At 65.3% G+C, this 54901-nt stretch carries 57 protein-coding genes (2 of these 57 cut by a window edge); 31 read left to right on the top strand and 26 right to left on the bottom strand.

The features are described 5' to 3' along the window. The 4 genes from dnaG to rpsU form a co-directional block, all read right to left on the bottom strand. On the bottom strand, nucleotides 1-1548 hold the 5' portion of the coding sequence (gene dnaG / locus FA87_RS01495; RefSeq protein WP_036116393.1) for a DNA primase. It extends 195 nt beyond the left edge of the window; 1548 of the gene's 1743 nt are visible here — the first part of the coding sequence; the start codon lies at nucleotides 1546-1548; the stop codon falls past the left edge of the window. Nucleotides 1549-1609: 61 nt separating this feature from the next. Beyond that, a complete protein-coding gene (locus tag FA87_RS20140; protein WP_036116391.1) occupies nucleotides 1610-1783 on the bottom strand; it encodes a DUF1328 domain-containing protein in 174 nt (57 codons plus the stop codon). 175 nt (nucleotides 1784-1958) lie between these two features. Continuing rightward, complete coding sequence (locus FA87_RS01505) at nucleotides 1959-2402, bottom strand: GatB/YqeY domain-containing protein (RefSeq protein ID WP_036116389.1); 444 nt, start codon at nucleotides 2400-2402, stop codon at nucleotides 1959-1961. 135 nt (nucleotides 2403-2537) lie between these two features. After that, complete coding sequence (gene rpsU / locus FA87_RS01510) at nucleotides 2538-2753, bottom strand: 30S ribosomal protein S21 (protein ID WP_029213735.1); 216 nt, start codon at nucleotides 2751-2753, stop codon at nucleotides 2538-2540. Nucleotides 2754-2836: 83 nt separating this feature from the next. Here rpsU and tsaD point away from each other — a divergent pair, with 83 nt between their 5' ends. The 5 genes from tsaD (at nucleotide 2837) to FA87_RS01535 (ending at nucleotide 7064) form a co-directional block, all read left to right on the top strand. Continuing rightward, a complete protein-coding gene (gene tsaD / locus FA87_RS01515; protein WP_036129334.1) occupies nucleotides 2837-3859 on the top strand; it encodes a tRNA (adenosine(37)-N6)-threonylcarbamoyltransferase complex transferase subunit TsaD in 1023 nt (340 codons plus the stop codon). A gap of 105 nt (nucleotides 3860-3964) precedes the next feature. Beyond that, nucleotides 3965-4324, top strand: coding sequence for a dihydroneopterin aldolase (gene folB / locus FA87_RS01520; RefSeq protein ID WP_036116385.1), 360 nt, complete (start codon nucleotides 3965-3967; stop codon nucleotides 4322-4324). Nucleotides 4325-4350: 26 nt separating this feature from the next. After that, nucleotides 4351-5604 (top strand): mechanosensitive ion channel domain-containing protein, encoded by a 1254-nt coding sequence (locus FA87_RS01525; RefSeq protein ID WP_156108808.1) that lies wholly within the window; start codon nucleotides 4351-4353, stop codon nucleotides 5602-5604. A 1-nt stretch (nucleotide 5605) separates the two neighbouring features. After that, nucleotides 5606-6106, top strand: coding sequence for a 2-amino-4-hydroxy-6-hydroxymethyldihydropteridine diphosphokinase (gene folK, locus FA87_RS01530; protein ID WP_036116383.1), 501 nt, complete (start codon nucleotides 5606-5608; stop codon nucleotides 6104-6106). Between the two features lie 103 nt (nucleotides 6107-6209). After that, entirely contained in the window at nucleotides 6210-7064 is an 855-nt protein-coding gene (locus tag FA87_RS01535; RefSeq protein WP_036116382.1) for a DUF6159 family protein, read from the top strand. A 133-nt stretch (nucleotides 7065-7197) separates the two neighbouring features. On the opposite strand, the gene FA87_RS01540 is transcribed toward FA87_RS01535, so the two are convergent. Both FA87_RS01540 and FA87_RS21050 read right to left on the bottom strand, forming a co-directional pair. Beyond that, nucleotides 7198-7935: a pteridine reductase gene (locus FA87_RS01540; protein WP_043691925.1), complete on the bottom strand. Its 738-nt coding sequence runs from the start codon at nucleotides 7933-7935 to the stop codon at nucleotides 7198-7200. Nucleotides 7936-7987: 52 nt separating this feature from the next. Then, a complete protein-coding gene (locus FA87_RS21050) occupies nucleotides 7988-8995 on the bottom strand; it encodes a hypothetical protein (RefSeq protein WP_239708943.1) in 1008 nt (335 codons plus the stop codon). Between the two features lie 292 nt (nucleotides 8996-9287). On the opposite strand from FA87_RS21050, the gene FA87_RS01550 reads away from it, so the two are divergent. Continuing rightward, nucleotides 9288-11399, top strand: a complete 2112-nt coding sequence (locus FA87_RS01550) for a TonB-dependent receptor (RefSeq protein ID WP_036116378.1) — start codon at nucleotides 9288-9290, stop codon at nucleotides 11397-11399. An 81-nt stretch (nucleotides 11400-11480) separates the two neighbouring features. Further along, nucleotides 11481-12674 carry an SAM-dependent methyltransferase gene (locus FA87_RS01555; RefSeq protein WP_043691932.1) on the top strand — a complete coding sequence of 398 codons (1194 nt, stop codon included), beginning with the start codon at nucleotides 11481-11483 and terminating at the stop codon, nucleotides 12672-12674. Here FA87_RS01555 and FA87_RS01560 read toward each other — a convergent pair. From FA87_RS01560 to FA87_RS01570, 3 genes are read right to left on the bottom strand one after another with little or no spacing between them, the layout of a single operon-like run. Continuing rightward, a complete protein-coding gene (locus FA87_RS01560; RefSeq protein ID WP_036116375.1) occupies nucleotides 12671-13894 on the bottom strand; it encodes a multifunctional CCA addition/repair protein in 1224 nt (407 codons plus the stop codon). The genes FA87_RS01555 and FA87_RS01560 overlap by 4 nt on opposite strands. An 8-nt stretch (nucleotides 13895-13902) precedes the next feature. Beyond that, entirely contained in the window at nucleotides 13903-14844 is a 942-nt protein-coding gene (locus FA87_RS01565) for a complex I NDUFA9 subunit family protein (RefSeq protein WP_043691935.1), read from the bottom strand. A gap of 40 nt (nucleotides 14845-14884) precedes the next feature. Continuing rightward, nucleotides 14885-16987 carry a transglycosylase SLT domain-containing protein gene (locus FA87_RS01570; RefSeq protein WP_043691937.1) on the bottom strand — a complete coding sequence of 701 codons (2103 nt, stop codon included), beginning with the start codon at nucleotides 16985-16987 and terminating at the stop codon, nucleotides 14885-14887. A 152-nt stretch (nucleotides 16988-17139) separates the two neighbouring features. On the opposite strand from FA87_RS01570, the gene FA87_RS01575 reads away from it, so the two are divergent. Next, nucleotides 17140-18774 carry a glycosyl hydrolase family 17 protein gene (locus FA87_RS01575; RefSeq protein ID WP_043691940.1) on the top strand — a complete coding sequence of 545 codons (1635 nt, stop codon included), beginning with the start codon at nucleotides 17140-17142 and terminating at the stop codon, nucleotides 18772-18774. Here the strand turns inward: FA87_RS01575 and FA87_RS01580 are convergent, their stop codons facing one another. The 5 genes from FA87_RS01580 to FA87_RS01600 all read right to left on the bottom strand — a co-directional run bounded on the left by FA87_RS01580 (nucleotide 18775) and on the right by FA87_RS01600 (nucleotide 22325). Next, nucleotides 18775-19152 carry a hypothetical protein gene (locus tag FA87_RS01580; RefSeq protein ID WP_052191082.1) on the bottom strand — a complete coding sequence of 126 codons (378 nt, stop codon included), beginning with the start codon at nucleotides 19150-19152 and terminating at the stop codon, nucleotides 18775-18777. 12 nt (nucleotides 19153-19164) lie between these two features. Then, nucleotides 19165-19974, bottom strand: coding sequence for an endonuclease/exonuclease/phosphatase family protein (locus FA87_RS01585; protein WP_036116368.1), 810 nt, complete (start codon nucleotides 19972-19974; stop codon nucleotides 19165-19167). Nucleotides 19975-20060: 86 nt separating this feature from the next. Further along, nucleotides 20061-20708 carry a thiol:disulfide interchange protein DsbA/DsbL gene (locus tag FA87_RS01590; protein WP_036116366.1) on the bottom strand — a complete coding sequence of 216 codons (648 nt, stop codon included), beginning with the start codon at nucleotides 20706-20708 and terminating at the stop codon, nucleotides 20061-20063. Between the two features lie 30 nt (nucleotides 20709-20738). Continuing rightward, a complete protein-coding gene (locus FA87_RS01595) occupies nucleotides 20739-21602 on the bottom strand; it encodes a thiol:disulfide interchange protein DsbA/DsbL (RefSeq protein WP_239708944.1) in 864 nt (287 codons plus the stop codon). An 81-nt stretch (nucleotides 21603-21683) separates the two neighbouring features. Further along, nucleotides 21684-22325 (bottom strand): c-type cytochrome, encoded by a 642-nt coding sequence (locus tag FA87_RS01600; RefSeq protein WP_239709142.1) that lies wholly within the window; start codon nucleotides 22323-22325, stop codon nucleotides 21684-21686. Between the two features lie 330 nt (nucleotides 22326-22655). On the opposite strand from FA87_RS01600, the gene yihA reads away from it, so the two are divergent. After that, a complete protein-coding gene (gene yihA, locus FA87_RS01605; RefSeq protein WP_036116362.1) occupies nucleotides 22656-23300 on the top strand; it encodes a ribosome biogenesis GTP-binding protein YihA/YsxC in 645 nt (214 codons plus the stop codon). Nucleotides 23301-23362: 62 nt separating this feature from the next. Here the strand turns inward: yihA and FA87_RS01610 are convergent, their stop codons facing one another. Then, a complete protein-coding gene (locus FA87_RS01610) occupies nucleotides 23363-23851 on the bottom strand; it encodes a GAF domain-containing protein (protein ID WP_043691946.1) in 489 nt (162 codons plus the stop codon). Nucleotides 23852-23930: 79 nt separating this feature from the next. Here FA87_RS01610 and bioD point away from each other — a divergent pair, with 79 nt between their 5' ends. The 3 genes from bioD to dcp all read left to right on the top strand — a co-directional run bounded on the left by bioD (nucleotide 23931) and on the right by dcp (nucleotide 27251). Beyond that, entirely contained in the window at nucleotides 23931-24602 is a 672-nt protein-coding gene (gene bioD / locus FA87_RS01615) for a dethiobiotin synthase (RefSeq protein ID WP_043697149.1), read from the top strand. Nucleotides 24603-24638: 36 nt separating this feature from the next. Then, the gene (locus FA87_RS01620; RefSeq protein ID WP_036116358.1) at nucleotides 24639-24974 is read left to right on the top strand and encodes a hypothetical protein; all 336 of its coding nucleotides are present in this window, start codon (nucleotides 24639-24641) and stop codon (nucleotides 24972-24974) included. Nucleotides 24975-25064: 90 nt separating this feature from the next. Next, nucleotides 25065-27251, top strand: a complete 2187-nt coding sequence (gene dcp, locus FA87_RS01625; RefSeq protein ID WP_043691953.1) for a peptidyl-dipeptidase Dcp — start codon at nucleotides 25065-25067, stop codon at nucleotides 27249-27251. 58 nt (nucleotides 27252-27309) lie between these two features. Here the strand turns inward: dcp and FA87_RS01630 are convergent, their stop codons facing one another. The 4 genes from FA87_RS01630 to putA all read right to left on the bottom strand — a co-directional run bounded on the left by FA87_RS01630 (nucleotide 27310) and on the right by putA (nucleotide 32293). Then, nucleotides 27310-27909, bottom strand: coding sequence for a hypothetical protein (locus FA87_RS01630; RefSeq protein ID WP_043691956.1), 600 nt, complete (start codon nucleotides 27907-27909; stop codon nucleotides 27310-27312). Between the two features lie 113 nt (nucleotides 27910-28022). Continuing rightward, on the bottom strand, nucleotides 28023-28496 hold the full coding sequence (locus tag FA87_RS01635) for a DUF2599 domain-containing protein (protein ID WP_043691959.1): 474 nt from the start codon (nucleotides 28494-28496) through the stop codon (nucleotides 28023-28025). Nucleotides 28497-28502: 6 nt separating this feature from the next. After that, on the bottom strand, nucleotides 28503-28925 hold the full coding sequence (locus FA87_RS01640) for a DUF2599 domain-containing protein (RefSeq protein WP_081996425.1): 423 nt from the start codon (nucleotides 28923-28925) through the stop codon (nucleotides 28503-28505). A 215-nt stretch (nucleotides 28926-29140) separates the two neighbouring features. Further along, a complete protein-coding gene (gene putA, locus FA87_RS01645; protein WP_239708945.1) occupies nucleotides 29141-32293 on the bottom strand; it encodes a bifunctional proline dehydrogenase/L-glutamate gamma-semialdehyde dehydrogenase PutA in 3153 nt (1050 codons plus the stop codon). 166 nt (nucleotides 32294-32459) lie between these two features. Here putA and FA87_RS01650 point away from each other — a divergent pair, with 166 nt between their 5' ends. From FA87_RS01650 to FA87_RS01675, 7 genes are all read left to right on the top strand, one after another. Then, the gene (locus FA87_RS01650; protein WP_176167711.1) at nucleotides 32460-32942 is read left to right on the top strand and encodes a DUF2244 domain-containing protein; all 483 of its coding nucleotides are present in this window, start codon (nucleotides 32460-32462) and stop codon (nucleotides 32940-32942) included. A gap of 20 nt (nucleotides 32943-32962) precedes the next feature. Continuing rightward, a complete protein-coding gene (coxB, locus tag FA87_RS01655) occupies nucleotides 32963-33862 on the top strand; it encodes a cytochrome c oxidase subunit II (protein ID WP_043691964.1) in 900 nt (299 codons plus the stop codon). Between the two features lie 32 nt (nucleotides 33863-33894). Beyond that, nucleotides 33895-35508, top strand: coding sequence for a cytochrome c oxidase subunit I (ctaD, locus tag FA87_RS01660; protein ID WP_036116347.1), 1614 nt, complete (start codon nucleotides 33895-33897; stop codon nucleotides 35506-35508). 3 nt (nucleotides 35509-35511) lie between these two features. Next, nucleotides 35512-35637 carry a hypothetical protein gene (locus FA87_RS21260; protein WP_275041263.1) on the top strand — a complete coding sequence of 42 codons (126 nt, stop codon included), beginning with the start codon at nucleotides 35512-35514 and terminating at the stop codon, nucleotides 35635-35637. 34 nt (nucleotides 35638-35671) lie between these two features. Then, the gene (locus FA87_RS01665) at nucleotides 35672-36565 is read left to right on the top strand and encodes a cytochrome c oxidase subunit 3 (protein ID WP_036116344.1); all 894 of its coding nucleotides are present in this window, start codon (nucleotides 35672-35674) and stop codon (nucleotides 36563-36565) included. Between the two features lie 184 nt (nucleotides 36566-36749). Beyond that, nucleotides 36750-37244, top strand: a complete 495-nt coding sequence (locus tag FA87_RS19615; RefSeq protein WP_052191083.1) for a DUF4760 domain-containing protein — start codon at nucleotides 36750-36752, stop codon at nucleotides 37242-37244. A gap of 125 nt (nucleotides 37245-37369) precedes the next feature. Beyond that, nucleotides 37370-38854, top strand: coding sequence for a trypsin-like peptidase domain-containing protein (locus tag FA87_RS01675; protein WP_081996427.1), 1485 nt, complete (start codon nucleotides 37370-37372; stop codon nucleotides 38852-38854). Nucleotides 38855-38907: 53 nt separating this feature from the next. Here the strand turns inward: FA87_RS01675 and ilvA are convergent, their stop codons facing one another. Further along, on the bottom strand, nucleotides 38908-40491 hold the full coding sequence (ilvA, locus tag FA87_RS01680; RefSeq protein ID WP_052191084.1) for a threonine ammonia-lyase, biosynthetic: 1584 nt from the start codon (nucleotides 40489-40491) through the stop codon (nucleotides 38908-38910). Between the two features lie 375 nt (nucleotides 40492-40866). On the opposite strand from ilvA, the gene FA87_RS01685 reads away from it, so the two are divergent. Together FA87_RS01685 and FA87_RS01690 are read left to right on the top strand one after the other, a co-directional pair. Continuing rightward, entirely contained in the window at nucleotides 40867-41220 is a 354-nt protein-coding gene (locus FA87_RS01685) for a type II toxin-antitoxin system RelE/ParE family toxin (RefSeq protein ID WP_239708946.1), read from the top strand. After that, complete coding sequence (locus tag FA87_RS01690; RefSeq protein WP_043691971.1) at nucleotides 41204-41488, top strand: helix-turn-helix domain-containing protein; 285 nt, start codon at nucleotides 41204-41206, stop codon at nucleotides 41486-41488. Before FA87_RS01685 ends, FA87_RS01690 begins: the two co-directional genes overlap by 17 nt. Nucleotides 41489-41540: 52 nt before the next feature. On the opposite strand, the gene FA87_RS01695 is transcribed toward FA87_RS01690, so the two are convergent. Further along, nucleotides 41541-41777 (bottom strand): twin transmembrane helix small protein, encoded by a 237-nt coding sequence (locus tag FA87_RS01695; RefSeq protein WP_036116337.1) that lies wholly within the window; start codon nucleotides 41775-41777, stop codon nucleotides 41541-41543. 41 nt (nucleotides 41778-41818) lie between these two features. Here FA87_RS01695 and FA87_RS01700 point away from each other — a divergent pair, with 41 nt between their 5' ends. The 4 genes from FA87_RS01700 to cyoE are packed head-to-tail and all read left to right on the top strand — an operon-like array spanning nucleotide 41819 to nucleotide 45178. Continuing rightward, complete coding sequence (locus tag FA87_RS01700; RefSeq protein WP_036116334.1) at nucleotides 41819-42550, top strand: SURF1 family protein; 732 nt, start codon at nucleotides 41819-41821, stop codon at nucleotides 42548-42550. After that, nucleotides 42547-43113, top strand: coding sequence for a hypothetical protein (locus tag FA87_RS01705; protein WP_043691990.1), 567 nt, complete (start codon nucleotides 42547-42549; stop codon nucleotides 43111-43113). The genes FA87_RS01700 and FA87_RS01705 overlap by 4 nt, the downstream gene beginning before the upstream one ends. Further along, nucleotides 43113-44264 carry a COX15/CtaA family protein gene (locus FA87_RS01710; protein ID WP_036116329.1) on the top strand — a complete coding sequence of 384 codons (1152 nt, stop codon included), beginning with the start codon at nucleotides 43113-43115 and terminating at the stop codon, nucleotides 44262-44264. The genes FA87_RS01705 and FA87_RS01710 overlap by 1 nt, the downstream gene beginning before the upstream one ends. After that, on the top strand, nucleotides 44261-45178 hold the full coding sequence (cyoE, locus tag FA87_RS01715) for a heme o synthase (RefSeq protein ID WP_036116327.1): 918 nt from the start codon (nucleotides 44261-44263) through the stop codon (nucleotides 45176-45178). Before FA87_RS01710 ends, cyoE begins: the two co-directional genes overlap by 4 nt. On the opposite strand, the gene FA87_RS01720 is transcribed toward cyoE, so the two are convergent. Genes FA87_RS01720 through hemH form a run of 3 tightly spaced genes read right to left on the bottom strand, consistent with a single transcriptional unit; the run spans nucleotide 45175 to nucleotide 48097 of the window. Continuing rightward, nucleotides 45175-46128 carry a bile acid:sodium symporter family protein gene (locus FA87_RS01720; protein WP_051944044.1) on the bottom strand — a complete coding sequence of 318 codons (954 nt, stop codon included), beginning with the start codon at nucleotides 46126-46128 and terminating at the stop codon, nucleotides 45175-45177. The two genes, cyoE and FA87_RS01720, sit on opposite strands and share 4 nt — an antisense overlap. 18 nt (nucleotides 46129-46146) lie before the next feature. Then, nucleotides 46147-46983: an alpha/beta fold hydrolase gene (locus FA87_RS01725; RefSeq protein ID WP_043691993.1), complete on the bottom strand. Its 837-nt coding sequence runs from the start codon at nucleotides 46981-46983 to the stop codon at nucleotides 46147-46149. Then, nucleotides 46976-48097: a ferrochelatase gene (gene hemH / locus FA87_RS01730; RefSeq protein WP_043691995.1), complete on the bottom strand. Its 1122-nt coding sequence runs from the start codon at nucleotides 48095-48097 to the stop codon at nucleotides 46976-46978. Before hemH ends, FA87_RS01725 begins: the two co-directional genes overlap by 8 nt. A gap of 110 nt (nucleotides 48098-48207) precedes the next feature. Here hemH and FA87_RS01735 point away from each other — a divergent pair, with 110 nt between their 5' ends. The 5 genes from FA87_RS01735 (at nucleotide 48208) to FA87_RS19620 (ending at nucleotide 51064) form a co-directional block, all read left to right on the top strand. Next, nucleotides 48208-48897: a lipid-binding SYLF domain-containing protein gene (locus FA87_RS01735; protein ID WP_036116315.1), complete on the top strand. Its 690-nt coding sequence runs from the start codon at nucleotides 48208-48210 to the stop codon at nucleotides 48895-48897. A gap of 76 nt (nucleotides 48898-48973) precedes the next feature. Then, complete coding sequence (tatA, locus tag FA87_RS01740) at nucleotides 48974-49219, top strand: twin-arginine translocase TatA/TatE family subunit (RefSeq protein WP_036116312.1); 246 nt, start codon at nucleotides 48974-48976, stop codon at nucleotides 49217-49219. A gap of 13 nt (nucleotides 49220-49232) precedes the next feature. Then, complete coding sequence (gene tatB, locus FA87_RS20145) at nucleotides 49233-49679, top strand: Sec-independent protein translocase protein TatB (RefSeq protein ID WP_079520632.1); 447 nt, start codon at nucleotides 49233-49235, stop codon at nucleotides 49677-49679. Further along, nucleotides 49666-50427, top strand: coding sequence for a twin-arginine translocase subunit TatC (tatC, locus tag FA87_RS01750; RefSeq protein ID WP_036116310.1), 762 nt, complete (start codon nucleotides 49666-49668; stop codon nucleotides 50425-50427). Before tatB ends, tatC begins: the two co-directional genes overlap by 14 nt. 4 nt (nucleotides 50428-50431) lie before the next feature. After that, the gene (locus tag FA87_RS19620) at nucleotides 50432-51064 is read left to right on the top strand and encodes a hypothetical protein (RefSeq protein ID WP_051944042.1); all 633 of its coding nucleotides are present in this window, start codon (nucleotides 50432-50434) and stop codon (nucleotides 51062-51064) included. A 12-nt stretch (nucleotides 51065-51076) separates the two neighbouring features. Here the strand turns inward: FA87_RS19620 and FA87_RS01760 are convergent, their stop codons facing one another. Both FA87_RS01760 and FA87_RS01765 read right to left on the bottom strand, forming a co-directional pair. Then, a complete protein-coding gene (locus tag FA87_RS01760; RefSeq protein WP_036116308.1) occupies nucleotides 51077-52435 on the bottom strand; it encodes a S41 family peptidase in 1359 nt (452 codons plus the stop codon). Nucleotides 52436-52449: 14 nt separating this feature from the next. Beyond that, nucleotides 52450-53640 (bottom strand): peptidoglycan DD-metalloendopeptidase family protein, encoded by a 1191-nt coding sequence (locus FA87_RS01765; protein ID WP_036116306.1) that lies wholly within the window; start codon nucleotides 53638-53640, stop codon nucleotides 52450-52452. A gap of 308 nt (nucleotides 53641-53948) precedes the next feature. On the opposite strand from FA87_RS01765, the gene gltB reads away from it, so the two are divergent. Beyond that, nucleotides 53949-54901 carry the 5' portion of a glutamate synthase large subunit gene (gene gltB / locus FA87_RS01770; protein ID WP_043691997.1) on the top strand. The gene runs 3499 nt beyond the window's last position, so the window shows 953 of its 4452 coding nt (coding positions 1-953); it begins with the start codon at nucleotides 53949-53951; the stop codon falls past the right edge of the window.

Raw genomic sequence — 54901 nt, forward strand, 5'->3', positions numbered from 1 at the left:
CTCGGCCGACATCAGCTTCTGCAGCGAGGCGTACTCCGGACGCTCCATGAAGTACTCGACCAGCACGGCCGGGCGGATGCCGGGACGCGCGCGGGCCACATCGAGCAGCTCGGCCAGCAGCGCGACGCCAGGCCGGTCGAGGCGGAGAAAGGGGTAGGGTGGCTCCACTTCGGCGGCCAGATCGGGCTGGGCGAGCAGCAGGGTGATCGCGCTGCGGACCAGGCTGCGCTGGACGTTGGTGGGGCGGTTGGCGTCCTGGCGCGGGGCCGGCGGCTCAGGCTCCAGTACGGCACGGGCGCCGGTGCGGCGCTCCAGCTCCTGGCCCATGAGATCGCGGAAGGCACCATCGGGCAGCTTGGCGATCAGCGGGCGGGCCCGCTCGGCCAGGCGGGCGCGGCCGTCGAGGCGGGTCACGTCCACGTCCCGGGCCAGTTCCTCGAAGAAGTACTCCGACATCGGCATGGAGTCCTTCATGCGCTTCTCGAAGCCTTCCTTGCCTTCCTTGCGGACCAGAGTGTCCGGGTCCTCCCCGTCGGGCAGGAACAGGAAGTGGGCCTGGCGGCCGTCGCGCATGCGCGGCAGCACCGATTCGAGCGCTCGCCACGCGGCGGCCTTACCGGCACGGTCACCGTCGAAGCAGAAATAGACGTCGGGGGCGGCACGGAAGAGGACTTCCGCGTGGTCCGGCGTGGTCGCGGTGCCCAGTGTGGCCACGGCGATGGGCAGTCCGGCCTGATGCAGGGCGATGACGTCCATGTAGCCCTCGACCACCATGATCCGGGTGACCTGCTGGTGCGCCTGCTTCACCTGCCACAGCGCGAACAGTTCCTTGCCCTTGTGAAACAGGGCGGTCTCCGGCGAATTGAGGTACTTGGGGCTCTGCTCGGACGACAGCACGCGGCCGCCGAAGGCGATGACCCGGCCGCGGCGATCCAGAATGGGGAACATGACCCGTTCGCGGAACCGGTCGTATCTGTTGCCGCGCTCGTTGCTGGCGACCATGCCCGCTTCGTTGAGCAGCTGGCGCCGACGGTCATTGGTGCCCAGCGCCTTCATCACGCCGTCGAAGCCAGCGGGCGCCCAGCCGATGCGAAAGCGTTTGACGATCTCCTCGTCCAGCCCACGGCCGTCGACGTAGGCCTTCGCCTCGGGGCTGCTGCCCAGCTCGCGCTGGTAGAAGCTGGCCGCTTCGTCGAGGAGGGTGTAGAGGTCGCTGCGGTCTTCCCGTGGCTTATCGTCACGGCCGCCCTCGTAGGGCACTTTCAGGCCGGCGGACTGGGCGAGTTCCTCGATCGCGTCGGGAAACTCGAGCCGGTCGTAGTCCATGATGAACTTGATCGCGCTGCCGTGGGCGCCGCAGCCGAAGCAATGGAAAAACTGCTTCTGCGGGCTGACGTAGAACGACGGCGAGCGCTCGTTGTGAAACGGGCAGCACGCCGTCCATTCGCGCCCTGCCTTCTTCAGCGGGACGCGCCGCTCGATCACGTCGACGATGTCGACGCGGGTCAGCAGTTCATCGATAAAGCTGTCGGGAATACGGCCACGCATCAGTCGCCTAGGATGCCACGCATCCGCTTCCGTATGGAGTCCGCATTCCCTTATCGGGCGATCAGAACGCCAGGTGGAAGACGCCGATGACCGCCAGGATCGCGATCACGAACAGGATAAGGAAGATGGCGAAGCAGACCTTGGCGATCGTGCCGGCGATGCCCGAAATCCGGCTGAAGCCGAGGGCGCCGGTGACCAGGGCGATGAGGCCGAAAATAATGGCGTACTTGAGCATGGGATCTCTCCGTCGAGCGCCGGAGGAACGTCCTGCCAGCCGCGGTGCGGAGCATGCTCACAAATGTGTAGGCTCGCCGTGAAACGGCGAGGCCTGTAGGAGCGCGCCCTGCGCGCGAAGCCAACTTTGCGTCGGGCTCGGGTCGCGCGCGGGGCGCGCTCCTACAAGTACTGGGTCAGGCGAGTCTGGCCTTAACCTTACCGGCCACCGCGCCCATATCGGCACGCCCGGCGGCCTTTTCCTTCACCAGCGCCACGACCTTGCCCATATCCCGGGCGGTCGTCGCACCCGTCTCGGCGATCGCCGCGGTGATCACGTCGTCCAGCTCGGCGTCGCTGAGCTTGGCAGGGAGGTAGGTCTCGATGACGCTCATCTCATAGCGCTCGATGGTCGACAGGTCCGTACGACCCGCCTTGTCGAACTGCTCGATCGAGTCGCGGCGCTGCTTCTGCATCTTTTCGAGGACGGCCAGGACCTGGTTATCGTCCAGCTCGATCCGCTCATCGACTTCGCGTCGCTTGATCTCGGACTGCATCAGGCGGATAACTGCCAGACGGTCTTTCTCGCCGCCCTTCATGGCGGCCTTCATGTCTTCGGTGATCTTGGCTTTCAGACTCATGGCATTTCTCCGGGACGACGAAAAGCCGGCTCCGCCTTTCGGCGAAGCCGGCTCGGTTTTCCGCCTGATTGCGGCGGCAGCGGGCGAACGCGCCAGCCGCGGATCCAACACCCGACCGTGAGGCCGGGGAGGCAATCAGTACATGCGGGTCCGGCGCGTCGTGTCGCGAGACAGACGGCGGAGGTGACGCTTCACGGCAGCAGCGCGCTTACGCTTACGCTCCTGGGTGGGCTTTTCGTAAAATTCGCGCTTGCGCGTTTCGGCCAGGACGCCAGCCTTCTCGCACGTACGCTTGAAGCGGCGAAGGGCAAGCTCAAACGGCTCGTTCTCGCGGACTTTAACGCTCGGCATGGAAACTCCACTTGTTTAAACTGACCCGTCTACCCGGGTGAGCCGTGGATTATAACGTGATCGATTCGAAAAATTCAAAGCCCGTGTTAGGTGTGGAAACGTCCTGTGACGAAACGGGCGTCGCCCTTCTGCGCTGGGACCCGGAGAAGCCGGGCCGTGGCCTGCTTTCCCATGCCTTGTTCAGCCAGATCGCCCTGCACGCCGAGTACGGCGGCGTGGTGCCCGAGCTGGCCAGTCGCGACCATGTCCGTAAGCTACTTCCCCTTGTGCGAGAAGCACTTAAGGACGCGGGTCTGACACCATCGGATCTCGGTGGCGTGGCCTACACGGCGGGCCCCGGCCTTGTGGGTGCCCTGCTGGTGGGGGCGTCGGCGGCCCGCGCCATGGCCTGGGCGCTCGGCGTGCCGGCCATCGGTGTTCACCATATGGAAGGTCACCTGCTGGCGCCTTTGCTGGAGGATGACCCGCCGGAACCGCCCTTTGTGGCGCTCCTGGTCTCCGGCGGCCACTCGATGCTGGTCGAGGTGAAGGCCATCGGCGAGTACCGGATTCTTGGCGACACGCTGGATGACGCGGCGGGTGAGGCCTTCGACAAGACCGCCAAGATGATGGGTCTGCCGTACCCCGGCGGTCCCGCGCTGGCCAGGCTGGCGGAGCAGGGCACGCCGGGGAGTTTCCGCTTCTCCCGGCCGATGACCGACCGCCCGGGGCTCGATTTCAGTTTCTCCGGCCTGAAGACCCAGGTCCTGCTGGCCTGGCAGGCCTCGGACAAGACGGATCAGACCCGTGCCGATATCGCGCGGGCCTTTGAAGAAGCCATCGTCGACACCCTTGCGATCAAGTGCCGCCGGGCGCTCGAGGCCAGCGGTGCCAGACGGCTGGTAATCGCGGGTGGCGTCGGTGCCAACAAGCGTCTGCGGGAGCAGCTGGCCGAAGCGGGTGCGAAAGACGGTTTCCGGGTGTATTTCCCACGGCTGGCGTTCTGCACCGACAACGGCGCGATGATCGCGCTGGCAGGAGCGATTCGCCTCGCGGCGGGTCAGCAGCAGGACCGCACGATTCAGGTGCACCCGCGGTGGAGTCTCGAAACCCTTCCGGCCGCCTGACGTCCCTGTAGGAGCGTGCCCCGCGCGCGATCAACCGGGGCGTATGTTGCACAAAACGCCCCGGTCGCCGACCCTGTACGCCCCTTCGCACCACCAGAACCCCTCATGGATATCGTCTTCATCGAAGACCTGCGCATCGACGCGGTCATCGGCATCTACGACTGGGAGCGCCGGATCCGGCAGACGCTGTCGTTCGACCTCGAAATGGCTTTCGACAACCGCAAGCCGGCCGCCAGTGACGACATCAACGAGACGCTGAACTACAAGTCGATTTCCAAACGCCTGCAGACGTATGTGGAGTCGTCCAGCTTCGGCCTGGTCGAGACACTGGCCGAGCGCTGCGCCGAGATCGTCCGTGAGGAGTTCGGCGTGTCGTGGGTTCGCCTGAAGCTGTCCAAGCCCGGTGCCGTACGCGGGGCGAAGGCCGTGGGTGTCCGCATCGAGCGTGGCACCCGACCGGAATGATCCACTTCGAGAAAACACTGACCGTCATGGAAGACTTTGTCGCGTCCCCCGAGCTGAAGCGGGTGGCTTTCGTCGCAGGCCTGTTCGTCGTGGCCTGGCTGGTTGGTCTGCTTGGCCGCGTGTTCCTGCATCGCGTCGTACGTGTCGCCACCCGTCATACCGCCTGGCGCTGGGACGACGCGCTCTATGAGTACGGCGCGTTCCGCTGGCTGGCGCGCATGCTGCCGGCCATCGTCGTCTATTACGGCATCGGGATGTTCCTCTCGATCGCCGACGACGATATGGGTGCCTTCATCCGCAACCTCGCGGTCTGCTGGATGATCGTCTGCGTCATCGCGTCGCTGGGTCGCGCACTGATCGCATTCGAATCGCTGTACAGCGCCACGCCGGCGGGCAAGCGTTCGATCAAGGGCGTGGTGCAGTTGCTGCAGCTGGCGTTGTGGATCGTCGCCCTCGTCCTGGTGATCACCAAACTCACCCATCAGAGCATCGGCCTGCTGTTGTCCGGCATAGGCGCGATGTCGGCGGTGTTGCTGCTGGTATTCAAGGATACGATTCTCGGCTTCGTCGCCGGAATCCAGCTAAGCACCAACGACATGCTGCGCGTCGGCGACTGGATCACGATGACGTCCGCCGGTGTCGACGGCGATGTTATCGACATCACGCTGCATACGGTCAAGGTGCGCAATTTCGATCGCACCATCGTGACGGTGCCGACCTGGCGGCTGATCGCCGAGTCGTTTCAGAACTGGCGCGGCATGCAGGATTCCGGTGGCCGGCGGATCAAGCGCGAGCTGTTCATCGATGCGGCGGGCGTGCGGTTTCTCGAGGACGAGGAGCTCGAGCGTTTCGGCAGGATGCATCTGCTGACCGCCTATCTCGAGCGAAAGCGCGAAGACATCCGTCGCTGGAACGAAGCGCTGGGTGACGCCGGCAAGCTGCCGGTCAATCGCCGTCGCCAGACCAACATCGGTGCGTTCCGTGCTTACGCGGATGCGTACCTCAAGGCACATCCCGATGTGCACGACAAGATGACCCGCATGGTGCGTATGCGCGATCCGGGTGCCCTGGGCATTCCGCTGGAGATTTACGCGTTCACCAATACGGTGGTGTGGCTCGACTACGAGCGCATCCAGGCGGATATCTTCGATCATCTGATTGCGATCCTTCCCGAGTTCGGGCTGCGGCCGTTCCAGCAGCCGTCGGGTGGGGATCTGCGCGAGGGCTTCGCGTCCATGCGCTCGGCCGCCGTGGTGACGCCGGTCGCGGCGGAGGACTGACATGGGCCGCGCGTATCTGAGTCTCGGTTCCAACATCGACGCTGCGCGCTGGCTGGGTGCGGCGGTCGCCGAGTTGCGGGCGCGCTTCGGCGCGCTGAATGTGTCGCAGGTGTATCGCAGTGCGGCTGTCGGTTTCGATGGGCCGGACTTCCTCAACCTCGCGGTGGCCCTGGACAGCGACCTGGGGCCGGAAGCGCTCAATGACTGGCTGCATGCGCTTGAAGATCGGCATGGACGGGTTCGGGGTGGCGAGCGTTACGCCGACCGGACGCTGGATGTCGATATCGTCCTTTATGACGATCTGGTCCTTAGCGGGAAGGGGCACCTGGAGCTGCCACGGGGCGAGCTTCGGCATGCGTTTGTGCTTAAACCGCTGGCGGATATCGCGCCGGACGTGCGCCACCCTGTGGATGGACGGACGCTGGGCGAACTCTGGGCTGCCTTTCCGGCGGAGAGTGAGCCGCTGGTGGTCGACGAGGCCTGCACGGTCGCCGTTGCCTGAGAAAGCCGTCGGTCTGGACGTCCTGTCCCGTGACAGCCTCCGGTGGCGGCTGGCCAGCCAAGGTGATACAACGCGTTCCACCAAGGGGTTCTAAGGAAAGGTTATGGGTAAGTTCGCACGCAGCTGGGCACTGATGAAGTCCAGCGCCACGATCCTCCGCCAGGACAAGGAGCTGATGCTCTTTCCACTCCTGGCCGGTCTCGCCTCGCTTCTGGTCATCGCGACCTTCGCCTGGCCGGTGATCGCCATGGTCGGATCGAATCAGGTCGATCTCGAAGGCCAGCGCCATCACGTTTCGCCGCTCTTTATGCTGGTCAGCTTCGCGTTTTACTTCGTGCAGTATGGCGTGGTGATCTTCTTCAACGTCGCGCTCGCCTCCGCCGCCATGATCCGTCTCAACGGTGGCAACCCGACGCTCGGTGACGGCCTCCGCGCCGCGATGGGCAAGCTGCCGAACATCATCGGATATGCCCTGATCGCCGCCACGGTCGGCATGATCCTGCGTGCGCTGCAGGAACGTCTCGGCTTCGTCGGCCGCATCGTCGCCGGCATCCTCGGCTTCGGCTGGACGGTCGCCACCTTCCTCGTCGTGCCGGTGCTCGCCGCGCAGGACATCGGCCCGGTGGACGCGGTGAAGCGCAGCACCTCGTTGCTGAAGGAAACCTGGGGCGAAAACCTGATCGGCAACGCCGGCATCGGCCTCGCCGGTGGCATCCTCACCTTCTGCCTGATCTTCGCCAGCGCCGTGTTGTTCTTCGGTGCCGTCGCGACGCATTCGGTGGCGTTGATGATCACGGTCGGCGTCGCGGCGGTTGTCAGTCTCGTCGTGCTCAGCCTGTTTCAGGCGGCGATGCACGGCGTCTACTCCGCTGCGTTGTATCGCTTCGCGACGGAAGGCGACCCGGGTCAGGGCTTCGACCGCGCTCTGCTGGAATCGGCGTTTCGTCAGAAGAACTAAGGCACCGCTGTGATGACGAGGAAGGCCCCGACCACGTTCGGGGCCTTCTTCATTTGTAGATGCTGGAAGCCAACCGATGCCGGTGGGAGCGAACCCTGCCGGTGCTATCACGTAGCCCTTGCGTTACCGCGAATTAGATGTTGAGTGCGCGGCCGCCGTCGACGCGGATGACTTGGCCGGTGGTGTAGTGCGCGTCCATCAGCAGCCAGCGCACGGCTTCGGCGACGTCGGTGGGCTCGCCTTTGCGGCCGAGCGGTGTTTTGGCGATGAGCGCATCGGCGGCTTCTTCGGGCTTGCCGGACTCGGGCCAGAGAATGGCGCCGGGTGCGACGGCGTTGACGCGGACGTCGGGTGCGAGGTCTTTGGCCAGCGCCTGCGTGAGCATGTTCAGAGCGGCCTTCGCCATCGAGTACACCGCGTGTCCGGCAAGCGGACGTTCGGCGTAAATGTCGACGATGTTGACGATCGATCCGCGCGCTTTACGAAGGGCGGGAGTCGCTGCCTGTGCGAGGAAAAACGGTGCGCGCGCGTTGGCGGCAAACAGGTCGTTCCAGTGGGCTGCCGTGGTGTCGCCGATCGGCGTCGGGTAGAACGCCGATGCGTTGTTGACCAGTCCGTCGAGGCGGCCGAAGTGGTCGGTGACGCTGGCGATGAGTATGTCGGGTGTGGCGTCGTCTTCCAAAGCGCCGGCGAAGATGGCGGCGCTTTCAGGGCGCGCAGCGTTGAGCTCCCGCGACAGAGCTTTGGCTTCGTCTGCCGATTGACGATAGTGAATAGCGACGTCGCAGCCTGACGCGTGCAGGTGACGCACGATGGCGGCGCCGACGCGGCGTGCGCCTCCGGTGACGAGGACGACCGGTTGCTTGTTCACGTGCGACTCCCTGTTCTATCGGTGGGGAGCTTGCCGTAAACGGGCGCTGTCGTCACGTCGCGGGTTTGATTTTGCGGGCAGCTGGTTTCTTTGCGGGCGTGCGGCGGGCGGCGGTTTTCTTTGTCGCTTTCCTGGTGGATGCCTTGGCGACCATGGTGGGGGTGGCTTTGCGGGAGGCGGACTTTTTGGCGGTGGCGCGTTTGGGGGTGGCCGGTTTTTTTGTTGCTGCCTTGCGGGAGCGCCCTTTGGGCGCATCGCCAGCAAGGCTGGCTCCTGCAGAGGCTGCGGCTCGCCTGGCGGTGGGGCCAGGCGGGGTTTCGCCAGCGGAGCTGGCTGCCACTGGGTCGGCGGCGCCCGAGGTGTGTGGCGCTGGCTCGCCTTTCGGCTCGTTGCGCGAGGACTTCTTGCTGCCGCTGCCGTCCGGGGTGTCGTCGCCTTCGATGTGGATTTCGCCGCTGAAGAGTTCCATGGCGGTTTTGGCGACCTGGCCGGTGTCGTAGTAGGCGTAGGCGCCGACGCCTAGTGCACCGACGATGGGCAGCCAGCGTGAGATGCCTTTGCCTACGGCGCGCTTCGAAACGCTGACGCCGATGCGACCGGCGAGACGCTGGAGGACGCTGGTGGCGGCCGTACGGAAGACGAGGCGGTCGCCGATACGGATGGCGATGTCACGGAAGGCCTGCGCGGCAGTGTGGCGGAACAGGCACCAGAGCATCTGTTCCTGGCCGAGCTTCGCCGTTTTGCCATAAGCGGCGGCGATGTCGCTGACCAGCTGGCCCTGGATGCGCCAAATGGCGACGAGTTCGGGGAGAACGGTCAGCCAGCCGAGCGGGCCCGGCGGCAGGGCGAGGGAACCAGCGGTGAGACCCGCCTTGTTCGCTGCCGCGCTGGAGAGGCGGCGGCATTCGTCCTCGACGGTGCCCTTTGCGGCACGGGGGACGTCGCTGTCGGGGATGCGGCTGACGAACTCGAGGATGGCTTTGGCGACGGGGCTTTCGGCGCGGTCGGCGACGACGGCGATGATTTCTTTCGAGGTGGAGGTGGCGTCGTTCTTCGCCATGTGTGCTCCCTGGGATTCGATGGAGGTAATGGTGGGGGTGGGAGCGTGAGTCGGTCATGAAGCCTTGAGGCGGGGTGGGTCGCCAGCAGGGCTGGCTCCTACAAGGAGCCGGGTTTGATCGGGGCGGGGCGGCGGGTCGCATGTTGCGGCGCAACGGGCGGGTGTATGCTTTGAGGTAAATCTCAAGGATGAAAGCGGCTCGAAAGGTCCAGACCTCATAGTCGCCTCGCCCAATTCCCCCTTCCTGCGGCCGCAGGTAGTTACGTTATAACATTGCCAAGAAGAGTCCCTGATGACACCCGTTCGCCTTGCACTCTGCATCGCCCTTGCCTTGTCCGCCGCTCCGGCCTTCGCGACCGATGACCCGGCTCCGCCGCAAAAAACCACGAATCTGGGCGAAGTGGATGTCAGCGCGCAGCTCGACGCGGCGCGTAACAGCCTTTCGCCCGACACCGGCAGCAGCCAGTACGTCATGGATCGCCAGACGATCCAGGCGTTGCCGCTGGGTGATTCGACGCCGCTGAACCAGGTCGTCCTTCAGGCGCCGGGCGTGGTGCAGGATTCCTACGGCCAGCTGCATGTGCGTGGCGACCACGCCAACCTGCAGTACCGCATCAACGGCGTGCTGATCCCCGAGAGCATCGGCGGCTTTGGCCAGACGCTGGATGCCCGCATGATCGACAGCGTGAAGCTGCTCACCGGCGCGCTGCCCGCGCAGTACGGCGAGCGCACCGCGGCCATCGTCGACATCACCACCCGCACGGCGAAGGACGGCATCGGCGGCAGTGTCGGTATCACCGGCGGCCAGTTCGGCACGCTCAACCCGAATGCCACGCTGTTCGGCAAGAAGGACGACTGGAGCTTCTTCCTGACCGCCAACTACCTCGAGAACGATGTCGGTATCGAAAACCCGACCTCGAGCCGCAAGGCCATCCACGACCACACCAACCAGGTGAAGGCATTCGGCGACATCTCGTACCTGATCAATAACGACACGCGCCTCAGCTTCATGTTCGGCGCGACCAACAACCGCTTCGAGATCCCGAACAATCCCGGCCAGTCGCCGCAGTTCGGTTACCTCGACGTGACCGACTTCGACTCGGCACAGCTCAACGAGCGTCAGTCGGAGAAGACGCGCTTCGGCATCCTCAGCCTGCAGGGCAAGATGGGCAGCACCGCCTACCAGGTCTCGGCCGGCGAACGTTACAGCGGTCTGAACTTCACGCCGGACGACATCGGCGACCTGATGTTCAACGGCGTCGCATCGGACGTCCACCGCGCCAACCGCGCGACCACCCTGCAGGCGGACTTCTCCACGCCGCTGGGCGACAACCACACGCTGCGTTACGGCGTTTACGGTGAGTTCGAGCGCGCGACGTCGAGCAATAATGCGCTGGTGTTCCCGGCCGATGCCGACGGCAATCAGACGTCGACCACGCCGATGAACATCCTCGACAGCAGCCGCATCCTGGCCCGCACCTATGCCCTGTACCTGCAGGACGAGTGGAGCATCGGCGACAAGTGGACGGTCAACTACGGTGCGCGCGCGGATCGCTACGATGCGTTCAAGCCGGAAAGCCAGCTGAGCCCGCGCCTCGGTGTCGTCTATCAGCCGACCGACAGCACGACGATCCACGCCGGTTACTCGCGTTACTTCACGCCGCCGGCCAGCGAGTCGATCAGCCCGACCTCCATCGCCAAGTTCAACGGCACGACCAACGCGCTGCCGGACAACGGTAACGACACGCCCCTGGCCGAGCGCAGCAGCTATTACGACGTGGGCATCTCGCAGAAGCTGGGTGACCAGTGGACCGTCGGCATCGACAGCTATCTGCGTCACGTCGCGCGCATCCAGGACGAAGGCCAGTTCGGTGCCGCCGTGGTCTACTCGACCTTCAACTACGACCAGGGCAAGGTCAAGGGCGACGAGTTCACCCTGAACTACAATGGCGGCGCACTGACCGCGTACTTCAACTTCGCGTACAACCGTTCCGTCGGCAAGCGCATCATCACGGGTCAGTACAACTTCGATCCGGACGATCTCGCCTACATCCAGGACCACTTCATCCACCTGGATCACGACCAGAAGTACACCTCGTCGGGCGGCGTCAGCTACGCGTTCGCCGACAGCACGCGCATCGGTGCCGACTACCTGTTCGGTTCCGGCCTGCGCCGCGACGGCCTCGTGCCCAACGGCGACACGATGCCGTCGTACTTTCAGCTCAACCTGAGCGTGGCGCACGACTTCAACCTCACCAGCCTCGGTGCTACCCACACGCAGCTGGCTCTGGTCAATGCGCTGGATCGCACGTACGAACTCCGTGACGGTTCCGGCATCGGCGTCGGTGCGCCGCAGTTCGGTCCGCGCCGCGGCGTGTTCCTGTCGCTACAGCAGGACTTCTGAGTCCGGGCGCTTCCCGGGGGCTTCGCATCCCCGGGGAGCGCTCCGCTGCAACGGGGCCATGCCTTCGTTTATCCTGAAGGCATGAATACCCGGCTTCCCGAACCCAGCGCCGACGAGCGCGCTCATTCCGAGCACCTGACCAGCCTCCTGCGCGAGGAGATCGCGGCCCACGGGCCGATGCCGTTCTCTCGTTTCATGGAACGCTGCCTTTACGCTCCTGGCCTCGGTTATTACAGCGCCGGCAAGACCAAGTTCGGCGCGGACGGCGACTTCGTCACCGCACCGGAACTGGGGACCTTGTTCGCGCGTTGCGTCGTGCGCGCGTTCGAGCCGGTGCTGGCGTCGCTCGGCCCCGACGCGGATTTTCTCGAGATCGGCGGCGGCAGCGGCGCGTTCGCCGAGGCGGCCCTGCTGGCGCTCGAGGCAGCGGGTGTCGTGCCACGCCGATTCATGATCCTGGAACCCAGCGCCGACCTGCGCGAGCGTCAGCGCGAACGACTGCATGCGAACCTTCCTGCCGGGCTTGCGGCACGTACCGTATGGCTCGACGGTCCACTCGAGGAGGAGTGGGACGGCGTGATCTTCGCTAACGAAGTGATCGACGCGCTGCCGACGACGCGGTTTACCGCGCGCGACGGAGAAATCTACGAGGAGTACGTGATCCTCGACGGCGATGGCCGCTTCATGCGTAGCGATCGTCCGGCGGATGCGCTTGTCGGCGGCGCCGTCCGTCACGTGGAGCGTGACCTCGGGCGCGAATTCGACGCGGGTTACCGGACGGAAATTCTTCCGCAGCTGCCGTACTGGATGCAGGCGGTGGCGGGCACGTTGCGCCGTGGCGCGATGGTGTTCGCCGACTACGGCTACACCCGCAGTGAGTACTACCTGCCTGAGCGCACCGACGGGACGCTGCGTGCGTTTTATCGGCATCGTGCGCATGGCGACGCGTTCTTTCTTCCGGGACTGCAGGATCTGACGGCATCGGTCGACTTCACGGCGCTTGCGGAGGCGGGAAATAACGCCGGGTTCGGTGTCGCCGCGTATCTCCCTCAGGCGCAGTTTCTGATCGCGGCGGGGATGCAGGAGTTCTTCGAGGACGATTACCTGCGGCTCAGCGATGAGGCGGCGCGCTTTCGTCTGTCGCAGGAAGTGAAGAAGCTGACGCTGCCCGATCAGATGGGGGAGCGGTTTCAGGTGATGATGTTCGCCAAGGGCGTGGATCCGGCGGCGTTGCCGGTTGCGGTGTTGGCGGCGGATCAGGGGGCTCGGCTTTAAGGCTTAAGCACCGACGCGATGGCTGACGCCTGGGCTTTTTTCATGGCCTCGCCGATCGCCGGGCCTTGCAGGCCTTTTTCGACGAAGGGTTGTGAGGTAACGGCCGCGGCGGCCTGGCGACAGGCGCGCAGGAAATCGGCTTGCGGGTAGGGGGCGTCAGTGTTGCCGCCGCGGCCGCGCTTGTCGGCCATGCAGGCAAGGAGGAAGGTCTCGAGACGTTCCGGTCGGCGTAGCGCGCCGAGTGCTTCGAGCAGGCGCAGAATCGTGGTCGGCTTCAGCTCGAGCGCCATGTGTGCGTTGAGGTGGTGTTTGCAGACCATCTCCGCCATGAAGGCGTATTCCGCCGGCACTTTGAGTCGCGCGGAGATCTCGCGCACGGGCTCGATGCCGCGCTGCTCATGCATGATGTGGCGAGGCAGGACGTCCGCCGGTGTCAGCGCCTTGCCGAGGTCGTGGGTAAGGGCGCAGAAGCCGACCAGAGCGTCGCCGGGCGCGAGCGCGGCCGCGGCATCCAGCACCATTTCGATGTGGATGCCCGTGTCGACTTCCGGGTGGTATTCGGGACGTTGCGGTACGCCGTACAGCGCGTCCACTTCCGGGAACAGCACGCGCAACGCGCCGCTATCCCGAAGCACACGCACGAAGACCGACGGCGCCGGTTCGGCGAGTGCCTTGCGGGTCTCGGCCCATACGCGCTCGGGAACGAGATGGTCGATTTCACCGTCGTCGACCATGCGTCGCATCAGCGCCATGGTGTCCTCCGCTACGGTGAAGCCCAGCGGAGCGTAACGTGCGGCGAAGCGCGCAACGCGCAGCAGGCGGACCGGATCTTCGGCGAAGGCATCCGACACATGACGCAACGTGCGTGTCTCGATGTCGCCTACGCCACCGAACGGGTCCACCAGCGTGCCGTCCTCGTGCTGGGCGATGGCGTTGATGGTCAGGTCGCGGCGCTCGAGGTCCTGCTCCACCGTGACGGACGGATCGGCGTGAAACGCGAACCCGTGATATCCGCGACCCGTCTTTCGCTCGGTACGAGCGAGGGCGTATTCCTCTTTCGTTTCTCCGTGCAGGAAAACGGGGAAGTCCTTGCCGACGGCCTTATAGCCGGCGGCGAGCATGGCTTCGGGCGTGGCACCGACGACCACCCAGTCGCGATCCACGACCGGACGGCCCAGCAGCTGATCGCGGACGGCGCCGCCGACGAGGTAGATATCCATAAGATCGTTCAGGGCCGACGTTTGGTGCGCGCTTCATCCAGGCGGCGCTGACGAACGGGCTGGCCGAGCAGACGCGGCAACCAGGCGGAAAAGGACTGAGGCGCGATGCCCAGCTGCGCGAGGCCGTCGACCTTGCCGACGGAATCCGTACGCAGCGAGAGGAAATTATCCGGCGTGAACGGCTTGCCCGGCACGAACTGCGCGAACTCCGCCTGCAGGCGGCCGAGGCTGTCAGGCATGGGGATGACGACACGGCGGCGGCCACGCGCATCACGAATGGCACGCACGATGTCGATCAGCGTCAAGGTCTCGGGCCCGTACAGTTCGAACGTGCGCAAGGCGCCGATCGCCGGGTTGGCGACCGAGCGGGCGATGGCTTCCGCCACATCGCCTACGTAGACGGGCGCCATCTTGGCCTGCGGGCGCGGCAACGGCATCACGGGCGCGACGCGCAGCAGCTTGTCGAAGCGTGTGACGAGTCCGTCGCCCGGGCCGAAAATCGTGCTGGGCTGGTAGATGGTCCAGTCGAGCGTCGACGCCTTGACCAGGGCCTCCGCCTCACCGCGCGAACGCAGGTATCTGGACAGCCCCTGGCCGGCCTTGAGTGAACTCATCTGATGCAGACGATGGACGCCCGTGGCCTGACAGGCCTCGATGATCAGGCGGGTCAGTTCGACGTGCGCTCGCTGGAAGGTCTGACGACCGCTCTCGCTGAGGATGCCCACCAGGTTGATGACGGCATCCGCTCCCGCGATGTGCCTGCGCAGGACGGCGGGGTCGTAGACGTCGGCGCTGACCGTGGTGACCTGCCGACCCACCGCGCTATGCCGGCGGTTTTCCCGGTTGCGTGACAGCAACAGAAGCGAGTGTCCGTCGGCGGCAAGCCGGGGTACGAGCGTGCCGCCGACAAAGCCGGTGCCGCCGAGGATGACAATGCGTTGAGCGTTCATGAGTTCAGCCTAGGCCGCTTGGCGCCCGACGCCAAGCGAGTCAGCTCTGGGGTTCCTGTGGGGCCGGAGCGGAGGTCGCCTCGGCGGGCGCCGGCTGGGTGACAGCCGGCGCCGTGGGGGGTGCGGGTCTGGCGACCGAAGGCGCCGGACAGGAGACCGGTTTACGTACGGCGCCAGGGCTAGGCAGGGCATACATGCTGCCGATCCGTGTCATGCGCGACCCGATCGGCAGCGCATTACCCGTCAGCCGCCAATCGTAGATCACGGCGAAGGCCATCACGCGTGCGACATATTCGCGCGTCTCCTTGTAGGGGATGCTCGCGACGAAGAGGTCGGGGTCCAGCGAGCCACGGGCGCTCACCCACTGGTCGACCTTGTTCGGGCCGGCGTTGTAGGCGGCGCTCGCCAGCCAGGGCGCCCCGTTGTACCGGGCGGCCATCTGCGAGAGATAACGCGTGCCGAGAATGATGTTGGTCGTCGGTTCGTAGAGGCTGTCGCCGCCGCTCCACGCAAGCCCGTTACGCCTGGCGACGAGAGACGCGGTGCCGGGCAACAGCTGCATCAGCCCTCGCGCGTCGGCGCCGGAACGGGCGTCCGTCATCCATGCGCTCTCGGCGCGGATGATGGCGTAGGCCCAGGGTGCTTCGATGCCAGCCTGGCTGGCCTGTTCGACCACACCATCCTGGCGTGCCAGCGGGAAGCGCTGTTCGTACAAGCGCAGGGCCTCGCCCGACGACAGGCCGAAGACGCCACGGTCATACCAGCCTTTGCGGAAGGCGAGGTCGGCGGCGAGCCGTTGGGTGTCGGCGTCCCGCCCTGCCAGCGCGGCCGTCCATTCACGACGTGCGTACTTCTGCAGGCCGACCGAGTAGAGCTCGAAAGCGCGGTCGACGCCGGGCTCCGTCAACAACGCGGCCTCACGACGCTCATCGGTGGCCATCGTCGCGGGGCAGATGGCATACGAGGCATCGATCCGGTCGGCGGCCAGGAATCCGAAGTACGTCGCCTCCTGTGCGACGTTCTGGTAGATGGCCTTCGCCTCGCCCTGGCGTCCGAGCTTTGCGAGCACCAGCGCACGGAAATAACGCCATTCGCCGTCGTCTTTCTGCGCAGGCGCGAGCGCGTCGATGGCGGCGAGTGCCGCCGGCCAGTCCTGTCGGGCCAAGGCGACGCGCACGCGCCACTCGCGCGTCGCGTCGGTCTGCGCACCCGGCGGCAGCGCGACCAGGCGATCGAGCGCCGACTCGTCGAAATCGGTCGCGTGGAAGAGAGCGAGGGCGTTGAGAACGGCGCCCTTCTGCTGCTCGCTCAGTGAGAAGCGCGGCGCCAGCGAGGTCCATGCGCTGTCGGCCACGGTCGACTGCTTGCGGGCCATGCGCTGCAGGGCGAGCGTCACGGCCTGACGATGGCGCGGCGTATCCGGCCAGGTGGCCGCGTCACGCAGCGCACTGGTCGGGTCGTTGAGGGCCTGCGCGATGCGCTGGCCCGCAGCGGCATCTTCGGGCGGAAGCCAGGCGGCGAGTCCTGCCACCGTGCCGCCCTTGCCCGCATCGGCGGCGGTCTGGATCCGCGTCCACAGGCGATCGGGCGTCAGCAAGCCCTGGTCATGCGCGGCGCTCAGCACCGGATCGCATGCGTTCGGCAGGCTGGCCTTCTTCCACAGGTCGGCCAGGTCGGTCTCGAAGACGAGCGGCTGGCCGCGCGACAGCTTGGCCTGCAGGGCGAAACAACTCAGTCCGTCCCCGAGACCGGGCTGGTACATCGCGGTGAAAGTCACCCAGTCCTTGCGGCGCGCCAGCTCGTTGAGGAAGTCGCGGCGCAGGTCGGCGGCAGGGATGAGGCCGGGGTTGGCGGCGAGGTAGGCATCGACCCGGGCGCGATCGAGCGTCCGCAGATCATGCTCCAGCGACGCGGCTTCCAGGTACGGGAAAAGCACGTAGTGTTCGAGTCCGGTGGCCTGGGCGCGCCATGCATCGCCGCCCTGCTGGGCCGTCGCGTAGGCCTGGCGGAAGCGCGTGCGCTCCGCGTCGGAACCTTCCGCCGAGGCCCGGAGGCTACCGGCGAGTCCGCAGGCGGCAAGGGCGAGGCCGGCCAGGAGGCGAATGGAACGGGCGGCGCGTCGCGTTGCCGGGGCGGAGACCATCGGGATTCCTTCACGTGTACGTACCGCATCATTGTAAGGGAAGCGTGTGCGCAGGCTTGATGAACGCAGCCAATGCAGCGGCAATCGCCCTCGCGGGCCCGGCCCGTTAAGCTTGTCCGGCTTCCCCCTTTACGCTCTCGAACTGGAACGGCATGCCGCCCCATCTTCCTTACGCGCGATTCGCGCGACCGCTCGCATGGCTCGTGCTCGTTGCCGCCGCCGTCTTCGGCGCTGGCTACTGGTTTGTGCTGGGCCGCCCGATCGCCCTGCCGGATTCGCCGACGGCGAAGATCGCCTGCGTGTCCTACGCGCCCTTCCGGCTCAAGGGCGAGACGCCGTTCGACCTCAACGCGTTTATCCCGCCCGAGCGGATCGATGCCGACCTCAAGGCGCTGTCCACGCGTTTCGACTGCGTGCGCACGTATTCCATGGGGCAGGGACTGGGCGCCGTGCCTGACATCGCCGGCCGATACCACATGAAGGTGTTGATGGGCATCTGGCTGGGGCGCGACCCCGTCGCCAACGAGCGCGAGATCAAGCTGGGCATCGAGGCCGCGCGTCGGGATCACGACAGTCTGCGGGGCGTCGTCGTCGGTAACGAGGTGCTTCTCCGGGGCGAGTTGTCGGAAAAGGCGCTCGCGGCCTACATCGCCCGCGTCAACGAAGCGACCGACGTACCAGTCACCTACGCTGACGTGTGGGAGTTCTGGCAGAAGCACCCGGCACTGGCCAAGGTCACGGACTACCTCACGATTCACATTCTCCCCTACTGGGAAGACGAGCCCGTCGCTCCGGAAGACGCCGTGCGCCATGTGGCCGACGTCTACCAGAAGATGAAGGGCGAGTTCCCGGGCAAGCAGATCATGATCGGCGAGACGGGCTGGCCCAGCCAGGGCCGTACGCGCCGACACGCGAGTGCGAGCCTGGTCAACGAGGCGCGCTACATGCGCGAGTTCCTCAACTACGCCGCCACGGTCGACATGCCCTACAACGTGATCGAGGCCTTCGATCAGCCGTGGAAGCGCGACCTGGAAGGCACGGTCGGCGGCTACTGGGGCATCTTCGACGTGGATGCGAAGCCGAAGTTCGCCATGCAGGGCCCGATCGTCGAAGAGCCGCGCTGGACCTGGGCACTCGGTATCGGCGTCGTCGGTGCACTGCTGTTCCTGCTTGCGGGCGCCATTCGCCGTCGCTGGCACGGCGCGTCGGGCTGGGTGTCGCTGGCGCTCGCCGGTTTTGCCTCGGGCACGGCGTTGGCGGCGCACGCGCGGCTCCTGTCCTTCGCCGCGCGTGACAACGTCGAATGGGCTACCGGCATCATCATCGGAGTCGTCGCACTGGCGACGGCGCTCTCGCTGGCGCGTGCGATCGCCGCGCGTCTGGCATCGCCGATCGATCTGGCGGCGGTCGCACCGCGTCCGGTCGAGCGCCGTCGCCTGAGTATCGCGTGGTCGGACGCGTTTACGCCGCAGCGTTTCTTCTGGATGTTCGTGCTGACGCTGTACGGGATTCTGCAGGTCTTCAACGGTCGCTATCGCGATTTCCCGATCGGCCTGTTCGCGCTGCCTTGCATCGGGTTCTTCCTGCTGGGGCTGCTGCGCACGCGCGAGGACAGCCTGATGCCGCTGGTCGAGGAGCGCTTGATGGCGGTGTGGATTCCGCTGCTGGGTATCGCGGTCGTCGTCGAGGAAACCGGTGTCAACGCGGTCTCCTGGGGTTGGCTGCTGCTCAATCTGGCGCTGGCGTGGCCGGTGCTGACGGCCTGGCGGCGGGCACGGCGGCTTTAGTCAGGCCGCCGCGGGTTCCGCTCCACCGAACTGCGCACGTATCAGTCGCAGCGAGCCGATCAGCAGCGCCACCGCGCCGCCCTCGTAGCAATACAGCTGCAGCGCGATCACGCCCAGCGACGCCGCCAGCACCGCCGACACGGTGCTACGCCAGAACAGCGCCACCAGCGCCATCAACACCGCCGCGTATCCGTAGGCGTAGGTCAGGAAGCCCTGCACGATGAGGTTGCGCGTGCCGCACCACCACGGACCGCCCGCGCCGTCGCAGGCATGCGCCGCATCGGCCGGCTCGATGAAGCCGTAACGCAGCACCGTGGCGGCGAACGCGACGATAACGATGACGGCCCAGGGCAGGGCGGCGCGCAGGCTCGATTTCATGGACGACTTACCTCAGGGGGTGGCGGCGCCAGCGGCTTCGGCTAGCGCGAGCGGCAGGCGAATTTCGGCGGCGAGCGGCAGATGATCGGAGAACGCCCGCGGCAATGTCCACGTGCGCTCGAGCTTGATGTCGGCCGACGTGAGGATGTGGTCGAGCGCACGGCGCGGTTTCCAGCTGGGAAACGTCGGTGTGCTGATCGTCGGCATCTGCAGGGCGGTCTTCTCGAACAGGCGCTGCATCTCGGGTGAGGTGGGCTCGGTGTTGAGGTCGCCCATCAGTACCGCATGCGGATAGGGCGCGAGCAATTCCGCGATGAAACCCAGCTGTCCCATGCGTGCCGCGGCGCCCAGAGACAGGTGGGCAATGACCACCACCAGAGCATCGGCCCCCGTGCCGAAACGCACGAACAGCGCGCCCCGGCCTTTGATGCGGCCGGGCAGCGGATAGTCGATGACTTCGGTGGGCTCGATGCGGCTGAGCAGGCCGTTGGCGGAATGCGCGACGCGTGCCATCGGCCGGTTCGGCTGATGGCTCCAGAAGGGCATGCCGGCGGCTTCCGCGATGTAACGGGTCTGGTTGAGGAAGCCGGAGCGCAGGCTGCCGGCATCGGCTTCCTGCAAACCGACCACATCGAATTCGTGAAGGAGCTCGGCGAGCGAGTCCAGGTTTGCCAGCTTCGAGCGGCCCGGAAGGACCGCGTTCACGCTGCGCGTGACGTAGTCCGTGTACCGCTGGACGCTCGCGCCGGCGAGGATGTTGCAGCTCAGAAGGCGCAGGGTGCGCTCCGGAGCGAGGATGGATGGCGGCGTGAAGCGGGTCATGTGAGGGGCTTTGTCGGGTCTCGTCTGGCGATAACGCCAGAGAATGCCCTCCGTCGTGTGAACGGAGGGCAGGCGATCGTCAGGGCTTACTTGCCGCCCTTCAGTTCCTTGTCGACCAGGTAACTGACGACGCCGTTGAGCTCGTCGAAGTCCTTGATCTGCGCGCTGCGGTACTTGCCGTCGACCACGACCGTGGGCGTGCCGTCGATGCCCCAGTTCTGAATCAGCTTGCCGTCGGCGAGGATCCGCTGACGGATGGCATCGTCCTTGGTCGCCAGCTGCAGGAACCTGGCTTTGTCGACACCGTAGTTCTTCGCGTACCAGTCGGCCAGCTCGTCGATCGTGGCGATCGGGTAGTGGTCGGTGTGGATCGCCTTGAACAGTGCGGCATGGGCCTTCTCGGCCACGCCAAGCTGTTTGGCCGCGTAGTAAGCCTGAGCGTACGGCAGCCATGCATCGTTGAATGCCGCCGGAATGACGCGGAACGTCACGCCCTTGGGCAACTTCTTCTGCAGGGTCTCCGCGTACGGCTCGTAATGGGCGCAATGGATGCAGCCGTACGAGAACACCTCGACCACTTCCACCTTGCCGTCCTTCGGATCGAGGCGCTGCGGGGTGGTGGTGGCCACGTACTGCTGACCTTCGGTATAGGGGGGCGCACCTTCGGCCGGCTTGGCGCTGCACGCGGCGGTGAGCGCGAGGCCGACGAAAAGGAGCGAGAGACGCTTGAACATGGATATCTCCGTGAGGGGTCGAGAACGCGGTTACTTACCCGCGGCTTCCTTGCTGATGAGCCATTGTGCGAGCTCTATCGCCTGGGGATAGCCACCGGCCGTGATCGCCGTGAAGCGGTACTTGCCGTTCACTACGATGGTCGGCGTGCTATCGACCTCGTAGGCACGGATCAGTTCATCCGCCCGCTTCATCTTGGTGTTGATCGTGAAGGAGTTGGCCGTGGCCACGAACTCTTCCGGCTTGACGCCGTACTTCGCGTAAAACTTTGCGACGTCGTCGATGGTCGGCCATGCCGACTGCGGCTTCGGCTTGTTTGTCTGCTGATCCATGATGCCCAGCTCGCCGCTCTTGAAGACGGCGTCGAACATGGCGTCGTGGCTCTGCTTGTCGACGCCGAAGGCCTGCGCGGTGAGGTAGGCGCGCTGCAGCAGCGGCCAGTTCTCATCCGGGCGGAACGAGGCGGGCGTGAAGGTCATGACCGTACCGCGCGGCAGGTCCTTGACCAGCTGGTCGACGATGCCATGGAACTGGAAGCAGGCCGGGCAGCCGTACGAGAACACCTCGGTCACTTCGATCTTGCCCGGGGTGCTGGTGGGCTGCGACGGATCGATGCGGAAGTAGTGCTTACCTTCGACCCACTTGCCGTCGTCGATGAAGGGCTTGGCCGGCGGGCGCTTGTCGTCGGCGTCGCTGGGCGCGGCGACCGGGGCGGCCGAAGCGGCGGCATCCGTGGCGGCTGGCGCGCTGGCGGTGGACGGTGCGGCCGGCGCGGCGGCCGGAGCCGGCGCGGCGGTGGAAGCGGCGGCGGGTGGCGGCGTGGTGGCCGCATCGTTGTTGCCGGAGCTGCAGGCCGCGAGGCCGATCAGGGCGGCGCAGAGGAGGGGAAGGCGCATACGCATCAGGGTTCCTTTTCTTACCTTCTTAAACGAGAACGGGCCCGAAGGGGCCCATTCGATCTTCCAACTTTAACGCCATCAGGGCGTCGCGGGTGCGGCCTGCGTCGCCTCGTTCGTGTGCAGACCCTCGATATAGCTGGCGACGGCGGCGATATCCTTGTCGTCGAGCTTCTGCGCGATGGTCACCATGATCTTCGTGTGCGGGTCGTCGTTAGGCGTGCCGCCCTCGTGCCAGGCCTTGAGCCGCGACTCAACGTACTTCGCGTGCTGACTGGTCAGCTGCGGGTAGCGCGCGCCCGGGTTGCCGCCGCCGTCCGGCCCATGGCAGGCCATGCAGGCGGGAATGCCGCGATCGACATCGCCCTGGCGATAGAGCTTCTGGCCCTGATCGACATAGGCCTGATCGGCCACGCCCGGCAGCGACGCCTTGGTGGCGAAGTAGGCGCCGATGTCGTGCATGTCCTGTTCGCTCAGTGGCGCGGCAAAGCCAGCCATGATCGGATTGGAGCGCTTGCCCGACTTGAAGTCGGCCAGTTGCGCGGCGATGTACTGCTCGCTTTGTCCGGCCAGACGCGGGTACTGCGGATCGGTGGAGTTGCCGTCGAGGCCGTGGCAGGCGCCGCAGGCGGCGGCCTTGCCCTGACCGGCGGTGGCGTCACCGGGCTTGATCGCGGCGGTGGTGCCGCCGACGGGCGCGACGCTGGTTTCGGTCTTCGGCATCCCCGGTGTCGCCGGGTCGGTCGCCGGATTCGCGCCCGGTGTCGCGGCGGTGCCTGCCGCTGCCGGGGCGGTGCCTGCCCTGGCGGGTGCCGCGGTCTGAGCCGTGGCGAGATTCATGACGAGCATCGCGGTAATGGCAGCGGCGGCGTGCCGAAACTTCATAGCTATCTCCAGGAGGGATGCTTCCGAGTCGGGCGAACTCCCCAGCGCGCCGCGATCAAAAGATTATGGGGGGCGGGAGAGAGCCCGGTCAAACCGGTGCGGCGCGCGGCTCCGCGCGGTATCGCATACACTGCCGGACTGTCGTATACGCTCCCCGGCCCGCCGAACATGTCTTCGAACCCCCTCAACAGCGCCCGCTTCGTCCTGGCCGCGAATGAAATCACCCAGCTGCCCTATGACCAGGGCGCCGAAGTGGCGTTCGCCGGTCGCTCCAACGCCGGCAAATCGAGCGCCCTCAACGCGCTGACCGGGCACAACGGCCTGGCCCGCACGTCGAAGACGCCGGGGCGCACGCAGCTGATGGTGGTGTTCGACCTGGCGCCACTGAAGATCGAGGGCGAGTCGCCGGTGGACGCGCGCCTGGTCGACCTTCCCGGATACGGCTACGCCAAGGTGCCCGAAGCCATGCGCAAGCACTGGCGTGGCGAGATCGACGCCTACCTGAAGATGCGCCGGAGCCTGCGCGGCATCGTGCTGATCGTGGACATTCGCCATGAGCTGAAGGACTTCGACCGCACCATGATCGAGTTCTGCGCGGCCACCGACCTGCCGTGCCACGTGCTGATGACCAAGGCCGACAAGCTGTCGCGCGGCCAGGCGTCAGCCGCTCTGGAAACGCTGCGCAAGGATTTCCGCAAGAACAACGTGCCGGGAACCGTGCAGATGTTCTCGTCGCTGGCCAAGACCGGTATCGAGGAAGCGCGGGCGCGGGTGATGGAGTTGCTGGCTACGCCGCGACCGCACGAATTGTAAAAGACATCGCGCGCAGGGCGCGCTCCCACAGGTAGGAGCGCGCCCTGCGCGCGATCAAGGTATCAGGCGACGGTGGCCATAAAAGCCTCGCACAGCGCCTCCATCCCGCGACGATCCTCGTCATCGAAGCGCGCCACCGACGGGCTATCCACGTCCCACACGCCGAACAGGCTGCCGTCGGCCTTGACCAGCGGCACCACGATCTCCGAATTCGATGCGGCATCGCAGGCGATGTGGCCGTCGAAGTCGTGCACGTCACGGATGACCTGGGTTTGCCGCGTCTGCGCGGCCGTCCCGCACACGCCGCGACCCAGCGCGATGCGGATGCAGGCGGGCTTGCCCTGGAACGGGCCGACGACCAGCTCGGTGCCATCGAACAGATAGAACCCGGCCCAGTTGAGATCGGGTACGGCGTCGTAGATCAGTGCGGCGAAGTTGGCGGCATTGGCGATCGTATTCGTCTCGCCGTGCATCAGCCCCTTCGCCTGCTGCAGCAGCTCGGCGTAGAGGGTGGCCTTGTCGTCGGTGGCGAGCGCCTTGGCTTCAAACATGGCGATATATCCAGGGGATTCGTGATCGGAAGAAGACGTGTATGGTGCCACGACCCTGTCCCCGCAAGGCCGTCACAGCATGTCGCGACACCTCTTCGTCGCCGGTACCGACACCGGCATCGGCAAGACGCACGGAGCCCAGACTCTGGTTCATGCCTTTCGTCAGGCGGGCGAGCGCGTCGCCGGCATGAAGCCGGTGGCCAGCGGCTCGGCGCGAAGCCGGGAGGGCCTGCGTAATCAGGACGCGCTCGATCTGATCGGCGCCAGCGCGCCCCCGCCCCCGTATGCGCTGGTCAACCCGCTCGCCTACGAGGAGGCCGTGGCCCCTCATCTGGCTGCCCTGCGCAGCGGACGACCCGTCACCTGGCCGCCGCTGGACGCGGCCTTTCAGTCCCTGGCCGCCGACTACGAGCGTGTGGTGGTCGAAGGCGTCGGCGGCTGGCTGGTGCCACTGGGGGACCGCATCTCGGCCGAGGACATTCCCCGTCGCTGGGACCTGCCGGTCGTGATGGTGGTCGGTGTCCGCCTTGGCTGCATCAGTCATGCCCGTCTCACCGCACGGGCGATCGAGGCCGACGGCTGTCGCTTCGCCGGCTGGATCGCCAACATCATCGAGCCGACGATGCCGCTGCTGGAAGAAAACATCGCAACGCTCCGGGCGAGCCTGGCCGCCCCCTGTCTGGGCGTGCTGCCTTACCGCGTGGCCCCACCCGATGCGGCCATGTTTCTCGATCTCTCCCCGCTGGGCTGACGGCGGCTTCACGCGCGCGGCCGTAACTAGGACGTCATGACCACGTACTTTCTTTCGATCAAAGACATGAGCCGGGCGAAAGGTCCGGACCCGGAGCTTTCGTTCGAGGGCATCGGCCCGGACAAGCTCGCCACGGACATCGCCGACGCCATGCGCGGCGATGGCTTGTTCCAGCGCTGGCGCGCCAGGCAGCCCGAGCCGGATGAGGTCGATCCCAGCCTGGGCGTGACCGACGGCACCGCTTCGGCAAAAGGTGAGCTGTCCAACGACCGCACCGACATTCAGCTGACGACATCGCTGCCCATGCGGATCGTCAAGCATCGTCTGAATCTTCTCATCGGCTCCAGCTGGGAGCTGCGCGACACCCGGTGAAAACCCTTGCCCTGACTGATGGCGGTTGTCCCCGCCGGGCTTACGCCGCTAGAGTCGGCGCTTTGCTCACCGCCAGGGGACAACCTACCCATGCTGAAGGTCCGTAGCCTCGTGATCGCCACTTCGATCGCTCTCACCGCCGCCTGCTCGTCGTCGAACGACGCCGATAAGGCCACCGCCCCGGCACCCGCCGGCACGGCTCCCGCCCATGCGGCTACGACCGCCGCCGCCCCGGCCGCGCACGAGAACCCGCTGCTGGTCGCCAGCACGCTGCCGTTCCAGGCGCCGCCCTTCGACAAGATCGCCGACGGCGACTTCCAGCCGGCTATTGAAGAAGGCATGAAGCAGCAGATCGCCGAGATCGAGGCGATCGCCAATTCGGCCGACGAGCCGACCTTCGACAACACCATCGTCGCAATGGAAAAGTCCGGCGTGCTGCTCAAGCGCGCGCAGAGCGTCTTCAGCGCGCTCACCGGCGCGAACACGAACGACACGCTGCAGAAGGTCGACGAAGAAGAGTCGCCCAAACTCGCCGCGCACAGCGATGCCATCTACCTCAACGACAAGCTGTTCAAGCGCGTCGAGGCGCTCTACGAGAAGCGCGATTCGCTCAAACTCGATCCGGAATCGGCACGTCTGCTCGAGGTCACTTACAAGGACTTCGTGCATGAAGGCGCGAAGCTTTCCGAAGCCGACAAAACCAGGCTGAAAGAGCTCAACAAGGAAGAGTCGACCCTCAGCACGAAGTTCACCAACATGCTGCTCGCCGATACCAAGGCTGGCGCGCTGGTGGTCGATGACAAGAAAGCACTCGATGGCATGTCCGACGGCGACATCGCCGCCGCCGCCGATGCCGCCAAAGATCGCAAGCTCGACGGCAAGTACGTGGTCGCGCTGCAGAACACCACGCAGCAGCCCGCCCTGCAGGGCCTGAACGATCGCGCCACTCGTGAGAAGCTGTTCAAGGCCTCGTGGGAGCGCGCTGAGCACGGCGACGCCAACGACACGCGCGAGACCATCACGCGCATCGCTCAGTTGCGCGCCGAACGCGCCAAACTGCTCGGTTTCCCCAATTACGCCGCATGGAAACTCGACGACCAGATGGCGAAGACGCCCGAGGCCGCCGAGAAGTTCATGGAGCGCCTGGTGCCTGCGGCGGTCGCCCGCGCGAAGAGCGAGTCGAAGGACATCCAGGATGTGATCGACAAGGAAAAGGGTGGCTTCCAGGTCCAGGCATGGGACTGGGACCATTACGCCGAGAAGGTCCGCAAGGCCAAGTACGATCTCGACGAAGCGCAGGTCAAGCCGTATTTCGAACTCGACAACGTGCTGCAGAACGGCGTGTTCTACGCCGCTAACCAGCTCTACGGGATCACGTTCAAAGAGCGCAAGGACATCCCGACCTGGCAGCCGGACATGCGCGTGTTCGAGGTGTTCGACAAGGACGGCACCTCGATGGCGCTGTTCTACGTCGATTACTTCAAGCGCGACAACAAGAACGGCGGCGCGTGGATGAGCAATCTCGTCGACCAGTCCAAGCTGTTCGGCAACAAGCCGGTGGTCTATAACGTCGCCAACTTCAGCAAGCCCGCCCCGGGCCAGCCGGCGCTGATCTCGTTCGACGACGTCACCACCATGTTCCACGAGTTCGGTCACGCGCTGCACGGCATGTTCGCCGACTCGCAGTACCCGTCGCTTTCGGGCGCGAATACCGCACGCGACTTCGTCGAGTTCCCGTCGCAGTTCAACGAACAGTGGGCGTCCGACCCGAAGGTTTTCGCCAACTACGCCAAGCACTACCAGACCGGCGCGCCCATGCCTGCCGAGCTGGTCGAAAAGATCAAGAAGGCCTCGAGCTTCAATCAGGGCTACGCGATGAGCGAGCTGATCTCGGCGGCGCTGCTCGATATGCAGTGGCACATGCTGCCGGCCAGCGACAAGAAGCAGGACGTCGACCAGTTCGAAGCCGATGCGCTGAAAAAGGCCGGCTTCACGCTGGCGCAGGTGCCGCCGCGTTACCGCTCCAGCTACTTCCAGCATATCTGGGGTAACGGTTATGCCGCCGGTTACTACGCGTACCTGTGGACGCAGATGCTCGACTCGGATGCCTTCGAGTGGTTCAAGGAGCACGGCGGCCTGACCCGCGAAAACGGCCAGATCTTCCGCGACAAGATCCTGTCGAAGGGCAACACGGAAGAACTCGGCAAGCTCTACCGTGACTTCCGCGGCAAGGAGCCGAGCATCGAGCCGATGCTGAAGGATCGCGGTCTCAAATAAGCATTTTTAAATGCCTGATCGACGGCCTCCGCAAGGAGGCCGTCTTCGTTTGAGTGCCTTACGGGATCAGTTCGATTCGCTCGATGCCCATGGCCATGCCGCGCCAGACGATGCCCTGGATCTCGTGCAGATTCTGGGCAGCCAGCTTATCCATCCGTTCGATGCACCCATTGCCGCTCTTTTCATAGTGCGCCGCGTACAGACGCGCGAACGTCGTATGACGCAGAAACGTGATGGTCGCTTCATGGGTCGACGGCGGCTGCAGGACGCTGACGCATACCTTCCGGTAACTGGCATCGAACAATACGAGGCACTCGTTCTTCGACCCTCGTCGTGCCGTCAACACGACGCGACTTTCTTCGTCGTCTTCGAGAACGCCGATCAAGGCGTCCTTTTCGACAGGAAGTATCCACGCTCCGGGGATGCGAAATGGCACATCGGCCGGCAACTGTCCTTCATCGAGATGGGCAAACGACAGCACCTGACGCTCACTGGCTTGTTCATTGCCCTGCGGCAAGCTCAGATGCATGAGTTCCTTGTGCGAGCGTATGTGTTGCAGCGGCGTCAGGTGTCCCTTTGGTGAGGGCGCCCGCATGGTGATCGTGCGGGCATGGCCGCGGTCTTGCTGGATCAGGCAATCGGTACCGGGCGACGTCATGTCGCTGTCCTCCTCTGGGGGATGGACGTCGGGTACCGGCCGACGCGAAGTATGGCAACTCTTGCATCACGCCGTGGCACTGCGCAATAGGCCGTGAGGCGTAGCGCGGCGGATCAGGTTTTGGGTGCGGGATCGGGATCGTACACCGACGGGTTGCATTGCTCCTGCTCGGTCTTCCTGCGCCCTACATAGGGTCGCGTCGGTTCGATGTTGTAGGTCGGCTTGTCGGGATAGAGCCGGACGTGGCACTCCAGCTGGTCGAGCAAGCCCCTGGTGTTATGCCCCATATCCCAGAGAGGGTTTCCCGAAAACTTGCTGAGGACCTCGTCGTCGAAAACGTCGACATACGTCGGATCCCGGTCTCGCGCCTGGCGCCCACATGCCGTCGGCGTGATATGCAGGATCGGGCCGTATTCGTCGATGGTCCACTCGCCCTTCTCGACAAAAGGGGGCGGGCAGTCGGAGGGCGGAGCCTTGACGGCGCGCGATGACGTTATCTCCCGTGGGTCCGGTGTGGAAGCGCAGGCGGTCACCACACCGCAGGCGAGCGTGATGAAGGCGGTGAGATGGCACGTTCTCGTCTTCATGTCGGTTCAGCTCTTTGCCGGCGGATCGGGGTCGGCTACTTTCGGTTTACACCGCGACGTTATGGTCCGGGCTTCGCCGACGTAAGGCAGGCTGGGCTCGATCTCGAACGTGACATCCTGACGAAAGAGCGCGAAGTGGCAGCGAACCTGGTCGCGCAGTCCTTGCGGGTTGTACCAGAGCGGATTGCCGCTGAAGCGCTTGACCACCTCGACATACACGGAGGCCAGATCGTAGCCATCCGCCAGACGTCCGCAGAGTGTCGTGTGCAGTGTCAGGATGGGTCCATAAGGCCCCACGCTCCACTGCCCATCCGAAATGAAAGGCGCCGGACAAAGCTCGCTCTTTGCGCGCCCGGGTGCCGCGTGGCTTGCAACGGAGCACGCCAGCATCAGCACAGCGACGATACGCGCCCACATCCTGTGGTTCATCGGTGGTTCCCTCGCGGCACGATGGGTCAGCGACGTCGTGTCCTGACATGCTTCAGCCTAGGACTGGCGTGTCCGGGCTGCAACGGGCCGGGCATTTGATCTTCTACCGTTGCGCAAAAGAGTTGCCGGCGAGTTGCCGGAATTGCGCGCAGAAAAAAAGCCGCGCCCTCGCAGGGGCGCGGCTTCGAATGGCCAGCGCTGACGCAGGCCGGCGATTACTCGCCGATCGTCAGCAACGACGCATTGCCACCGGCGGCGGTGGTGTTGACCGTGAGCGTCCGTTCGCCGGCAAAGCGCAGCAGGTAGTGCGGGCCACCCGCCTTGGGGCCGGTGCCGGACAGGCCTTCGCCGCCAAACGGCTGCACGCCGACCACCGCACCGATCTGGTTACGGTTGACGTAGCAGTTGCCGACGCGCGCGTGGCTGGAGATGTAATCGATGGTGTCGTCGATGCGGCTGTGGATACCCAGCGTCAGGCCGAAGCCCGTCGCGTTGATCTGGTCGACGACCTTCTCCAGGTCGGCGCCCTTCCAGCGGATGACGTGCAGCACCGGGCCGAACACTTCGCGCGTGAGCACGTCCAGCGACGGGATCTCGTAGGCGCGCGGCGCGAAGAACGTGCCGTGCGTCGTGGCTTCCGGCAGGGCGACTTCGCCGATCTTCTTCGCTTCGCGATCCATGCGCGCGGCGTGGTCGACGAGGATCTGGCGCGCGTCTTCGTCGATGACCGGGCCGACGTCGGTCGAGAGCAGTCCGGGGTTGCCGACTTTCAGCTCGGCCATGGCACCGGCGAGCATGTCGATCACCTTGTCGGCGATGTCTTCCTGCACGAACAGTACGCGAGCGGCGGAGCAGCGCTGGCCGGCCGACTGGAACGCCGAGTTGATCACGTCCTTGACGATCTGCTCGGGCAGCGCGGACGAGTCGGCGATCATCGCGTTCTGGCCGCCGGTCTCGGCGATCAGCGCGGCGATCGGCGCATTCCGCGCGGCCAGCGCACGGTTGATCGCCCAGGCGGTGTCGGTCGAGCCGGTGAAGGCGACGCCGGCGACGCGCGGGTCGCGGGTGAGGGCGGCACCGACCGTGGCACCGTCGCCCGGCAGGTATTGCAGCACGTCGGCCGGCACGCCCGCGGCGTGCAGCAGCTTCACGGCGGCGTAGCCGATCAGCGAGGTCTGCTCGGCGGGCTTGGCGACGACCGCGTTACCGGCGGCGAGCGCGGCGGCCACCTGACCGAGGAAGATCGCCAGCGGGAAGTTCCAGGGGCTGATGCAGACGAAGACGCCGCGGCCATTGAGGAACAGCTGGTTGCTCTCACCGGTGGGGCCCGGCAGCTGCTCGGGCTGGCCGAACAGGCGACGCGCCATCGTGGCGTAGTAGCGCAGGAAGTCGGCGGCTTCGCGGATTTCGGCGATGGCGTCGGGCAGGCTCTTGCCGGCTTCGCGCACGCACAGCGCGATGAACTCCGCGCGGTTGTGCTCGAGCTGCTCGGCGGCGTGCTCGAGGATCGCGGCGCGGCTCGCGGCCGGCAGCCGGTCCCAGCCCGGCTGCGCCTTCACACCGGCGGCGAGCGCCTTGTCGACCAGCGCCGGATCGGCGTTCTCGACCGTGCCGACGATGCGGCGACGATCGGACGGATCCGTCACTTCGGTCTTCACACCAGCGGTGCTGCCACCGGCGACCAGCGGCGCGGCCGTCCACGGACCGCTGTGGCGGTTGACGGCGTCGGCGAGCTCGTTGAGCTCGTTGTCGTTAGCGAAGTTCATGCCCATGGAGTTCTTCCGAAGTTCGCCGTAGAGATTGACCGGCAGGGGAATGCGGGGGTGGGGAATGGAGGTGAAGGCGCGCACCGTTTCGCACGGGTCGGCGACCAGGTCGCGCACCGGCACGCTTTCGTCGACCACGCGGTTGACGAAGCTGGTGTTGGCGCCGTTCTCGAGCAGGCGGCGGACCAGGTAAGGCAGCAGGTCTTCGTGGCTGCCCACCGGCGCGTACACGCGGCAGGGCACGTTGAGCTTGTCCTTGCCGATCACTTCCGCGTAGAGGTCCGCGCCCATGCCGTGCAGGCGCTGGTTTTCGTACGGACGGCCCCTGGCGATGTGATGGATCGCGGCGATGGTGTGCGCGTTGTGCGTGGCGAACTGCGGATACACCGCGTCGCTGCCGGCGGCGAACAGACGATGCGCGCAGGCCAGGTACGAGACGTCGGTGTTGGGCTTGCGCGTGTACACCGGATAGCCCGACAGGCCGTTTTCCTGCGAACGCTTGATCTCGGCGTCCCAGTAGGCGCCCTTGACCAGTCGTACGAACCAGCGGCGACCGGTGGTACGAGCCTTCTCGGTCACCCAGTCGATCACGAACGGCGCGCGCTTCTGGTACGCCTGGATGACGATGCCCAGGCCGTTCCAGCCCTGCAGTGACGGATGCTCGAAGACGTCGCCGATGATGTCGAGCGAGAGCTCGAGGCGATCGGTTTCTTCGGCGTCGACGGACAGCGCGATGCCGTTCCTGAAGGCCAGCTGCGAGAGTTCGAGCAGCTTGGCGCCGAGTTCGGCACGGGCGCGGGCGCGGTTGGCCACTTCGTAGCGCGGATGCAGCGCCGACAGCTTGACCGAGATCGACGGCGCTTCGAGGTTGCTGGTGAACGGACCACGGCCACCGAGCGCGTTGATCGCGTCACGGTAATCCTGCTGGTAACGCTCAGCCGTGGCCTGGGTCAGCGCCGACTCGCCGAGCATGTCGTACGAATAGCGGTAGACCGCGTGCTCTTTTTCGGCGGAACGGTCCAGCGCTTCCTTGATGGTGCGACCCATCACGAACTGGTGGCCCATGATCCGCATGGCCTGACGCACGGCGAGGCGCACTACCGGTTCACCGGCGCGGCCGACCAGGCGGCGCAGCGCGGAGGTGAAGTCGTGGCGGGTTTCTTCCGCCAGGTTGACCAGATGGCCAGTGAGCATCAGGCCCCAGGTCGAGGCGTTGACGAACACCGACTCGCTCTGGCCCAGGTGTTTCTTCCAGTCCGCATCGCCCAGCTTGTCGCGGATGAGCTTGTCCGCCGTGGCCTTGTCGGGGATGCGCAGCAGCGCTTCGGCCACGCACATCAGCAGGACCCCCTCTTCCGAGGACAGGTCGTACTGGCGCATGAAGGATTCGACGGCGCTCTGGTCCTTGGCGCGGGCGCGAACCCGGGTCACCAGGCCGGCGGCCACGTCGATGACGTGCTCTCGCTCGGTCGGGGGCAATGTGGCCTGGGCAAGCAGGTCGTTCACGGCCTCGGTTTCGTCGCGCAACCAGGCGGACGTGATACGCGCGCGTGCCGGCTCGGCGCCGGTCGGGAGTTCGGGACGGAGGATCTGTGGGTTCACTTGGGGTGGGTCGGGACGGGGGAGACCGCGCATTGTATGGGACGCAGGGCCTGCATGTGTGTTGCTTTGCGGGATGGGGCGCCCTGCGGCATCACGCCGCTTCCCAACCTTGCCGCATTCTGACCGCCGCCCTATCATCGGTCCGTTCAAGGCACGCGGGATTCGCATGATCGTGCTTCGACCGACCGCCGCGGGTCAGCCGCGCGTGTTGTGGCTCCGGCCCAACCGTGCGCTGGACAGGCGCGGTCTCCGTCGACTGATCGTGGGTCTCGCGGCGATGGCCCTGGCGACGGCGTCGCTCGGTGCGTGGCAGGGGAATGTTTTCGCTCCCGTGTTCGCCCTGGCGGAGGCTTTCGTCGTGGGGTTCGCCCTTGGCGCGGCCTGGCGGGCCGGCGGCCGGGGCGAGCGGATCGTGGTGGGGCCCGACACGCTGGAGGTGCGTGCCGTGCCGGGTCGTCGGATCGTCCGTTTCCAGACGTACTGGGTACGGGTAGGGTTGGCATCGGGGGACGGGCGTCAGCGTCTGTTGCTCAGGTCACACGGCAATCAGCTCGAAATCGGCGCGTTCCTTGGGGAAGAGGAAAGGGTCGAGGCGTCCAGGAAACTCATGGTGCTGCTGTCCGAAGTCTCAGGCCAGACGCGCAGGTAGGTTCACTAAAGGTGCAAGACATGACATCTGGCGGCATCGGACGATGGAAAGCGGCGTGGGTGGCGGTTGCCCTCGCCCTGTTCGGCGGGGCGGCATGGGCCAACCCGGAACCCAACCAGCTGAACATGACCCGGGGTGTCAGCGAGTGGTCGCCCTACGCGATGCACATGGTGGCCCTGTGGGTCTGCGTGGTCATCGGCGTCATCGTCTTCGGTGCCATGTTCGTGGCGATGTTCCGCTTCCGTAAGTCGCGGGGTGCGGTCGCCGAGAAGTGGTCGCACAGCACCAGACTCGAGATCGTCTGGACGGTCATCCCCGTCATCATCCTGATCTTCCTGGCCCATCTGGCCACCGGCGGTCTGACCTCGTTCGCCGACACCACGAATGCCGAGATGACCATCAAGATCACCGGTTACCAGTGGAAGTGGCGCTACGACTACGTCGACTACAAGGGCAAGGGGGTCGACAAGGTCGGCTTCATCTCCAAGCTCGAAGAGTCCTCCGACCGTACCCGCCAGCTTCATTCCAACCTCGACCCGGGCAAGATCCAGGTCGACGGCTACCAGACCTATCTGCTCGACGTGGACAAGCCCCTGGTCGTCCCTGTCGGTACCAAGATCCGTTTCATCATCGTCGGCGGCGACGTCATCCACTCCTGGTGGGTGCCGGCGCTCGGCTGGAAGATGGACGCCATCCCGGGCATCGCCAACGCGGCCTGGACCAAGATCAAGGAGCCGGGCGTCTACCGCGGCCAGTGCGCCGAGCTCTGCGGCCAGGATCACGGCTTCATGCCGATCGTGGTCAAGGCCGTGCCCAAGGCCGAATTCGAACAGTGGCTGGCGACGCAGGAAGACGGTTCCAGGCTGCAGAAGGCCGCCGCGACCGCCCAGAACGCCCCCGCCCCGGTCCCCCAGGGTTAACCCGCTCAAGTATCCGGCAGAGGTTCAAGGTTATGGCCCACGCAGCCACCCACGACCACCACGATCACCACGGGGCCCCGAAGGGGTTCTTCCAGCGCTGGGTGATGTCCACGAACCACAAGGACATCGGCACGCTGTACCTGATCTTCTCGCTGACGATGTTCTTCATCGGCGGCGCCTTCGCGATGGTCATCCGCGCGGAGTTGTTCAAGCCGGGCATGCAGCTGGTGCAGCCGTATTTCTTCAATGAAATGACGACGATGCACGCGCTGGTGATGATCTTCGGCGCCATCATGCCGTCGTTCGTCGGCCTGGCCAACTGGATGATTCCGCTCATGGTCGGCGCGCCGGACATGGCCTTGCCGCGCATGAACAACCTGTCGTTCTGGATCATGCCGTTCGCCTTCATCCTGCTGCTGTCGACGCTGTTCATGCCGGGCGGTGGCCCGGCCGGCGGCTGGACCATGTACCCGCCGCTGTCGCTGCAGGGCGAGTCCATCGCGTATACCATCTTCGCGGTCCACCTGATGGGCATCAGTTCGATCATGGGCGCGATCAACATCATCGCCACCATCCTCAACATGCGCGCGCCCGGCATGGACCTGCTGAAAATGCCGGTGTTCGTGTGGAGCTGGCTGATCACGGCGTTCCTGCTGATCGCGGTGATGCCGGTACTGGCCGGCGCGGTCACCATGCTGCTGACCGACAAGTACTTCCATACCAACTTCTTCAATGCCGCCGGCGGCGGCGACCCGGTGCTCTTCCAGCACATCTTCTGGTTCTTTGGGCATCCCGAGGTCTACATCATGATCCTGCCGGCGTTCGGGATCATCTCGGAGATCATCCCCACCTTCGCCCGCAAGCCGATCTTCGGCTACCGCGCGATGGTGTTCGCCATCGCGTCCATCGCCTTCCTCTCGTTCATCGTCTGGGCGCACCACATGTTCGCCGTGGGCCTGCCGATGGGCGCGGAGATCTTCTTCATGTACGCGACCATGCTGATCGCGGTGCCCACGGGCGTGAAGGTCTTCAACTGGGTCTCGACGATGTGGGGCGGCTCGATGACCTTCGAGACGCCGATGCTGTTCTCGATCGCCTTCGTCATCCTGTTCACCATCGGCGGTTTTTCGGGCCTGATGCTCGCGCTGGCCCCGGCCGACTTCCAGTACCACGACACGTACTTCGTGGTCGCCCATTTCCACTACGTGCTGGTGACCGGCGCCGCGTTCTCGATCATGGCCGCCGCGTATTATTGGATGCCCAAGTGGTCGGGCAACATGTACAGCGAGACCTGGGGCAAGATCCATTTCTGGTCCAGCGTCATCTCGGTCAACGTGCTGTTCTTCCCGCAGCACTTCCTCGGGCTGGCCGGCATGCCGCGCCGTATCCCCGACTACAACGTGGCCTTCGCGAACTTCAACATGATCAGCTCGATCGGCGGCTTCTGGTTCGGCGCCTCGCAGCTGATCTTCCTCGGTGTGGTCGTGCATTGCGTGTTCTTCTCGAAGAAGAAAGCCGCCGACCGTTCCTGGGAAGGCGCCAAGGGTCTGGAGTGGACGGTGCCTTCACCCGCGCCGTTCCATACGTTCGACGTGCCGCCGGTCATCCATGACGACGAGCTCGCCCACGGCAACACGGATCACTGATCGATGCCGGGCATGACGGACACCGGGACGGAGGCGCGTCGCAAGCGCGCCCGCAGGACGGCCATGATCGCGGGCGGTTTCGCGGTCGCGGTGTTCCTGCTCTCGATCGTCCAGATGCTCCGGGTCTGACCGGCCAAACACGCGATATCCACGGGAAACCACCATGGGTCACCAGCAACACGACGTCTACTATGTACCGAGCAAGAGCTACTGGCCGATCGTGGCCGCGGTCTCGATGTTCGTCACGGTGTTCGGTGCCGCGCACTGGCTGAACTCGCAACCGGGTGAGGGCAGCACGTTTGGCAAGCCGCTGTTCTGGATCGGGATCGTGATGATCCTGGGCATGTTCTTCGGCTGGTTCCGCTCGGTCATCCGCGAGTCCATGGCAGGCAGCTACAACGGCCAGGTGGATCGCTCGTTCCGCATGGGGATGATGTGGTTCATCTTCTCCGAAGTCATGTTCTTCGGCGCCTTCTTCGGTGCGTTGTTCTACGCCCGTATCTTCTCGGTGCCCTGGCTGGGCGGCGAAGGCCACGGTGTGCTCACCCACCAGTTCGTCTGGCAGGGCTATGAAGCCTCGTGGGGCGCCAACGGCGGCGGCGGTCCGCAAAAGATCGGGGGCTCGTTCCAGACCATCGCCGCGTGGGGCCTGCCGCTGCTCAATACGCTGATCCTGCTGTCATCCGGCGTGACCATCACCATTGCGCACCACGCGCTCAAGGCGGGTCATCGCACGGCGCTGCTGATCGGCCTCGGCGCCACCGTGCTGCTGGGTTGCCTGTTCCTGTGGTTCCAGGCGCACGAGTACGCCGAGGCGTACGAGCACTTCAACCTGACGCTGGGCAGCGGCGTGTACGGCGCGACGTTCTTCATGCTCACCGGATTCCACGGCATGCACGTGACGCTGGGCACGATCATGCTGGCCATCATCTGGCTGCGCTGCGCGAAGGGACACTTCACGAAGGACGATCACTTCGGGTTTGAAGCGGTGGCCTGGTACTGGCATTTCGTCGACGTGGTCTGGCTGGCGCTGTTCTTGTTTGTTTACGTGCTTTGAGTTTTTTCTGTTTGAAATTCAGATTTTTCCTACGGACGTATGATCTGAGCACAAGCTAGACTGGTCTTGCCATCAAAGGAGACAGTCATGAATGACACCGTCGACGGCCTGTAAGCCAAACTGAACTACCCGCCTATGGCGGGTAGTTTGTTTTTCAGGGGAAGGAATTGCAAAGGAAAGCATCGTGTTTCATTGGATTCTCGATACCCTCAATTCTGGCCTCTTCAGGAATGTCCTGGTTGCGATCGGTGTCGGTGTTGCCGTTGCGTCTGTGCTCACCGCACGCAGCATCGCGCGGAAAAAGCAAAGCGCGGATCTTCTGCTCGCGACCAGGAATGATGTCATCCTCCAGAACGGGGCCAGGAAGCTAAAGTATTTCGTCGACGCGAACGACAGAAATGTGGCCAGCCTCGCATTGCCGGAGAACATCGAGTCGGAAGAAGCCGTATGTATCCGGTATTTCCTTAATCACTTCGAGGCGGTAAGCATTGGCATCCAGGCTGGTATCTACGACGAAGCGATGCTCAAGAAGACCTGGTACTCGGTTGTTGTCACGTCCTGGGAGCGTGCGAGGCCGCTCGTCAATAAACTGCGCGAACGGTTCTCGCCGACTGCTCTGCAAGAGTACGAATGGCTGCATGGACGCTGGAAGAAGTCGCCGTTGTCGGAACGGGGCTGACTTCGGCTTACGCCTACAGATCTACCGGGCTTTCTGACATGTTTCCTCTCCAACCGCGTTGCTAAAGTCGGCATCGGCCTTCGCAGTGAAGGTTTTCGAAAAACGCAAACACATGGAGAGTGCTTATGAATCGGAGAGTATCCGCTCGCTTGTCGCGTGCATCGCTCTTGCTCCTGTCGATGGGCTACGCCGTCGGTGCATTAGCAAGCGACGCAAACCTGCTTCCTTCGTCCAGCGACCCGCGCTTCCGCGCTGTCGGTCAGCTCGATCTGCTCAAGGGAAGAACCTGTACCGGCTCGATCGTCGCGGGTTCCGCCAGTCCGGATGGTCATCGGCCCGCGTTGTTGCTGACGTCCGGGCATTGCGTTTTCGGCCCTGAACTCATCCCTAATCAGGTCATGATCGACGAGGCGGCGCCTGCGGGTTACCGCTTTACGCCCGCTTATTTTCAGGATGCCCAGCCGGTGCATCGGCCCGTCGGCATCGAGCGAATTCTGTACGCGACCACCAAGAACATGGACATCGCCGTGCTCCGGCTGGACGTTTCATACGCCGATCTGGCGGCACTCGGTGTCGCTCCGCTTGTCCCGAGTGCGCCGGCGATTGTCGGGTCGCTCCCTGTGGACCTGGTTCAGGTACCTGTGACTGGCGTGTCGGAAGAAGACCGATTCCTTCGTCTGGCAACCTGTCAGGCCAGTGAGCCCGTTCGGCTGTTCGAGGGCGAACGCTTCTTCCTGCGTGAATCGGCGACCGATTGCGCCGGTGTATCGGGTGGTTCGTCGGGCTCCCCGGTGCTGCGCCACGGCACGTCGGATATTGTCGGCGTGCTCGGTACGAAGGTCGATCCGCGCTTTGACGGATGCGGTTTCGACCGCCCGTGCGAACTCACCGGGCGGCAGCCGGTGTCGCGCGTCGGCGCGAGCTACCAGAGTATTGCGGCGCCGCTGCTCTCGGCACTTCGTGCCGATGGCGGCTGGGACGCCAGTGCCCTCGACGCGGGTAACGGTGTGAAGCTCGATCGCACCGTCGGTGAGTACACGCGCAGCCAGATCGACGAAGAGGGGGATCTCGTACCCGCGCGGTGGGGCGTGCTGGTGAATGACGATACCCGTTGGGTCCGCTACAAGCACGGTGACGCCGCGACGGTCGATTGCGCCAGCCCCGAGGGTTACAGCGCTCCGATGTATGCCCGCGAGCAGCCGCTGGACCGTCTGCCGGTCGGACCGTCCGAAGGCGTGTACGCCATGTGCGTCATCGGACAGCTGGGCATCGATAACGACTGGCAGGCGCCGGAGCATGCGAGCGTCATGCTTCGGGTGATCGACGATACGGCGCCTACCGCGGTACCGGTACCGGCCGTTCGCGATGAAACGGATGCTGCATGGATTGTGGAGATCCGTAGCCCTTACGTCGCGCCGCCGATCGTGAAGGTGGGGCGCCTCGACTCCACCGATTGCGCCGACGACGCGAAGTACCGCACGCTGTCTTCGTCGTTCATCAGTCTGCCCAAGGCCAAAGGCCCGTTACGCGTGTGTGCGAAAGGCTCGGACGAAGCGGGGAACCTCTCGCCGGTGGGATCGATCGACCTGGTCGTGTCAAAGGCTCATTGATCCGCACGGGCCGTTGTTTCACAGGAGCGCTCGCGCGCTCCTGCTTCCCTCGTTCATCTCAGAAACAGTCGGTAGGCGGGATTGCTGGTCTCTTCGCGGTACGGATATCCCAGCCGGTTGAGGAACCGCGTGAGCGCGTCTTCGTCCGCCGCTTCCGCCTGGATGCCGACCAGCGTCGAGCTGTAATCGGCGCCCTGGTTGCGGTAATGGAACAGGCTGATATTCCAGCTTGGCGACATCGAACGAAGGAAGCGCATCAACGCACCCGGTCGTTCGGGGAACTCGAAGCGAAACAATCGCTCGCCCTGTGCGGCTGTCGAGCGTCCGCCCACCATATGCCTGATGTGCTGCGTCGATAGCTCATCGTTGCCAAGATTGACGACGGCGAATCCCGCTGCCTCGAAGACGGTTGCAAGCGACGCTTCGTCTACCGGGTCGTCCACCTGAAGGCCGACGAAGATCCGTGCGTTTTCATCGGTGCCGAGACGGTAGTTGAATTCCGTCACGTTGCGCTCGCCTACGAGCTCGCAGAAGTGCAGGAAGCTGCCGCGCTCCTCGGGGATGCTCACCGCGAACAAGGCTTCGCGCGATTCGCCCACCGCGGCGCGCTCGGCGATGAAGCGGATGCGGTCGATATTGAGATTGGCGCCGGAGACGATGGCACAAAGGGTGAGCGGGTGGTCGACCGCTCCCGAGGCGGTGGCCTGGGCCGCGTAGCGACGCGCAGCCGCGACGGCGAGCGCTCCCGCCGGCTCAACGAAACGCCGCGTGTCCTGATAGATATCCTTGATCGCAAGGCATACCTCGTCGGTGTCGACCAGCATCACCTCGTCGAGGTACTGGCTGCACAGTCGGAACGTTTCCTGCCCCACCAGCTTCACCGCCGTGCCGTCGGAAAAAAGCCCGACCTCGGTGAGTTCGACCCGTCGCCCGGCCCGGATCGATTGCGCCATGGCGCACGAGTCACGCGTCTGCACGCCGATCACGCGGATATCCGGGCGGAGTGCTTTCACATAGGTCGCGATTCCCGCGGCGAGACTGCCCCCTCCGATGGGCACGAATATGGCGTCGAGATGCCCGTGGTGCTGGCTCAGTATCTCCATCGCTACGGTGCCTTGTCCTGCGATAACGTCGGGATCGTCGAAGGCTGGGATGAACGTCATGCCGCGTTCTCGCTGCAGCGCCATCGCGTGGGCGAACGCATCGTTATACGAATCGCCCGCCTTGATGACTTCCACCGTGGGCCCACCGAATCGCCGCGTCGCATTGACCTTAACGAGGGGTGCCGTTTCAGGCACGACGATGACCGCAGGGATGCCGAGCTTCGCGGCGGACCAGGCGACGCCTTGCGCGTGGTTTCCCGCTGACGCCGTGATGATGCCGCGTGCCAGTACGTCGGCGGACAGGTTGCGGATCCGGTTGTAGGCGCCGCGGAGCTTGAACGACGAGACGGGTTGAGTGTCTTCCCGCTTCAGCAGGACGTGGTGCCCCAGTTGCTCGGACAGCACCGTCGCATGCTGCAGTTCCGTCCGCTGGGCCACGTCGTACACGCGGGCGTTGAGGATGCGCCTCAGGTAGTCGGCGGCATCGCGTACGGGTTCGTCCCGAGTGGCGTGACGTGAAGCGGGGAGGGACATGGCGTGTGTCTCCGGTGCGTTCGTTTTCCCGGAGGCGGATACGAAAAACCCGCCTCGGAGGGCGGGTTGTCGGTCACCTGTCGCGCGTGATTCAACCCACCATCGATGAGATGGCGATGCTAATCAGCGTAATGAGGGCGGCGAGGCGGTTCATGGTCCGATCCTCTTACTGAACGAGCGGGGTGTCAACCAGCGCATGCCAGCCGGAGACGGCACGTCGGGCGGCACTGGCTCTCCGCATCGTTTGGGCGAGGGCCACTGAACATGGCTTGTGCATCACGCGACCCTCTCAGATGCGGCGAATTCACCGCGTCAGGGAGGTGTTCTGATGAGAAAGCAAATATCGAGGGGTGCGCCATTGACGTATGTGCGTCAATGGCGCACTATCACGAAGTGATCTTCGTGGAGACGCGGGCCTTCACGAGGCGTGTTACGGAATTGCTCGACGACGCGAACTACGGGCGTCTACAGGTGCATCTCGCTGCTTACCCCGAAGCAGGCGATGTGATCGAAGGCACCGGTGGTCTCAGAAAGATACGCGTCGCCATGGGCTGCCGGGGAAAGAGTGCCGGCGCCCGAGTTATTTATTATCACTTCGTAGCGCGATCACAGATCGCGATGTTGTTGATATTTTCGAAGAACGAGCAGCAAGACCTGACCTCCGATCAGCGAAAGGTCCTTGCCACCATTATGGATAACTGGAAGCGGAGATATGACCAAGTTCTTTGAAGACCTCCTGGAAAGCGTCCAGGAAATGGATGGCATTCTTCGCGGCGAGAAGCAGGCTTCTCGCGTGTTTGAAGTCGATCCCGGCGCGATTAAAGAGCTGCGCGAAACGACGGGCTTATCGCAGTCAAAGTTCGCGCTGCTTCTCGATGTCGACGTGGGTACGTTGCGCAATTGGGAGCAAGGACGGCGTGCCCCTACCGGTCCCGCCCGGGCTCTCCTTCGGGCCATTCGCAAGGATCCCCGCCATGTCCTCGCGGCACTGGCCTGACCCTTCACGGCACCGATTGCCGCACCGCGCCTTGGCCCCCCGGCCCCAAGCGTTAGAATTGACCGACCCCGTGGGGGTGCAGCCAGCCCATGAAGATGCCCAGCGCCACCATGGCGATGAGCAGCAGTGAGAGTCCGATACGGCGGGTGAGTGCCCAGACGGTGCGCTTGCTCTGGCCCTTGTCGGTCATCATGAAGAACAGCGCCTGCCCGAGGTTGAACAACACCACGAGCAGCAAAATCACCAGCGCATATTTGTAGATGGTTTCCACGTGACGGCTCCGCGCCATATCGACAATCCGAGTATAGCGTTGGGCACGGGGCGTCTTGCATGACTTTCCTGCGCCGTCCGACGTGGTTCGCTGTCGCACTCACGCTGGTGGGCGTGCTGGCGTTCGTACGCCTGGGCATATGGCAGCTGGATCGCGCGGACGAGAAGGATGAATTGCTGCGGCGGTACGCCGCATCGGCCGCAGCAAGCGTCGAGGAGTTCGGTTCCATCGCCGATAATCCTCCCCTCGATCGATACCCGAGGCTTTCGGTACGTGGCGTTTACCTGCCCGACCACTACTACCTGCTCGACGACCAGACCCACTCCGGTCAGGTCGGCGTGCACGTCTATGCGCCGTTTTCGCCGCATGGGCGCGATCCGTACCTCCTCGTCGACCTCGGTTTCCTGCCGAAGGAAGCGGGCGCCAACCCCCGGCTGCCGCCGCTTCCCGTGGGCGTCACCACCGTGCGGGGGCTCTACGTACCGGCGCCGGGTGTCGGTGTGCGCCTGGGTGGCGACCGTCTCCCGGAGCAGCACGGCGCGGAGAAGACCATGGTCTACGTCGATCTCAGGGAGATCGGTAACGACATCGGGCGCTCCCTGTATCCTCGCGTACTCCTTCTGGATCCCGACCCGGCCAGCATCTACATCCGTGAATGGACGCCCGGCTTCATGCCGCCGGCGCGCCATCGCGCCTACGCCTTCCAATGGTTCACCTTCGCCCTGGCGGCTGTGGTGATCTTCGTCCTCCTGCATCGCAAGCGACGCCCGAAACGGCCCGAGCATTCATGACCGATCCGAACGTCCCCCCACGCAAACCCGGCAGTGGCCGGCTCAAGCTCGTCTTGATCATGCTGGTGTTCCTGGCGCCCATTATCGCGGCGGGCCTGCTGACGCTGAGTGGCTGGCAGCCGGAAGGCAAAGGCAACGGTCGTCCCATCGTGCCGCAGCGCAGCATGGCCGAGGTCCGCGTGGACGTCGCCGGCACGGCCTGGGCATGGCGTGACAGCGAGCCGCGACTGACCCTGGTCGCGTTGCCGGGGCCGGATTGCGCCGCACACTGCCTCGAGACGCTGGCGCTCATGCGTAACGCGCGCATCGTGCTCAACCGCAACGCCGATCGCCTGCGCCTTCTTTATATCGGCACGCCGCCGACCGCGCAGGGCGCGGCCGCCGTCATGCCCGACTGGAAGACCGGTACCGACGCGGCGAAGGCCTTCGAAGAATTCCGTCCCACGCAGCCCGACACGGTCGCCGCCGTGCTGGTTGAATCCAATGCCACCGCGTTGTCCTGGTATCCCGCCGGTTTCGATCCGAGCGGCCTGCGTAAGGACCTGCAGAAGGTGATCCGCTGATGTCGCCCCGAGCTCTTAAAACCCTGCGCACGCTGGCCTTGCTGGCTGCGCTGTTCGCCTTTTGCATCGTGATGTTCGGCGCCTTCGTGCGTCTGTCCAACGCGGGGCTGTCGTGTCCCGACTGGCCGACCTGCTACGGCAAGGCCACGTGGCCGGGCCACGCTCAGGACATCGCCCGCGCGAACGAAGCCTTCCCCGATCGTCCGTACGAAACGCACAAGGCGTGGCGTGAGCAGGTACACCGCTTCCTCGCCGGCAGCCTCGGTGTGATGGTCCTCGTCATCGCCCTGATGTCGGCCTGGCGCCGACGCATGGCGATGGCCGCGGTGCTCGTGGCGGCGGTGTTCGCGACGGTGGGTGTCGTGATGTACATGCGCGGCGAATACGTGGTGTCGTCGTTCCTGTCCGCACTGGCCATCGCGCTGCCGCTGATCGCCGCGGCGATGCTCGACCGACCCGGCGCCTGGCGCGTCGGCGTGGCCGCGCTTGCCGTGATCATCTTCCAGGCCATGCTCGGCATGTGGACGGTGACATTGCTGCTCAAGCCCATCGTCGTGATGGGGCATCTGCTCGGCGGACTGGCGACCTTCGCCCTTCTCGCATGGGCAGCCCTGCGCTGGTGGCGTGTCGGCACACCGGACGACCGGTTCGCGGCACTTCGCGCGCCGGTCGCCATCGGCATCGTCGTGCTCGTCTGCCAGATCGCGCTCGGCGGCTGGACCAGTTCCAATTACGCGGCGCTCGCTTGTGGCACGGATTTTCCGCAGTGCCTCGGGCAGTGGTGGCCGCAGACGGACTTCCCGCAGGCCTTCGTGCTCTGGCGCGGCATCGGCGTCAACTACGAGGGCGGCGTGCTGGACATGGCCGCACGTAGCGCGATCCAGATCGCCCACCGCATCGGTGCGCTGGTGACCTTCGTCTACCTGGGCTGGTTGTCGCACAAGCTGGCGCGCGCCGGCCTGCGCAGGATCGGTATCGCCGTGGCGGTGGTGCTGATCGCGCAGGTGCTGCTCGGCATCGGCAATGTGCACCTCGGCCTGCCTTTGCCCGTCGCCACGGCGCACAATGGCGTCGCCGCGCTGCTCCTGTTCACGCTGCTTGCCGCCCTGGCGAGCACGCAGCGGCTGCCCGCCACGACGGAGTCCCCGTGAGCATCATCGGTCAATATTTCGAGCTGACCAAGCCACGTGTCGTTGCGATGCTGGTGTTCTGCGCGGTCATCGGCATGTTCCTCGCCGTCGACGCCGACGGTCAGCGTGTACTGCCGACGTGGCATGCGGCGATCTTCGGCACGCTCGGCATCTGGCTGGCGTCGGCTTCCGCCGCGGCGTTCAATCACCTGATCGACCAGCGCATCGACAAGATCATGGCGCGTACCTCGCATCGTCCGCTGGCGACCGGCCAGCTGACGCCGATGCAGGTGTTCGTCTTCGCGATGACGCTGGGCATCGTTTCGATGCTGGTGCTGGTCTTCCTGGTCAACAGGCTGACCGCGGTGCTGACGTTCTTCTCGCTGATCGGTTATGCGGTGATCTATACCGCCTACCTGAAGCGTGCGACGCCGCAGAATATCGTCATCGGCGGCCTTGCCGGCGCCGCGCCGCCGATGCTCGGCTGGACCGCGGTGACCGGCGAGCTGCATCCGTTCGCGCTGCAGCTGTTGCTGATCATCTTCGTGTGGACACCGCCGCATTTCTGGGCGCTGGCGATCTTCCGCGTCGACGATTACTCGCGGGCCCAGGTACCCATGTTGCCGGTGACGCACGGCGTGGTGTTCACGCGCTGGCACATCCTGTTCTACACGATCCTGCTGTTCGTCGTGACCATGCTGCCGTTCTTCACGGGGATGAGCGGACTGATCTACCTGTTCGGCGCGGTGATCCTCGGCCTCGGTTTCCTCTGGTACGCCGCACGCATGTTCAATCCGCCGGACGAGATGTTCGCGATGAAGATGTTCAACTACTCCATCGTGTACCTGATGGTGTTGTTCGCCTTCCTGCTCGCGGATCACTGGCTGGTCGACCCGGTCGTGCAGCCGGGCTTCCGGATGGAACCGGTGGTTTAAACCGGCCCGCGTGGGGCCGCCGGGCCGTCATGCGTTGCTTCGCCGGTCGGCTTGCCCGACCAGTAGCCGGCCAGCATCGAGCCCGACAGGTTGTGCCAGACCGAGAACAGCGCCCCGGGTAGCGCGGCCAGCGGTGAGAAATAGAGCTTGCCCAGCGTCGCCGCGAGCCCCGAATTCTGCATGCCCACCTCGATCGCCAGGGTGCGGCAGGTGGATTCGTCGAAGCGGAACAGCCTGCCGCCCCAGTAGCCGCTGATCAGCCCGATGCCGTTGTGCAGGATGACCGCGACGATGGTGATCGCGCCCACGGCGGCGATCGACGGCTGACTGGCCGCGACCACGGCACCGATCAGGATCAGTACGCAGACCATCGAGAACAAGGGTAAGCCGGGCTCGATGCGTTTGACCACGCCGCGAGCCGTGTGATGGATCAACAGGCCCAGGCCGATCGGCAGCGCGACGATCTGCACGATACTCAGCAGCATCGCCCATGTGTCCGGCGCCACGCGGGTGTCGACGTAGAGGCGCGTGAGCAGCGGTGTCGCCACCACGCCGACCAGGGCGGATACCGATGACAGCGTGACCGACAGCGCCACGTCACCTTTCGCCAGATAGATGATGACGTTGGACGCCGTACCGCTGGCGACACTGCCGACCAGGATCATGCCGGCGGCGAGATCGGGCGGCATCGTGAATATCTTTGTCAGCCCCCACGCCGCAAGTGGCATCACCAGATAGTGCAGGAACGTGCCGGCGAAGACGGGCATGGGGCGTACGAGGACGCGTCTGAAGTCGTCCAGGCTGAGGGTCACGCCCATGCCGAACATCACGAGCATGAGCAGCCAGGCGATCCAGGGGCCGACGGGGAGGAAGAGGGCGGGCTGGAAGTACGCAGCGACCGAAACGGCGAGAGCCCAGAGAGGAAACAGGCGAGTGACTCTGGCGAGCATGTGTCTTTCCCTGTCTGCTTACAGCGCGCCATGCACCCAGTCAGCCACGGCCTCCGGGTGCTCGAGGTGCAGATGATGCCCTCCATCCATGTGCTTCACCCGGATGTCGTCGACGCAATCGATCCGTACCTGCAATGCCTCGGGCTCGAGATAAGGCGGCGAGGGGTTGGCGAGCAACAACGACGTCGGCGCAGCGAGCCCCAGCAGCAACGACATGATCTGCGTTTCCGCGAGACGGAGGGCCGTGGGCCGCGACAGGCGCGCATCGCTGCGCCAGCTGTATCCACCGTCGACTTCGCGCAGGCCGCGTTCCACGATGTGTCGTGCCAGCGTCGCATCGAGGCCGCTGGCCAGAGCGCGGGCACGAGCCGCATCGTCGATCGACGGAAAGACGCGCAGGGGCCGGGCGCCGCCAGCCGTCGACACCATCGCTTCGCGAAACCGGTCCAGCGTGCGCGATCCGTCGTCTCCGAGCGGCCCCAGGCCTTCGATCAGAGACAGTGCGCGAATGCGCTCCGGCGCCGCGATGGCCACCATCGTCGCCACACCGGCACCCAGAGAATGACCCAGCAGATGAAAACGCGGCAGGGCGAGCGAATCGACGGCGGCGAGCACAGCCCGCGCGTAATCCTGATGCGTGTAGATCGTGCTCTCGGGCAGATGGTCCGAGTGACCGTGGCCAGGAAGGTCCAGCGCGATCACGTGGAACCGGTCGGCAAGCCGGGGTGCGAGCAGAGCGAAGCTCGCGGCGTTGTCGAGCCAGCCATGGATCAGCACCAGCGGCGCGGCGTCGGGTTCGCCCCAGCTCAGTCCGGCGAGCTCCATGCCTGGTATGGCGATGCGCAACTCACGCATCGGCGCGTGCCTTACGCGCACGTTCGCGCGCGGCGGCGAGGCGCATGGCCGCCGCGGCCGGGTCGTGATCTGCCGCGAACTCGGGCCATCCCTGCGTGTGGCGCAGCACCAGGTCCGCGATGGCGCCCACGTGGTCCGGACGGGCGTTGAGACAGGGGATGTAGCTGAGCGTCTCGCCGCCGGCCTCGCGGAAGAATTCCGCGTTCTGCATGGCGATCTCTTCGAGGGTTTCGAGGCAATCGACGGCAAAGCCCGGACTGATCGTGTCGATGCGCTTGACGCCCTGTGCGCCGAACTGCCTGACCATCTCGTCGGTGTACGGGTGCAACCAGCGTTCACGGCCCACGCGTGACTGAAAGCTCATCGGCGCCTCGTCCGCGGTGACGCCCAGCGCTTCGCGGAGCAGGCGAGCGGTGGCGTGGCACTGGCAGAAGTACGGATCGCCGTTGCGCACGTAGCGCTCGGGAATGCCGTGAAAACTCATCAGCAGCTTTTCGCCCCGGCCGTTGCGGTCCCAGTGGTCGCGCACGCTGGCGGCGAGCGCGGCGATATAGGCGGGATCGTCGTGGTAGTCGTTGATCTGGCGCAGTTCCGGTGGCCAGCGCAGACCCTTCACCGTGTCGGCCATCGCGTCGAACACGCTGCCGGTCGAGGTGGCCGAGTATTGGGGGTAGAGCGGCAGAACGAGCAACCGCCGCACCCCTTCACGCTGTAACTGGGCAACTGTCGCCGCTACGCTGGGCCGCCCGTAGCGCATGGCCAGGGCGACGCGGATCGGTCCGTTTCGACGGCGCCCGAGCTCGGCCTGCAGGGACGCGGCCAGCGCCTCGCTGCCTGTTCGCAGGGGCGAGCCTTCCGCGGTCCAGATACGGGCATACGCGTGGGCGGAGCGCTTGGGACGGACGCGGAGAATGACGCCGTGGAGAATGGCTTTCCACAGCAGGCGCGGGTACTCGATGACGCGCGGGTCACCCAGAAATTCGGCGAGGTAAGGCCGTACGGCCGCCGCGGTGGGCGCCTCAGGTGTACCGAGATTAACCAGCAGCACACCCGCCTGGGGCAGGGTGTCGTGGGAATGACCGGCAAGGCCGGTATAGTTTGGCGTACCTGGCATCGGAGTCCGGCGCTCGCGGGAATCGTTGCAGTCTGCCATAGGGCGGCGCGACGAGGCTCGCTCTCAATGCCGCAGCCGCTGCCACCCCGCGTATCGATAGGAGCCACCCGATGTCCCCACGCCCGCTTCGCCTGCTCGCCCTCGGCCTTCTCGCCCTGCTGCCCTCGCTGGCCGTCCAGGCCGCCGACCCGCCGAGAGAACAGGCCCGGAACGCGGTCCGTGTGCTGTCCGAGATGATCGACGACGCTCCCGACAAGTCGCTGCCGGCCGATCTGCTCAAGAACGCCAAGGCCATCGCGGTGCTGCCGGCCATGGTCAAGGGCGGCTTCGTCTTCTCCGGCTCCAAGGGCGAAGGCCTGATCTCGATCAAGACGCGTGACGGCACGTGGTCGAACCCCAACTTCATCTCGATGGCCGGTGCGGGCGTCGGTTTTCAGGTCGGCATCCAGTCCGCCGACGTGATCCTCGTGTTCCGCACCGACCGTGGCGTACAGAGCATCATCGACGGCAAGTTCACCATGGGCGCCAACGCCTCCGCGGCGGCCGGCCCGGTCGGCCGCTCCGCCACGGCCGCCACCGATGGCCAGATGAAAGCCGAGATCTACACCTACTCGCGCGCCAAGGGCCTGTTTGCCGGCATCGCGCTCGATGGCACCCATTTCAGCATCGACGACGATTCCAACGAGCAGATTTACGGCCCTGGAATCACGGCCCGCCGCATTTTTGAAGGCGGTGTGACGAATGTTCCAAGCGAGGTAGTGGAATTCAGGGATAAACTTGAGGAGTACACTAACCGCTGAGTGTCGTCCCACCCGGTGCCCCAAGGGGCGCCGGACCGTCCCACGGCCCGGACCGAACGGGCCTGCGAGGTTTTTCATGAGCATTACCCATATCGTCCTCCTGCTGCTCGTCGTCGTGCTGATCTTCGGCACGAAGAAGCTGCGCAACATCGGCTCGGACCTGGGCGGCGCCATGCGCGACTTCAAGAAGGGTCTGGACGGCGACGAAGAGGCCCGTGCAGCGCGCGAACGGGAGGAGAAGCTGCGTGCCGATCCGCCCGTGAGCACCCAGGTCCCGCCGGTCCACAGCGAAACCACCGAGCCGCGCGACCGCGCTCCGTGATCCCGGCGGCGCCATGATCGAGATCAGCTTCGGTAAATTGCTGCTGCTCGCGGTGGTGGCGCTCATCGTGCTCGGCCCCGAGCGCCTTCCGCACGCCGCGCGTACGGCAGGTGCCCTGTTGCGGCGCATGCGCAACGGCTGGGACAGCGTCAAATCCGAGGTGGAGCGCGAGATCCAGGCCGAAGAGATCAAGCGCACGCTGCGCGAGACCGCCGAAAACGCGCGTGCCACGCATGACAGCGTGCGTGACGACATCCGCGCTGCTGGCAGCAGCGTCCGTGAAGACTTCCGTGCCGCCGCCGACGATGCCCGCCAGACCGGTGACCGTGTGCGCGACACCTTTTCCGATACCCCGGTAGCTCGCGTCGAGGGTCGTGAGCCCGACCCGGCGCGCGACATGCTGCCGCTGGCCCACGGCGACACCCCGCCGCCCAGGAACGAACCGCATGAGCGCAGCTGACTCCGATCCGTCCGGCGACGACGTGGTCGAAGAGGGTCTGTTTTCCCACCTGATCGAACTCCGTTCCCGCCTGCTCCGCGCCATCGTGGTGTTGCTCGTGGTGTTGCTGGCGCTGATGCCCGTCGCCAACCACCTGTATGCGGAACTGGCCAAACCGCTGGTCGAGCGCATGCCGCAGGGCGCGCATCTGATCGCCACGGAAGTCGCCAGCCCGTTCGTCACTCCCTTGAAGCTGGCTTTCTTCTGCGCGCTGTTCATCAGCATGCCGATGATCCTGTACCAGCTCTGGGCCTTCGTCAGCCCGGGCCTCTACAAGCACGAGAAGCGCCTGGCGCGCCCGTTGCTGGTGGCATCGCTGGTGCTGTTCTATTCGGGCTGCGCCTTCGCCTATTTCATCGTGCTGCCGGCGGCGTTCAAGTTTCTCAATGCCGTGACGCCCGACGGCGTGGCGATGATGACGGACATCACGCATTACCTCGACTTCGTCATGCTGATGTTCTTCGCCTTCGGTCTGTGCTTCGAAGTCCCGGTCGCGGTCGTGATCCTTGCCGCCATCGGCATCGTCGACGCCGAAAAGCTCAGCAAGGGGCGCGGTTACGCCGTCGTGGGCGCGTTCGCTATCGCCGCCTTCATCACGCCGCCGGATCTGCTCTCGATGGTGATGCTGGCCGTGCCGATGTGCATCCTGTACGAGCTCGGTTTGCTGGCCGTGAAGTTTCTTCTGAAACCACCGCCCGAGCAGGCGTGAGCCGATGGGCGTTTCGGTCGGTTGGCTGGCGGTCAAAGGCAAGGATGGCGATGCCGTCCTCGCCGCTCTCGACCTGGTCCGCAATGAGCAGACCACGACCGATCCGCGTCGAGGCTACGCCATCGAACTGCCGTCCGGCTGGTTTGTCGTCGTCACACGGTTCGCCTCGCCCCTGATCGCGGAGGAATCGCTGCGCCCGCTTTCGCGTGGCTGCACGGTGATCACCTGCGAACAGGAGGAGCACGTGATGGTCAGCGCCGCCACGTGCTACGTCGATGGCCTGCGCACCTGGCATGTCGAGCACGACGGGGAGGGCGACGACGTCCGTCACATCGTCTCGCATGGCGAACCACCGCCGGCCTTCGATGCCATCCACGCCCGTATCGAAGCATTGCAGGATGCCTCCGATGCCGAAGGCGACGATGTCGACCATTTTTATTCGCTGCCGCCCGAGCTGGCGCAGAGCGTGACCACCTTCGACGTGGACCTTCCCGCCAGCGCTTACGGCAAGCTGGTGTTCACCGGCTGGACGGCGAAAGAAACCCTGGCGCCGGGCGCCACTCCGCAGCTCCCACGGAAGCTGCGGCGTGAGATGGTCAAGGCCCGCGCCGCGCGTCCGTGGTGGAAGTTCTGGTAAGCGCCGGGGCGCTTACTTCGATACGTTACGGCCCAGCGACAAACCCTTCAGCACGTTGAGCGCCTGCGACAGCGGATAGTCTTCGATCGCTAGCTTGCCGTCGTCGTCGTTGGCGTTCTTGTCGTCCGACGACGCTTTCTCGTTCACCAGATGATTGGGCAGGTCCGCTTCCGAGCCGATCAGCGCGGGCGGCGTGTCGCTCTTGTTCACGGAGAGATCGGCCAGCGCGATGTCCGGCTTGATGCCTTCGGCCTGGATCGAGGTGCCGTTGGGGGTGTAGTAGCGTGCGGTGGTGATCTTCACCGCGTGGTCCTGATCCAGCGGCAACACGGTCTGCACCACGCCCTTGCCGAAGGTGCGACGACCCATGATGAGTGCGCGGTGGTTGTCCTTCAGTGCACCGGACACGATCTCGGCGGCGGAAGCCGTGCCGTTGTCCGTGAGGATGACCATCGGTGCGCCCTTGAGCAGATCGCCCGGGTGGGCATCGAAGTGCAGGTTGGCGTCCGGCAACCGGCCCTTGGTCGTGACGATGGTGCCCGAGTCCAGGAAGGTGTCGGCGACGCCGACGGCCGTGGTCAGCAGACCGCCCGGATTGGAGCGCAGGTCGAGCACGGCGCCCCGGGGCGCGCCGTTCTTCGCGATCCAGTCCGAAAGCTTCTTGTCGAGGTCGGTCGACGTGTCTTCCTGGAACTGGCTGAGACGGATGTAGACGTAGCCGGGGTCGAGCTGACGCAGCTTGACGCTGGTGACTGCGATGCGCTCGCGCACCAGCGGCATGTCGATCGGCTTGTCGGATTTCTCGTGCAGGATGGTGAGCGTGACCTTGCTGCCGGGATCGCCTCGCAGTTTCTTGAACGCGTCGTCGATGTTCTGGCTGTCGACGACCATGCCGTCGACCTTGAGGATGGTGTCGCCCGGCTTGATGCCAGCACGCGACGCGGGGGTGTCGTCGATGGGCGAAACGATCTTCAGCGCGCCTTCGACCTGCAGGACTTCGATGCCCAGACCGCCGTACTGGCCCGTGGTGTCCTCATCGAGTTCGTCGAGGCCTTCCTTGTCGAGGTATTCGCTGTGCGGATCGAGGTTCTGGAGCATGCCGCTGATGGCGGCTTTCATGATCGTCTTGTTGTCGAGCTTCTCGACGTAGGCCTGTCGAACGATCTGGTACACCCGCGTGAAATTGCGAATGTCGTCCAGATCGACGGCGTCGTCGGCCTGCGTGGCGACCTTCGCCGCCGTGGTCGACGACGCGGCGGGGGCGTCGGGCTGCTTCAGCGCGGGCTTCGCCTGCTGCGCCTGGACGGTGGGAACCGCGATCGCACCGGCGAGAGCCAGTGCGAGGGCGAGGCGAAGGGGGTGCTGACGCATGCCTGTCTCCGGGGTCAATGCTTCTTGCTCAACCAGCCACGCGCGTCGATGGGTTTGCCACCCTGGCGCAGCTCGAAGTACGCGCCGTTGTCGCCGGCGGGTGCGGCGGCGGTGCCGACCGCCTGGCCGGCCTCCACCGTGTCGCCCACGCCGTGCAGCAGCGTCTCATTATTGCCGTACATGCTCATGAATCCGTTGCCGTGGTTCACGATGATCATCATGCCGTAGCCACGCAGGAAGTTGGCGAAGACCACGCGGCCGCGCGCGACCGCTTTCACCTCGCTGCCGCGCGGCGCGACGATGATGACGCCGCTGCCGAACGCGTGCACCGGACCGTTGGCCGGCCAGGGCAGGTTGCCGCGCATGTTGCCCACCGGTGCCGCTGCGGGCGTGCCCTTGGGCGCAGGAGCTGCCTCGACGGCCGCCCGGGCCGCCTCGGCCTTCGCCGCGTCGTCGATCACCTTCTGCAGGCGGCCGACCAGTGAGTTCATGTCCTGCTCGTTCTGTTTCAGCGCGGCCATACGCTGGGCCTGGTCCTTGTATTTCGAGTCCGCCTCGGCCACCAGTTTCGCCTGGCTGGCGCGCTGCTTTTCCAGTTCCGCGGCGCGCGACTCGCGCTCCGCCCGCGTCGCCTCGAGCTTCTGCTGTTCGGCGGTGATGGCGGCTTCGACCTCCTGCAGGCGGGAAAGATCCGCAAGCAGGCCGCGGATCTTCTCGACCCGGTTGTCCTGAAAATATTTCGAGTAGGCCAGGGCGCGCGAGATCCGGTTGACGTCTTCGTCGCCGAGCAGGAGCTGCAGATCCGAGCCGCGTCCGAGCGTATAGGTCGCGCGGAGCAGGTCGCCGAGGGCGTCCTTCTGCTTCGAGAGGCCCGCTTCCATCTGTGCCCGCTGCGCGTTCAGCTGCTCCAGGTCGTGCTGGCGCTGCTGGAGGTCGCCATCCGTCTCGCGCACCGCCCTGGCGGCGGCGGATACCTGCTCGGCCTGTTTCGCCAGCGCGGCGTTGGCGCTGTCACGGGCGTTGGCGGTCTCGCGCTGCTCTTTCGTCAGGTTGTCGATGTCCTTGCGGACACCTTCGAGCTTTTGCCGTGCCTCGTCCTGCTGGGACCGCGTCTTGCCATCCTGCGCCGCGTGGGCGGGCAGGAGCGGCGTAAGCGTGGCGATGGCGAGGGTCAGGGCGAGTGGCAGACGGAAAGTTGGGCGCATAGGGTCGATTATTACCTATCCGGGCCCGGTAGGAGTCAGCCCTGCTGGCGATTCGGGGTCGCCTCGCCGTACGGCCTGGTATGCCCTGCAACCCGCCCCATGCCTCATTTTCCCCGACTGGTCTTTCGTTCCCTTCCGTAAGATTTCCGTTGGCTTTCCGTTTGGACGTCCGAACGCTTTGACGCGCCGCGACAAATGTGACTAAAGTGGGCCGCTAGTTTCCTGCGTATACGTGAAGAGTCGGCCGTTCCAGGTCGCGGGGCCACGTCTGCGTCACCCCAGCAAAACCAACGGCCACCAGGAGGCGGATGGTGAAGCAAGGCATTCCGCGCCTCTATGACGAGGCGTTCGAACACGACAGCTGCGGCTTCGGTATCGTCGCGCAGATCGACGGTCACGCCAGCGCGAAGCTGGTCGACACCGCATTCGACGCACTCGCGAAACTTTCCCACCGTGGTGGCGTCAACGCCGACGGTATAAGCGGCGACGGCTGCGGTGTGCTCATTCGCCGTCCTGTCGAATGGCTGCGCGCGCTCGCCGGCGAAGCGGGCGTGACGCTCGCCACCCATTTCGCCGCGGGCGTGGTCTTCCTCGACCCGAACGGCGACGACACCGGCGCTCGTGTGCTCGAGGCCGAGCTGGCCGCCGTGAATCTTTCCGTCGCCGGCTGGCGCGACGTCGCTGTCGACACGGATGCCTGCGGTCCGCTGGCGTCGTCTTCGATGCCACGCGTGCGACAGATCTTCGTCGACGCGCCGGGCGACCTTTCGCCGGCGAAATTCGAAGCCGCACTGTTCCGTGCGCGTCGCCGCACCGAGCTGCAGCTGGCCGACGACAAGCAGTTCTATGTGGTCTCGCTCTCGGGCGAGGTCGTGGGCTACAAGGCGATGGCGGCCCCCGGTCGTCTTCGTCAGGTCTATCCGGACCTCGCGCACCCGGCGCTGGTCGCCGACGCGGTGGTCTTCCACCAGCGTTTCTCGACCAACACGTCGCCGCAGTGGCGCCTCGCCCAGCCGTTCCGCCTGCTCGCGCACAACGGCGAGATCAACACCATTCGTGCCAACCGTCGCTGGATGCAGGCCCGCACGGCCGTCATGCGTTCCGAGCTCGTCGATCTGTCCGACATCGGTCCGCTGGTGCGCCAGAGCGGCTCGGATTCGGAAAGTCTCGACAACGCGCTCGAAGTGCTGCTCATGGGCGGCATGGATCTGCTCACCGCCATGCGCGTGCTCGTGCCGCCGGCTTACGCCGCGCGCGAAGA

The sequence above is a fragment of the Luteibacter sp. 9133 genome, assembly GCF_000800155.1.
Lineage (GTDB): Bacteria > Pseudomonadota > Gammaproteobacteria > Xanthomonadales > Rhodanobacteraceae > Luteibacter > Luteibacter mycovicinus.

Excerpts from the sequence above, each read along its gene's own strand:
- FA87_RS01585 (WP_036116368.1), bottom strand. The coding sequence starts at position 19,974 with ATGACCCGCTTCACGCCGCCATCCATCCTCGCTCCGGAGCGCACCCTG.
- FA87_RS01765 (WP_036116306.1), bottom strand. The coding sequence starts at position 53,640 with ATGCGCCCAACTTTCCGTCTGCCACTCGCCCTGACCCTCGCCATCGCC.
- FA87_RS01685 (WP_239708946.1), top strand. The coding sequence starts at position 40,867 with ATGGCGCACTATCACGAAGTGATCTTCGTGGAGACGCGGGCCTTCACG.
- FA87_RS01725 (WP_043691993.1), bottom strand. The coding sequence starts at position 46,983 with ATGCGTGAGTTGCGCATCGCCATACCAGGCATGGAGCTCGCCGGACTG.
- FA87_RS01720 (WP_051944044.1), bottom strand. The coding sequence starts at position 46,128 with ATGCTCGCCAGAGTCACTCGCCTGTTTCCTCTCTGGGCTCTCGCCGTT.
- FA87_RS20140 (WP_036116391.1), bottom strand. The coding sequence starts at position 1,783 with ATGCTCAAGTACGCCATTATTTTCGGCCTCATCGCCCTGGTCACCGGC.
- FA87_RS01595 (WP_239708944.1), bottom strand. The coding sequence starts at position 21,602 with ATGCGCCTTCCCCTCCTCTGCGCCGCCCTGATCGGCCTCGCGGCCTGC.
- FA87_RS19620 (WP_051944042.1), top strand. The coding sequence starts at position 50,432 with ATGGGCGTTTCGGTCGGTTGGCTGGCGGTCAAAGGCAAGGATGGCGAT.
- coxB (WP_043691964.1), top strand. The coding sequence starts at position 32,963 with ATGACATCTGGCGGCATCGGACGATGGAAAGCGGCGTGGGTGGCGGTT.
- FA87_RS01760 (WP_036116308.1), bottom strand. The coding sequence starts at position 52,435 with ATGCGTCAGCACCCCCTTCGCCTCGCCCTCGCACTGGCTCTCGCCGGT.
- tatA (WP_036116312.1), top strand. The coding sequence starts at position 48,974 with ATGAGCATTACCCATATCGTCCTCCTGCTGCTCGTCGTCGTGCTGATC.
- FA87_RS01610 (WP_043691946.1), bottom strand. The coding sequence starts at position 23,851 with ATGTTTGAAGCCAAGGCGCTCGCCACCGACGACAAGGCCACCCTCTAC.
- FA87_RS01630 (WP_043691956.1), bottom strand. The coding sequence starts at position 27,909 with ATGACGTCGCCCGGTACCGATTGCCTGATCCAGCAAGACCGCGGCCAT.
- FA87_RS01555 (WP_043691932.1), top strand. The coding sequence starts at position 11,481 with ATGAATACCCGGCTTCCCGAACCCAGCGCCGACGAGCGCGCTCATTCC.
- FA87_RS01590 (WP_036116366.1), bottom strand. The coding sequence starts at position 20,708 with ATGTTCAAGCGTCTCTCGCTCCTTTTCGTCGGCCTCGCGCTCACCGCC.
- FA87_RS01690 (WP_043691971.1), top strand. The coding sequence starts at position 41,204 with ATGACCAAGTTCTTTGAAGACCTCCTGGAAAGCGTCCAGGAAATGGAT.
- tatC (WP_036116310.1), top strand. The coding sequence starts at position 49,666 with ATGAGCGCAGCTGACTCCGATCCGTCCGGCGACGACGTGGTCGAAGAG.
- FA87_RS21050 (WP_239708943.1), bottom strand. The coding sequence starts at position 8,995 with ATGGCGAAGAACGACGCCACCTCCACCTCGAAAGAAATCATCGCCGTC.
- FA87_RS01620 (WP_036116358.1), top strand. The coding sequence starts at position 24,639 with ATGACCACGTACTTTCTTTCGATCAAAGACATGAGCCGGGCGAAAGGT.
- FA87_RS01550 (WP_036116378.1), top strand. The coding sequence starts at position 9,288 with ATGACACCCGTTCGCCTTGCACTCTGCATCGCCCTTGCCTTGTCCGCC.
- FA87_RS01700 (WP_036116334.1), top strand. The coding sequence starts at position 41,819 with ATGACTTTCCTGCGCCGTCCGACGTGGTTCGCTGTCGCACTCACGCTG.
- FA87_RS01705 (WP_043691990.1), top strand. The coding sequence starts at position 42,547 with ATGACCGATCCGAACGTCCCCCCACGCAAACCCGGCAGTGGCCGGCTC.
- FA87_RS01570 (WP_043691937.1), bottom strand. The coding sequence starts at position 16,987 with ATGGTCTCCGCCCCGGCAACGCGACGCGCCGCCCGTTCCATTCGCCTC.
- bioD (WP_043697149.1), top strand. The coding sequence starts at position 23,931 with ATGTCGCGACACCTCTTCGTCGCCGGTACCGACACCGGCATCGGCAAG.
- FA87_RS01640 (WP_081996425.1), bottom strand. The coding sequence starts at position 28,925 with ATGAACCACAGGATGTGGGCGCGTATCGTCGCTGTGCTGATGCTGGCG.
- yihA (WP_036116362.1), top strand. The coding sequence starts at position 22,656 with ATGTCTTCGAACCCCCTCAACAGCGCCCGCTTCGTCCTGGCCGCGAAT.
- FA87_RS01600 (WP_239709142.1), bottom strand. The coding sequence starts at position 22,325 with ATGCCGAAGACCGAAACCAGCGTCGCGCCCGTCGGCGGCACCACCGCC.
- FA87_RS01560 (WP_036116375.1), bottom strand. The coding sequence starts at position 13,894 with ATGGATATCTACCTCGTCGGCGGCGCCGTCCGCGATCAGCTGCTGGGC.
- rpsU (WP_029213735.1), bottom strand. The coding sequence starts at position 2,753 with ATGCCGAGCGTTAAAGTCCGCGAGAACGAGCCGTTTGAGCTTGCCCTT.
- FA87_RS01575 (WP_043691940.1), top strand. The coding sequence starts at position 17,140 with ATGCCGCCCCATCTTCCTTACGCGCGATTCGCGCGACCGCTCGCATGG.
- FA87_RS01675 (WP_081996427.1), top strand. The coding sequence starts at position 37,370 with ATGAATCGGAGAGTATCCGCTCGCTTGTCGCGTGCATCGCTCTTGCTC.
- ctaD (WP_036116347.1), top strand. The coding sequence starts at position 33,895 with ATGGCCCACGCAGCCACCCACGACCACCACGATCACCACGGGGCCCCG.
- hemH (WP_043691995.1), bottom strand. The coding sequence starts at position 48,097 with ATGCCAGGTACGCCAAACTATACCGGCCTTGCCGGTCATTCCCACGAC.
- FA87_RS01695 (WP_036116337.1), bottom strand. The coding sequence starts at position 41,777 with ATGGCGCGGAGCCGTCACGTGGAAACCATCTACAAATATGCGCTGGTG.
- FA87_RS01565 (WP_043691935.1), bottom strand. The coding sequence starts at position 14,844 with ATGAACGCTCAACGCATTGTCATCCTCGGCGGCACCGGCTTTGTCGGC.
- FA87_RS01635 (WP_043691959.1), bottom strand. The coding sequence starts at position 28,496 with ATGAAGACGAGAACGTGCCATCTCACCGCCTTCATCACGCTCGCCTGC.
- ilvA (WP_052191084.1), bottom strand. The coding sequence starts at position 40,491 with ATGTCCCTCCCCGCTTCACGTCACGCCACTCGGGACGAACCCGTACGC.
- folK (WP_036116383.1), top strand. The coding sequence starts at position 5,606 with ATGGGCCGCGCGTATCTGAGTCTCGGTTCCAACATCGACGCTGCGCGC.
- FA87_RS21260 (WP_275041263.1), top strand. The coding sequence starts at position 35,512 with ATGCCGGGCATGACGGACACCGGGACGGAGGCGCGTCGCAAGCGCGCC.
- FA87_RS01710 (WP_036116329.1), top strand. The coding sequence starts at position 43,113 with ATGTCGCCCCGAGCTCTTAAAACCCTGCGCACGCTGGCCTTGCTGGCT.
- FA87_RS01580 (WP_052191082.1), bottom strand. The coding sequence starts at position 19,152 with ATGAAATCGAGCCTGCGCGCCGCCCTGCCCTGGGCCGTCATCGTTATC.
- FA87_RS01525 (WP_156108808.1), top strand. The coding sequence starts at position 4,351 with ATGGAAGACTTTGTCGCGTCCCCCGAGCTGAAGCGGGTGGCTTTCGTC.
- FA87_RS01535 (WP_036116382.1), top strand. The coding sequence starts at position 6,210 with ATGGGTAAGTTCGCACGCAGCTGGGCACTGATGAAGTCCAGCGCCACG.
- tatB (WP_079520632.1), top strand. The coding sequence starts at position 49,233 with ATGATCGAGATCAGCTTCGGTAAATTGCTGCTGCTCGCGGTGGTGGCG.
- FA87_RS01665 (WP_036116344.1), top strand. The coding sequence starts at position 35,672 with ATGGGTCACCAGCAACACGACGTCTACTATGTACCGAGCAAGAGCTAC.
- folB (WP_036116385.1), top strand. The coding sequence starts at position 3,965 with ATGGATATCGTCTTCATCGAAGACCTGCGCATCGACGCGGTCATCGGC.
- FA87_RS01650 (WP_176167711.1), top strand. The coding sequence starts at position 32,460 with ATGATCGTGCTTCGACCGACCGCCGCGGGTCAGCCGCGCGTGTTGTGG.
- FA87_RS01735 (WP_036116315.1), top strand. The coding sequence starts at position 48,208 with ATGTCCCCACGCCCGCTTCGCCTGCTCGCCCTCGGCCTTCTCGCCCTG.
- FA87_RS01505 (WP_036116389.1), bottom strand. The coding sequence starts at position 2,402 with ATGAGTCTGAAAGCCAAGATCACCGAAGACATGAAGGCCGCCATGAAG.
- dcp (WP_043691953.1), top strand. The coding sequence starts at position 25,065 with ATGCTGAAGGTCCGTAGCCTCGTGATCGCCACTTCGATCGCTCTCACC.